A 54,246-nucleotide genomic window follows, 5' to 3' on the forward strand; every position below is an offset into this window, starting at 1 on the left:
GGAGCGTCAGCTCGGCGAGCCGCACCCAGTGCTGCTCGGCGTCGGCGGGGAGGGCGGCCGCGGCCTGCTGTGCCAGCGCCTCGGTGTTGCCGCCCGCGCGGGTGCTGCCGAGGAGGAAGAGGAAGCGTCGGCCGGTGAAGTCATGCATGTGCATATATTGCGTTCCGCACATTACTGGCGTCAACCGGGCCCGGGGGGATCCCCGTCACACCCGCGGGGGGGCGTTCGGGACACCCGTGCGGCCCGGGGTCAGGACCGGGCCGCACGGGTGGTCGGGGTGAGCACCGCGGCCGGGCTCAGGGGCGGGAGGGCTCCAGTGCGCGCGTACGCTCCGGCTCACCCGCGCGCAGCACGCCCGCCGCCCCCGCCGTCACCGCGCACAGCAGCGTCAGCAGCAGGAACGTGTGGTTCAGCGCCGTCACGTGGGTCAGCCAGCCGATGACGGCCGGGCCCGCGAGCATGCCGAGGTAGCCGAGGCCCGCGACGCGTGAGACGTTGGCGCCCGCCGCCGCGGGATCGGCGTGCCCGGCGGCGCTGAACAGCTGCGGGACGCTGCCCGCCAGGCCCAGGCCGAACAGCGCCCAGCCCACGAAGGCGCCCCACGTCCACGGGGTGAGGGCGGTGGCGGTGATCCCCACGGCGGCGAGCGCCGAGCCGTACCGCAGGATCGCCATGGAGCCGAAGCGCGCGGAGACGCGGTCGGCGAGCAGCCGGCCCGCCGTCATCGCCGCGGCGAAGGTGCCGTAGCCGAAGGCCGCGGTGCCGGCGGGGGCGCCGAGGACGTCCTTGAGGTGCAGCGCGCTCCAGTCGTTCGCGGCGCCCTCGCACAGCATGCTCATGAAGGCCAGCCCGGCGAGGACACGGATGTGGCGCGAGCCGCCCCGCCGCCCGGCCTGCGCCGCCGCCTCCCGGGGAGCCGCCGGAGGGGCCGGAGCGGCCGGAGCCGCCGGCAGCAGCAGGGGCGCCGCCGCCAGGGCGACGAGCACGCCGGCCGCCCCCGACACCGCGAGCACCGCCGCCGTCCCCAGGCCCGCGGCCGCGGCGCCCGCCGCGACGAGGGAGGCCAGCACGCCGCCCACGGAGAAGGTCGCGTGGAAGGCCGACATGACCGGACGCGCGTACGCCTTCTCCACGTGCACGGCGTGCGCGTTCATGCTGACGTCCAGGCAGCCGTTGCAGAAACCGAAGAGCAGCAGCGCGCCCGCGAGGGTCCACGGGCTGCGGGACAGGCCCGGCAGGGCCAGCGCGGCCGCGCACAGCACACCGGAGGCGGGGACGACGAGGCGTGTCCCGAGCCGGTCGGCGAGCGGGCCGGCCACCCGCATGCCGAGGAACGCCCCGAGTCCGAGGAGCACCAGCAGCCCGCCCAGCGTGGCGTGGCTGATGCCCACCCGGTCCTCGACCGCGGGGATGTGCACGACCCAGACGCCCATGAGGGTGCCGTTGAGCACGAAGTAGACGAAGGTCGCCACACGGGCGGCCCGGAGAGCGCGTTCCATGCCCGCCACCATAACGAACACAATAGTTGTGCGAAAGTGCGGCATTCGAACAGCTTGTTTGTGCGTAGGGAGATGGTGTTCAATCACCGCATGGGCAACACCGACCGTCACGGGCTGATCGCCCAGGCCGTACGGGACGCGGGCAGCGCCACGGTGCAGGCGCTCGCCGAGCTGACCGGCGCCTCGGAGATGACCATCCGGCGCGATCTCGACGCACTCGCCGCGCAGGGCGTCCTCGAACGCGTCCGGGGCGGCGCCCGCAGCCTGCTGCTCCGCGGCGACGAGCCGCCCTTCGCACTGCGCGCGCACGAGGCCGTGGAGGCCAAGCAGCGGATCGCCGCCGAGGTGGACTCCCTGATCGCGGACGGCGAGACGGTGCTGCTCGACAGCGGCACCACCTGCCTGGAGGTCGCCCGGCTGCTGCGCGGCCGGCCCGTCACGGTGATGCCGCTGTCCCTCCAGGCCGTCCACCTGCTCAGCGACGCCCCCACCGCCACCACCCTCATGGTGCCCGGCGGCAAGCCCCGCGCCGCCGAAGGCGCCCTCACCGGCCCGCTCACCCTCGCCTCGCTCGCCGCCCTGCGCTTCGACACCGCCGTCCTGGGCTGCTGCGGCCTCAGCGCGGCCGAGGGCCTCACGGCGTACGACCTCGACGAGGCCGCGGTGAAGAAGGCGGCCATCGCCTCCAGCCGCCGTGTCGTCCTCGCCACGGACGGCGGCAAGTTCGGCCGCACCGCCTACGCGTACGTCGGCCCGGCCGGTCTCCTGCACACCGTGGTCACCGACCCCACCGCTCCCGCCGGCGAGGTGGCGGCCCTCGAAGCGGCGGGCGCCGTCGTCCGCACCGTGTGAGGCCTCACGCCGTACCGATCTCCGCCGACTCCGGGTCCTGGGCCGCGGCCGAGGCCCTCGCGCGGGCGAGCCGTGCGCGGGAGCGGCGGGCGGTGCGCAGGGCGTCGACGGTCAGCAGGACGAGGGCGGCCCACACGAGGAGGAAACCGATCCACTGCTCGCCGGTCATGGTCTCGTGGAAGTGCAGGATGCCGATCAGGAACTGGAAGACCGGCGCCAGGTACTGGAGCAGGCCCAGGGTGGACAGCGGCAGCCGGTTCGCCGACATGCCGAAGCACACCAGGGGGACCGCCGTCACGAAGCCGGCGAGGGCGAGCAGGGTCGCGTGGCCCGCGCCGTGGGAGGCGAAGGTCGAGTCGCCGCGGCCGCCGAGCACGAGCAGGAAGACCAGTGCGGGCAGGAACTGCACGGACGTCTCGGCGGCCAGCGACTCCAGCCCGCCCATCGCGATCTTCTTCTTCACCAGCCCGTAGCTGCCGAAGCTGAAGGCGAGCACGAGCGCGATCCACGGCAGCCGCCCGTAGCCCACCGCGAGCACGCCCACCGCGAGGAAGCCGATGCCGACCGCCGCCCACTGCACCGGCCGCAGCCGCTCGTGCAGCACGAGGACCGCCAGTGCGATGGTGACCAGCGGGTTGATGAAGTAGCCGAGCGAGGTCTCCACGACGTGGCCGGCGTTGACGGCCCAGATGTACGTGCCCCAGTTGACCGACACCGTCGCCGCGGCGACCGCGACCAGCGCGAGCCGCCGCGGCTGCCGTATCAGCTCGCCGAGCCAGGCCCAGCGGCGCAGCACCAGCAGCAGCGCGGCGACGACCACCAGTGACCACACCATCCGGTGGGCCAGGATCTCCCCGGCACCGGCCGGTTCCAGCAGCGGCCAGTACAGCGGGAAGAGGCCCCACATGCCGTATGCCGCGAAGCCGTAGAGCAGTCCTGCGCGCTTGTCGCCCATCGCCCCGACCCGTCCTCCCCGCACCTCGCGTGCGCGTCGTGCCGCCGCCGTACGTGCTCCCCGGCGAACGGACGCGGTACGGACCCCGGTACGGGGGCGGCCCTTACGACGGTAGCGGTCCGCGGCACGCGCACGCCAGGGGCATTCCGCGGATCGGTCCTGACACGTATGCCGTGGCCTACGCCGGCCCACCGAACGCGCGCAGCCCGGCCGCGACGGTCTCCCGCAGCGGTGTCGTCGGGCGCCCGATGAGCCGGGACAGGTCGCCGCTCGTCCCCGCGAGGCGACCGCGCGCGATCGCGTCGTCCACGTCCACCAGCACCTCGGCGAACGCCGCCGGCACCCCGGCACCCGTCAGGATCTCCAGCCGCTGCTCACCGCTGATGTCCTGGTACGCCACCGGCCGCCCGGACAGCTCCGCGACCACGGCCGCGTATTCCGGGAAGCTCCACGCGGTGTCGCCGCTCAGCTCGTACGCCCGGTTCTCGTGGCCGTCGGTCGCCAGGACCGCCGCGGCCGCGGCGGCGTAGTCCGCGCGGGCCGCCGACGCGACCCGGCCCTCCCCGGCGTTGCCGATGATCACGCCGTGCTCCAGCACCGCGGGCAGGTTCGCGGTGTAGACCTCGGTGTACCAGCCGTTGCGCAGCAGCACGTACGGCACGCCGGAGGCCGTCACCAGCTCCTCCGTCGCCCGGTGCTCGTCCGCGAGCGTGAAGTCCGCCGCCGGGCCGCCCAGCACGCTGGTGTACGCCAGCAGGGCGGCGCCGGCCTTCGCCGCCGCGTCGATCACCGCGCTGTGCTGCGGCATCCGGCGGCCGACCTCGTTGCCCGAGACGAGCAGGACGCGGTCGCCCGCGGCGAAGGCCCCCGCGAGCGTCCCGGGCGCGTCGTAGTCGGCGACACGCACCTCCACGCCCTGCGCGGCGAGATCCGCCGCCTTGCCGCGGTCGCGGACGACCGCCGCGATGGCGTCCGGGGCCACGCCCCGGGCCAGCAGGTCCGCGATGACGAGGCGGCCGAGCTGGCCGGTGGCTCCGGTGACGGCGATGCTCACGTTGTTCCTCCGGGGATACGCACGGGGTGGCTCGCCCTCACCGTATCCGGGCCCGCCGGCCGGAGCCCGCCGCAGGGGGACGCCCCCCGAGCCGCACATGCCCGCGCGGGCCACACGTCGTCAGGGGCGCGGGGAACCGCGCGGCAGGCCCCACCGGGGCCGGGGCCGGATACCGGCCCGGAGGTCTGCGCGGTCCGGTCCGGACCACCGGCCTGTGGTGGGTTGCCCGCGCACTTCCCCGCGCCCCTGACGGGCACGGCCCTACGTCAGGACACCGTCCAGGTGTCGCCGCCGGCGAGGAGGGACGCGAGGTCGCCCTCGCCCGTGGCCGCGACGGCGGAGTCGAGCTGCTCGGCCATCTGCGTGTCGTAGACGGGCCGCGTGACGTCGCGGAAGATCCCGATCGGCGTCGGCTGGTCCAGCCGCGACAGCGCGAAGGCCGTCGACGGCCCGGCCGCGTGCGTGTCGTGGACGAGCGCCTGGCCCGCGGGGTCCGGCAGCTCGGTGAAGGCCAGCTCACCCGTGGCGGGGTCGCGGACGACCCCGTGCCCGTCGCCGAGCGTGATCGGCTGCCCGTGCTCCAGCCGGATCACCGCGTCGGCCGAGTCCTTGATCGCGTCGAACGCGCCGTCGTTGAAGATCGGGCAGTTCTGGTAGATCTCGACGAGCGCGGTGCCGTGGTGCTCGGCGGCCGCGCGCAGCACGGACTGCAGGTGCTTGCGGTCGGAGTCGATGGTCCGCGCCACGAACGTGGCCTCCGCGCCGAGGGCGAGGGAGACGGGGTTGAAGGGCGCGTCGAGCGAGCCCATGGGCGTGGACTTGGTGATCTTCCCGGTCTCGGACGTCGGGCTGTACTGGCCCTTCGTCAGGCCGTAGATCCGGTTGTTGAACAGCAGGATCTTGAGGTTGACGTTGCGGCGCAGCGCGTGGATGAGGTGGTTGCCGCCGATCGAGAGGGCGTCGCCGTCACCGGTGACGACCCAGACGGACAGGTCGCGGCGCGAGGTCGCGAGGCCGGTCGCGATGGCGGGGGCACGCCCGTGGATGGAGTGCATGCCGTAGGTGTTCATGTAGTACGGGAAGCGCGACGAGCAGCCGATCCCGGAGATGAACACCACGTTCTCGCGGGCGAGGCCCAGCTCGGGCATGAAGGACTGGACGGCGGCCAGCACGGCGTAGTCACCGCAGCCGGGGCACCAGCGCACCTCCTGGTCGGACTTGAAGTCCTTCATGGTCTGCTTGGCGGTCGCCTTGGGGACCAGCGTCAGCGCCTCAGACATCTGCGTTCTCCTCTGCCTTCGCGATGATCGCCTGCGCGAGCTGTTCGGCCTTGAAGGGCAGGCCGGTGACCTGGGTCAGGGACCGGGCGTCCACCAGGTACTTCGCCCGCAGCAGGTGGGCGAGCTGGCCGAGGTTCATCTCGGGCACGACGACCTTGTCGTAGCGGGCCAGCAGCGTGCCGAGGTTGGCCGGGAAGGGGTTCAGGTGGCGCAGGTGCGCCTGGGCCACCGAGAGCCCCGCGGTGCGGATGCGGCGGACGGCCGCGGTGATCGGGCCGTAGGTGGAGCCCCAGCCGATGACGAGGGTGCGGGCGCTGCCCGACGGGTCGTCGACCTCGACGTCGGGCACCTTGATGCCGTCGATCTTGGCCTGCCGGGTGCGGACCATCAGCTCGTGGTTGGCCGGGTCGTACGAGATGTTGCCCGAGCCGTTCTGCTTCTCGATGCCGCCGATGCGGTGCTCCAGACCCGCGGTGCCGGGGACGGCCCAGGGGCGGGCGAGCGTCTCCTCGTCGCGGACGTACGGCCAGAAGACACGCGAGCCGTCGGCGGTGGTGTGGTTCGGCTCGGTCGCGAACTCGACCCGCAGGTCGGGGAGTTCGTCGACGGACGGGATGCGCCAGGGCTCGGAGCCGTTGGCCAGGTAGCCGTCCGAGAGCAGGAAGACCGGGGTGCGGTAGGTGAGCGCGATCCGCGCGGCCTCCAGGGCGGCGGTGAAGCAGTCGGCCGCGGTGGCGGGGGCGACGACCGGGACGGGCGCCTCGCCGTTGCGGCCGTACATCGCCTGGAGCAGATCGGCCTGCTCGGTCTTGGTGGGCAGGCCGGTGGAGGGTCCGCCGCGCTGGATGTCGACGATCAGCAGCGGCAGTTCGAGGGAGACGGCGAGGCCGATCGTCTCGGACTTCAGCGCCACGCCGGGCCCGGAGGTGGTGGTGACGGCGAGCGAGCCGCCGAAGGCCGCGCCCAGGGCGGCGCCGATCGCCGCGATCTCGTCCTCGGCCTGGAAGGTCCGCACGCCGAAGTTCTTGTGCCGCGACAGCTCGTGGAGGATGTCGGAGGCCGGCGTGATCGGGTACGAGCCGAGGTAGAGCGGCAGCTGCGAGCGCTGCGAGGCGGCGACGAGGCCGTACGCGAGCGCCAGGTTGCCGGAGATGTTGCGGTAGGTGCCCTGGGGGAAGGCCGCCGAGGCGGGCGCGACCTCGTAGGAGACCGCGAAGTCCTCGGTGGTCTCGCCGAAGTTCCACCCCGCGCGGAAGGCGGTGATGTTCGCCTGTGCGATCTCCGGCTTCTTGGCGAACTTCCGCAGCAGGAAGGCCTCGGTGTTCTCCGTGGGGCGGTGGTACATCCACGACAGCAGACCGAGGGCGAACATGTTCTTGGCCCGCTCGGCGTCCTTGCGCGCCAGGCCGCTGTCCTTGAGCGCCTCCAGCGTCAGCGACGTCAGCGGCACCCGGTGCACCGCGTAGGCGGCGAGGGTGTCGTCGTCCAGCGGGCTGGTGGCCCAGCCGACCTTCGCGAGGGCGCGCTTGGTGAACTCGTCGGTGTCCACGATGATCTCCGCGCCGCGCGGCAGATCGCCCAGATTCGCCTTCAGCGCCGCCGGGTTCATCGCCACCAGCACGTCCGGCGCGTCGCCGGGGGTGAGGATGTCGTGGTCGGCGAAGTGCAGCTGGAAGGACGAGACACCGGGCAGGGTGCCTGCGGGGGCGCGGATCTCGGCCGGGAAGTTCGGCAGGGTGGAAAGGTCGTTGCCGAACGACGCCGTCTCCGAGGTGAACCGGTCACCCGTCAACTGCATGCCGTCGCCCGAGTCACCGGCGAAGCGGATGATCACGCGGTCGAGCCGCTTGGTCTCCTTGGCCGGGCTGCGCTGTTCGCCGAGTACGTCGACCACTGCGGGCGACTCGTCCGCGGTGGCCGCGGCAATGGGGCTGCTGACCTGGCTGGTCACGGGTGGGGCCCTCCTTCGAGGCTGCGGCTCACCGTCATCGTACGGGCGTTAGGGTGCCCTTCCCGGGACGTCCCGCTATCTGGAAGGGCCACGTATCGCCAATTCTTCCATATACCGAGACGGCGTCTCGATATATGGAATATCTGGAGGGCGAGAGGCCGCGTACCTCAGGAGTTGAGGTAGGTGAGCACCGCGAGCACCCGACGGTGATCCCCGTCACTAGGGGCCAGCCCCAGCTTCAGGAAGATGTTGCTGACGTGCTTCTCCACCGCGCCGTCGCTTACCACGAGCTGCTTGGCGACGGCTGAATTGGTGCGACCCTCGGCCATGAGGCCCAGGACCTCGCGTTCTCGCGGAGTGAGACGGACCAGCACGTCCTGCTTGCGGCTGCGGCCGAGCAGCTGGGCCACCACCTCCGGATCCAGCGCGGTGCCCCCCTCGGCCACCCTGACCACGGCATCCACGAATTCCCTGACGTCCGCGACGCGGTCCTTGAGCAGGTAGCCGACACCCCGGCTGCTGCCCGCGATCAGCTCGGTCGCGTACTGCTCTTCCACATACTGAGACAGGACGAGCACGCCGACCTGCGGATGGTCGCGGCGCAGCTGCACCGCGGCCCGGACGCCCTCGTCCGTGTGGGTCGGCGGCATGCGCACGTCGGCCACCACCACGTCCGGCGCGGCACCCGCCGCCACCAGCTCGTCGACCGCCTTGATCAGGCCCACCGCGTCGCCGACACCGGCCACCACCTCGTGGCCCCGGTCGGTCAGCAGCCGCGTCAGGCCCTCCCGCAGCAGTACCGAATCCTCGGCGATGACCACTCGCACCCTGTCCTCCACCGTCGCGTTCCCCCGTGTCCGTGTGACCCGACCAGCATCCCAGCATCGGCGGCCGGATGGGGAATACGGTTTCTCCTGGGCAAGGTTGCGCCCCCGAATGCCGGGTGGCCGCCGGCGACCGCGGACCGCGGGCACCGGCGGCCGGGGAGAGGAGTGCGTGTGCACGCGGTGGGATTCGATGTCAACGGCGGACCCGAGGTGCTGCGGCCGAGGGAACTGCCGACCCCCGTTCCGGGGCCCGGCCAGGTGCTGCTCAAGGTCGCCTACGCGGGCGTCAACTACGGCGAGCTCCAGCACGTCCTCGGCGACTTCGGGCCGCCCCAGGGGCCGGGCGGCGTCGACGTGCCCGGCCTGGAGGCCTCCGGCGAGGTCGCCGCGCTCGGCTCCGGCGTCACCGGACTCGCGGTCGGCGATCCGGTCGCCGCCTACCTGCCCGAAGGCGGCGGCTACGCGGAGTACGCCGTCGCGCCCGCGGAGTTCGTCTTCCCCCTGGACGGCATCCCGCTGCGCGAGGGCGGCGGCGCGGCGCTCGTCCTCACCACCGCCTACGGCGTGCTCACCGGCGCCGCCAGGCTCCGGGCCGGCGAGACCGTCCTCGTCCACGCCGCCGCGGGCGGGGTCGGCTCGGCCGCGGCCCAGATCTCCCGGGCGCTCGGCGCGGCCGTCGTCCACGGCACCGTCGGCAGCCCCGAGAAGGCGGAGTACGCCAAGCGCTTCGGTTACGACGCGATCCACCTGCGTTCCGACTTCGCCGACCGGCTGCGCGACATCGACGTCGTCCTCGACCCCGTCGGCGGGCAGACCCGCCTCAGCAGCCTCGCGCTGCTCGCCCCCTTCGGCCGGCTCGCCGTCTACGGGGAGGCGGCGCGCGAGCCGGACCTGACGCTGCCGGTGCTGCCCTTCTGGAAGAGCAACCGCTCGCTGGTGGGCTACAACATCGGCGACCTCGCCCGCCGGGCCCCGCGCACCGTGCGCGGCCACGCGCTGTCCGCCTTCGCGCTGCTCGCCGCCGGCACGATCCGCCTGGACATCTCCGCCGAGCTGCCCCTCGACAGCGCCGCCGAGGCCCACGAGGCGATGCGCGCGGGCCGCAACGTCGGCAAGACCCTGCTCGCGGTCAACCCGCGGCTGAGCTGAGGCGGGGCGCGGCGCACCCCCCGTCCGGACGGTGGACGGGGGGTGCGGGGCTCTTGTCCGCCGGGGCGGTCAGGCGCGCCAGGGGAGTTCGGCGGTGATCCGGGTCGGGCCGCCCGCGGGGGAGTCGACGGCGAGGACACCGTCCACCGAGTCCAGCCGCTCGGCGAGTCCCGCCAGGCCCGAACCGGCGGAGAGGTCGGCACCGCCGGTCCCGTTGTCCGTCACGTGCACCATCAGCCGGTCCTCGACCTGCCACACGTCGACCGTCGCCCGCGACGCCCCGCTGTGCTTGCTGACGTTCTGCAGCAGCTCCGACACCGTGAAGTACGCGATGCCCTCGATCGCCGGCACCGGCCGCGCCGGCAGGTCCACCGTCACCGCCACCGGCACCGTGCAGCGCGTCGCGACCGCCGACAGCGCCGGGCCCAGGCCCCGGTCGGTGAGGATCGCCGGGTGGATGCCGCGGGCCAGGTCGCGCAGCTCCTGGAGCGCGATCTTGACCTCGCCGTGCGCCTCCTCGACCATCACCGCGCCCGCCGCCGGGTCCTCCAGCAGCTTCTCCTTCGCCAGGCCCAGCTCCATCGCGAGCGCCACCAGCCGGGCCTGCGCCCCGTCGTGCAGATCGCGCTCGATGCGCCGCAGGTCCGCCGAGGCGGTGTCCACGACCACCCCGCGGTCCGCCTCCAGCTCCGTGACCCGGTCGTCCAGCCGCGACGGCCCGAGCAGCCCGTGCACCAGCAGCCGGTCGACGTGCGCCATGCCGCGGATCAGCCACGGCGTGAGCAGCACCAGCAGCGCGCCGACCACCACGGCCAGCGCCAGGTCCGCCGGGGTGTGCAGCGTCCAGCCGTGCGAGCCGTTGTCGAAGATCTCCAGGCCCTGCCGGTCGGTGTAGGCCGGGAAGACCCACTGCCACAGCGGGTACGTCAGCAGGCCCCAGCCGTACGTCATGAAGGTGACCGACGCGACGAAGGTGGTGACACCCCACGGGAAGTGCACCAGCGTGTAGACCGCGTGCCGCCAGTTGACGCCGCTGCCGAGCTGGGAACCGAGGCGGGCGAGGAAGCCCTTGCCCCTCGTGCGGGCGGGACCGGGCTCGTCCACCTCCAGCCACAGCAGGCGGCGGGCCCGCGCCCGCTCCATCCGCCCGATCGCCCGGCACCCCAGCAGGGACACCACCAGCAGCGGCAGCCCGACGAACGTGATCAGCAGGCCCGCGCTCAGCGAGAGCATCGTGACCGTCCAGACGAAGCCGGCGATGCCGATCGGGAGATTCAGCACCGCGTACCCGAACTCGCGCCAGGTGCGGGCCTCGAAGGGGGCGCGCACCGCGAGGGGGAGGCGGTGCTCTCCCGCGGGGGATGACGACTGCGGCGGCTGGCCGTACGCCATGGTCGGTACCGTCCTCTCGGGGCTCATGCTCATGCTTCTACCTTCGCCATGCGGCCGCCGCTTTCCCATGCGGCCGCCCGCCCTCTCCGGGGTGGGGCTATCCCCCCTACCCCGGACGGGCTCCCGGCGCCCCGGGCCGCCTCCCGCGGTGGGTCGCGCGGCCTTCCCGCCGTCGTGGCTGATCGCGCAGCTCCCCGCGCCCCGGAAAACGCCTGCCCTCCCACGCAAGGACACCGCACATGCGTGGGAGGGCAGCAGTCAGGGGCACGGGGAGCTGCGCGACGAGCCGCCCGCCGGCGGAAGGCCGCGGACGCCACCCCAGGGGGCGGTCCGGGGCGCAGCCCGCCGGGCGGACCGCCGGTCAGCGGCGGCCCCGCCAGGGCAGTTCGGCCGTGACGACGGTGGGGCCCCCGACGGGCGAGTCGACGACGAACAGCCCGTCGACGGAGTCGAGGCGCTCCGTCAGGCCGGCCAGCCCCGAGCCGCCGGCGAGATCCGCCCCACCGCGCCCGTCGTCCCGGACCTGGATCATGAGCCGGTCGTCCGTCCGCCACACGTCCACCGTGGCGCGCGCCGCGCCGCTGTGCTTGCTGACGTTCTGCAGCAGCTCCGACACGGTGAAGTACGCGATGCCCTCGATCGCCTCGGCCGGCCGCGCCGGCAGGTCCACCGTCACCGAGACGGGCACGGTGCAGCGCCCCGCGACCGACGAGAGCGCGGCGTCCAGCCCGCGGTCGGTGAGGATCGCGGGGTGGATGCCGCGGGCCAGGTCGCGCAGCTCCTGGAGCGCGATCTTGACCTCGCCGTGCGCCTCGCCGACCATGCGCGCCGCGGCCTCGGGGTCTTCGAGGAGCTTCTCCCGGGCGAGGCCGAGGTCCATCGCGAGCGCGACGAGCCGCGCCTGCGCCCCGTCGTGGAGGTCGCGCTCGATGCGCCGCATGTCCGCCGCCGCGGTGTCGACGACGACCCCGCGGTCGGACTCCAGTTCGGCGATGCGCCGCTCCAGCTCGTCGGACGGCTGGAGCAGCCCGCGCACGAGCGCCCGGTCGACGGAGGCCATCCCGCGGGCGAGGAAGGGCAGGACCGGCCAGGCCACGAAGAGCGAGGTCAGCGTCACACAGAAGGTGAAGACGCCCCACGGCAGCCGGATCGCCAGGTAGAGCGCGGAGCGCCAGGCCACCGGGTCCTTGAGCACCATCCACAGCCACTGGAGGAAGCCGAAGGTGCTGGGCCGCAGCGGGCGCGGCGACTCGACGTGCACGCCCAGCAGCCGGCGGGCGAGCGACCGCTCCACCGAGGCCAGGAAACGGCAGCCGACCAGCCCGAAGGCCAGCAGCGGCAGGCCGACGACGGTGACGGACAGTCCCGCGCCGACCGAGAGCGTCGTCACGACGTAGACGAAGCCGACGATCCCCATCGGGAGGTTGAGCAGCAGGCTCAGGATCTCCTTCCACGTCACCGCGTCGAAGGCGAAACGCGGCGGTGGAAGGGGCGCGTCGGCCGCGACGGGGCGGCCGTACGGATCGGTGCGGTCGGCTCTGCTCGCGCCGGCCGCGGTGGATGGCGAGGCGTTCATGACCCCAGCCTGCCGGGCGGGGGCGGTGCCGCGCCATGGGGTGGGTGGGTGGGCCGGGGTGGGGTTATCCCCAGGTGGCCGCCCCACCCGGGACCGCGGGCCGGGACGCGGCGGGGAGCGGCGGAGGGGCCAGGGCCTAGACTCCCTCCGTATAGATCGGCTAAAGATCCCGCCGGAACGCTGGACAGCGGTGGTCGCGGCCGATCGGTGAACGAGCGTACGAGTCGAACGAGGGGCGGACGGACGTGGACTACTTCCACGGCTACGCGGTCGTCGGCCTGGTCGCGGTCGTCGGCGTGCTCTTCGTGTCCGTCGCCTTCGCGTCCGGCCGCCTGCTGCGCCCCGTCGTGCCGACGCCGGAGAAGATGCTCACGTACGAGTGCGGGGTCGACCCGGTCGGCGGCGACTGGGCGCACACCCAGGTCCGCTACTACGTCTACGCCTACCTCTACGTGATCTTCGCCGTCGACGTGATCTTCCTCTTCCCGTGGGCGACGGTCTTCGACGCCCCCGGCTTCGGCACGGCGACACTGGCGGAGATGTTCGTCTTCCTGGGCTTCCTCGCCGTCGGGCTGCTCTACGCGTGGAAGAAGGGCGTGCTGGAATGGACCTGACCCCGGCGGAGGGCGGCGCCCGCCCGGAGCGCGCCCCCGAGACGCTGCCGGAGCCGCGCCGGCTGGGCCCGCTCGCCCGGCTCGCGCCCGAGCCGCTCAAGGTGGTCCTGAACTGGGGCCGCCGCTACAGCCTGTGGGTCTTCAACTTCGGCCTGGCGTGCTGCGCGATCGAGTTCATCGCGGCCTCCATGGCCAAGCACGACTTCATCCGGCTCGGCGTCATCCCCTTCGCACCCGGCCCCCGCCAGGCCGACCTGATGGTCGTGTCCGGCACCGTGACCGACAAGATGGCCCCGGCGGTCAAGCGGCTCTACGAGCAGATGCCCGAGCCGAAGTACGTCATCTCCTTCGGCGCCTGCTCCAACTGCGGCGGGCCCTACTGGGACTCCTACTCCGTGACGAAGGGCGTCGACCAGATCATCCCCGTCGACGTGTACGTGCCCGGCTGCCCGCCGCGGCCCGAGGCGCTGCTCCAGGGCATCCTCAAGCTCCAGGAGAAGATCGCCCGCGAGTCGACGGGCGAGCGCTACGCCGCCCCCCGGCCCTCCGCGGGCGCGCTGGCGTCCGGCCTGGTCACCCCGCCGCCGGCACCCGGGCAGAGCGGGGACCCGGCATGACGGGGTGGCTGCCGCGCGAGGCCGCGGAGATCTTCGGCCCGCAGGCCGTCGCCGAGGAGGCGTACGGCCTGCTCACGGTGGACGTGCCCGCGTCCTCGTGGGTCGCGGCGCTCACCGCCGCCCGCGACGAACTGGGCTGCACCTTCTTCGACTGGCTGAGCGCCGTCGACGAGCCGGGCAGCGGCTTCCTGGTGTGCGCGCACGTGGCCGCGCTGAGCGACGGTCCCGGCCCCGTACGCCGCCTGCTGCTGCGGACGGCCGTCGGGTACGACGCGCCCGCCCTCGACACCGCGACCGGTGTCTACGCGGGCGCGGACTGGCACGAGCGCGAGACGCACGAGATGTTCGGCGTCGCCTTCACCGGCCACCCCGGGCTCGCCCCGCTGCTGCTCCCGGAGGAGTTCGAGGGGCACCCGCTGCGCAAGGACTTCGTGCTCGCCGCCCGCGTCGCCAAGGCCTGGCCCGGCGCGAAGGAGCCGGGGGAGTCGCACGACGGAGGGCCCAAGCGGCGGCAGATGCAGCCGCCGGGGGTCCCGGACCCGAACGAATGGGGCCCGCTCAAGGGGCAGCTCCCGGCCGCCCCGGCACGTCCGGCCCGCACCGCCCGCACCCCGCGGGCCGGGGCGGCGCCGGGCGCGGGCGCCGGGGAGCGCCCCCCGCGGCGCAACCGCAGCGCGAGCGACGGCTCCGCGAGCCAGACCGGCCCGCGGCCCCCCGCGGCTCCGGACGCCCCCCCGGCCCCGGACGCCCCCTGGCAGCGCCCCACCCGCCCGGCCCCGCAGGAGCCGAAGCCCGCGGCTGAGCCCCGGCCCGCCCCGGAGGAGCCGAAGCCCGCGGCCGAGCCGAGCCCGGCCCCGCAGGAGCCGAGGCCCGCCCCGGGTGAGCCGACCGACCCGAACGAACCGCCCTCGGAAGGAGGCGAGAGCGCATGAGCGACCCGCTCGACGTCCTTCTGCGGCTCGTCGCCGTCCTCGTCGTCTTCCTGGTCTTCCCGCTGCTGGTCGGCCAGGCCGAGCACAAGGTCATGGCGCACATGCAGGGCCGCCTCGGCCCGATGTACGCGGGCGGCTTCCACGGCTGGGCGCAACTCGTCGCCGACGGCGTGAAATTCGCCCAGAAGGAGGACATCGTCCCGGCCGACGCCGACCGCCGGGTCTTCCAGATCGCGCCCGCGGTGGCGCTGCTGCCGTATCTGCTCGTCCTCGTCGCCGTGCCGGTGGGCCCGGACGGCTTCGTCGGCGAGGCGGTGGACGCCGGGCTGATCTTCGTCCTGGCGGTGATGGGCGTCGGCGTGCTCGGCTCGCTCATGGCGGGCTGGGCGTCGGCCAACAAGTTCTCGCTGCTCGGCGGCCTGCGCACGGCGGCCCAGCTGCTGGCGTACGAGCTGCCCATGCTGCTGGCCGCGGCCTCCGTGGCGATGGCGGCCGGCACCCTGTCGCTGCCCGCGATCCTGGACGGCTACCACTGGTGGTGGACGCCCTGGCAGCTGGTCGGCGGCGCCGTCTTCTTCACCGCGGGCCTCGCCGAACTCCAGCGCCCCCCGTTCGACATGCCCGTCGCCGACTCCGAGATCATCTTCGGCGCCTACACCGAGTACACCGGCCTGCGCTTCGCGCTGTTCCTGCTCGCCGAATACGCCGGGATCGTGGTGCTGTGCGCCCTGACCACGGTGCTCTTCCTCGGCGGCTGGCACGGCCCGGGCCCGGACGGCATCGGCTGGCTGTGGACGCTGCTCAAGACCGCACTGCTGTCCTTCGTCGTCATCTGGCTGCGGGTCAGCTACCCGCGGCTGCGCGAGGACCAGCTGCAGAAACTCGCGTGGACCGTGCTCATCCCGCTCGCTCTCGCCCAGATCGCCCTCACCGGCGTCGTGAAGGTGGTGACCGCGTAAGCCATGGCGCCCGCGTCCCGTATCCCCGGATCCGGCCTCGCCAAGGGCCTGGCCGTCACGCTGCGCACCATGACCCGGCGCGCCGTCACCGACCAGTACCCCGACACGCTGCCCGACCTGCCGCCGCGCAGCCGCGGTGTCATCGCGCTGTTCGAGGAGAACTGCACGGTGTGCATGCTGTGCGCGCGCGAGTGCCCGGACTGGTGCATCTACATCGACTCGCACAAGGAGACCGCGCCGCCGGCCGCCCCCGGCGGGCGCGAGCGCAGCCGGAACGTCCTGGACCGCTTCGCGATCGACTTCTCCCTGTGCATGTACTGCGGTATCTGTATCGAGGTGTGCCCCTTCGACGCGCTGTTCTGGTCACCGGAGTTCGAGTACGCGGAAACCGACATCCGGGACCTCACCCACGAACGCGACAAGCTGCGCGCGTGGATGTGGACGGTGCCCGAACCGCCCGCGCTCGACCCCGCGGCCGAGGAGCCGAAGGAGATCGCCGCCGCCCGCAAGGCCGCCGAGAAGGCCGCGGCCGCGCGCGGCACCGGCGCCTCCGGCGGCACCGCCCCCGGAGGCGGCACCGCGTGAACCACACCTACGCCGTGCACGCCTCCTCCCACCCGGGCTTCCTCTCCCCGACCGGCATCGAGATCACCTTCGTCCTGGTGGGCCTGGCCACCCTGGGCGCGGCCGTGCTGACCGTCACGACCCGGCAGCTCGTGCACGCCGCCCTCTGGCTGGTCGTCGCCCTCGGCGGCACGGCCGTCGAGTACCTGCTGCTCACCGCGGAGTTCATCGCCTGGGTGCAGGTCCTCATCTACGTCGGCTCCGTCGTCGTCCTCCTGCTCTTCGGGCTGATGCTCACCAAGGCGCCGATCGGGCGCTCACCGGACGCCGACTCCGAGAACCGCCTCGTCGCCCTCGGTGTCGCGCTCGCCTCCGCCGCCACCCTGGTGTGGGTCGTGCTGGACGGCTTCCGCAGCAGCTGGATCACCCCGCACACCCAGCAGGGCACGGACCGCGACGGCGAGTCCGTCACCGTCACGATCACCAAGGGCTCCACCCGCCTCACCGGCGAGAGCCTCTTCCGCTACTGGGTGCTGCCCTTCGAGGCCCTGTCGGTGCTGTTGCTGGCCGCGCTGGTCGGCGCGATCGTGCTGTCCCGCCGCGGCAGGGCCGCACCCCGGCCAGAGGAGCAGCGCTGATGCACGTCGCCTATCCCGCCGTCCTCGCCGTCCTCCTCTTCTGCGTCGGCCTGTACGGGGTGCTCGCCCGGCGCAACGCGATCCTCGTCCTGATGTCCGTCGAGCTCATGCTCAACGCCGTCAACCTCAACCTCGTCGCCTTCGACGCCTGGCTCGGCGACACCCTGCACTCCGGCCAGGCGCTCACCCTCTTCACCATCACCATCGCCGCCGCCGAGATCGGCCTGGGCCTGGCCATCGTGCTGCTGGTCTTCCGGCACCGCGGCAGCTCCGACATCGACCGGCTCACCGCCCTCGCCGAACCACCGCCGCACGCCGGCGCCGGCGCCGGACCCCAGCCGCCGGACACGCCGCCCGCGGGGACCACCGCCGGCGACGGGAAGGCAGAGGCCACCGCGTGAACCTGACCGCCACCGCCGCGCTCGTCCCGCTGCTGCCCTTCCTGGGCGCGGCCGCCGGACTGCTGCTCGGCCGGCGCGCCCCCGGCTTCGTCCGGCCGCTCGCCGTGCTGCCCACCGCGGCCGCCTTCGTGCTCGCCGCCGTCACCGCCGCCCGGCAGGGCACCGGCGCGCCCACCGACGCCGCCCACCGGCTGACGGTCACCGGCTCGGTGCCGATCGACCTCGCCCTGCACCTGGACGGCTTCTCGGTGCTGACCGCCGTCCTCGTCGGCCTGGTCGCCACCTGCGTGCAGCTGTACTCCGTCTCCTACCTGCGGCACGACGCGCGCTACCCCTCGTACGCCGCCCTGGTCTCGCTGTTCACCGCCGCGATGCTGCTGGTCGTCTACACCGGCGACCTGATGGTGCTGCTCGTCGGCTGGGAGGTCATGGGCATCTGCTCCTACTTCCTGGTCGGGCACTACTGGGAGACCGAGGCCGCACGTGCCGCCTCGATCAAGGCCTTCCTCGTCACCAAGCTCGGCGACGTCCCCTTCCTCATCGGGGTGTTCGCGCTCGCCGCCGACGCGCACACCTTCCGGATCACCGGCATCCTCGACGCGGCCGCGCACGGGCGACTGCACCACCCGACCGTGATCGCGCTGCTGCTCCTCGCCGGAGTGGCCGGCAAGTCCGCGCAGTTCCCGCTGCACACCTGGCTGCCCGACGCGATGGCCGGTCCCACCCCCGTCTCGGCGCTCATCCACGCCGCCACGATGGTCGCCGCGGGCATCTACCTGGTCGCCCGGCTGCTGCCGGTCTTCACCGCGTCCGCCGCCGCGCTCGCCGTCCTCGCCGTGATGGCCGCCGTGACGATGGCCGGCTCCGCGCTCGCCGCCCTCGCGCAGGACGACATCAAACGCGTGCTCGCCTACTCCACGATCGGCCAGCTCGGCTACATGGCCGGCGCGCTGGCCGTCGGCGACCGCGACGCCGCCGTCTTCCACCTCCTGTCGCACGGCGCCTTCAAGGCGCTGCTCTTCCTGGGCGCGGGCGTCGTCATCCACGCCGCCGGCACCAACTCGCTCACCGCCATGTCCCGCATGGGCAGCCTGGGCAGGCGCGTGCCCGACGCGGTGTGGACGATGGGCCTGGCGCTGGCCGCGCTCGCCGCCCTGCCGCCGCTGTCCGGCTTCTTCTCCAAGGAGTCCGTGCTGCGCGCCGCCGAGCACGCCGCCTCCGGCGACACCGCGCACGTCCCCTCCGCGGTCGGCTGGACCGTGCTCGTCGCCGGTCTGCTGACGGCACTGCTCACCGCCGCCTACGCCACCCGCCTCTTCCTGCTCGCCTTCCGCGGCACCGGCCCCGACGCCCCCGACCACGGCCGCCAGCCCGCCGCCATGACCGGCGTGCTGTGGGTGCTGGCCGTCCCCACCGCCGCCTTCGGCGGCCTGGCCTACCGCGAGCTGCCCGACTGGTTCGGCGGCGCCCCGCTCGGCCCGACCCTGCTCACCTCCCTCCTCGGCACCCTCCTGGCCCTCGCCGGAGTCGCCGTCACCTACGCCGTCTGGTCCCGCGCGGCCGCGACCCGCCGGGCCGTACCCGCCGGAGCCGTCGTCACCGCCGACCCCGACGAGGAGCCCGCGCTCGTCGAGGCCGAGGCGATTGCCACGCACAAGGAGATCTACGGCGACATCGCCGCCGCCGACGACCCCGCCGACCCCGGCCGCAGGCTGCTCGGCCCGCTGCACCCGCTCGCCGCGCACGGCTTCCGCCTGGACGCCGTCTACGCCGCGCTCTTCGTCCGCCCCGTCCTGGCCGCCGCCTCCCTCGTCCGCTTCCTCGACCGCCAGGTCGTCGAGACCTACGTCCGCGGCGCGGGCGCCACCCCGGGGCTGCTCGGTGCGGCCGTCCGCAAGGCCCAGAACGGAAACGTCCAGACCTACCTCAGCGCGCTGCTGGCCGGTGCCGTGGTGCTCGCCGTCCTCGTCGCCGTCGGAGGCTGAGAGAAACCCGTGAACGACACCGCCCTCCAGTACGTCCTCGTGGCGCTCGTGGCACTGCCGCTGCTCGGCGCGGCCGGCGCCCTGCTCCCGCCACCGCCCGGTCTGAAGGGCCGCGGCCCCGACCAGGCCGTCCTGCGCCACGGCGTGACCGTCACCGGCGCCGTCCTGATCCTCGCGATCGTCCTCGCGGCCGGCTTCGACCACGACCACCCCGCGACGATGCAGGCCGGTACGGACGTCAGCTGGATCCCCGCCCTGCGGATCCACTTCCACCTCGGCGTCGACGGCATCTCGCTCCCCCTCCTCGTCCTGACCGCGCTGCTGACCTTCCTGTGCGCGCTCTACTCGTACTTCCACCTGCCGGCCGGCGGCTCGGCGAAATCCTTCGTCGCCCTGCTGCTCCTGCTGGAGACGGGCACGCTGGCCACCTTCGCCGTCCTCGACCTGATGCTCTTCTTCCTGGCCTTCGAGACGGTCCTCGTCCCGATGTACTTCCTGATCGCCCGCTGGGGAGGCGGCGACCGGGAACGCTCGGCCCTGCGCTTCATCGTCTACACGCTCCTCGGCTCCGTGATCATGCTGCTCGGCCTGCTCCTCATCGGGATCAAAGCGGGCACATTCGACATGGTGGCACTCGCCACTGACAACGGGTCAGGTCTCAGTCACTCCACGCAGGTCATCGCCGTTCTGGCCATCGGCCTGGGCCTCGCGGTCAAGGCCCCGATGTGGCCCCTGCACAGCTGGCTCCCGGACGCCCACACCGCCGCCCCCACCGTGGGCTCGGTGCTGCTCGCGGGCGTGCTGCTCAAGATGGGCACGTACGGCCTCGTCCGCATCGTGCTGCCCGACACGCCGGACGGCATACAGACGTTCGCCCCCTACCTCGCCGCCTTCGCGGTCGTCGGCATCGTCTACGGCTCGCTCGCCTGCCTCCAGCTCGCCCGCCAGGGCAACGGCGGCGACCTCAAACGCCTCGTCGCCTACTCGTCCGTCGGCCACATGGGCTTCGTGCTCCTCGGCATCGCCTCCCTGAACCCGACCGGCGTCAACGGCGCGCTCTTCGCCAACATCGCCCACGGCCTCATCACCGGCCTGCTCTTCTTCCTCGTCGGCGCCGTCAAGGACCGCTACGGCTCCTCCGACCTCGACCGGCTCGCCGGCCGCAGCGGCGCCGCCCTCTACGGACGCGCCCCGCGGCTGGGCGGGCTGCTCGCCTTCGCCGCCGTCGCCTCGCTCGGGCTGCCCGGCCTGGCCGGCTTCTGGGGCGAGATGCTCGCGATGTTCGGCTCCTTCGAACCCGCCGCCGATCTCAGCCGCCCCGCCTACCTGGTCTTCACCGCGGTCGCTGCCTTCGGCACCCTCCTCACCGCCGCCTACCTGCTGACCGTCGTCCGCCGGGTCTGCATGGGCGACAAGGAGACCACCGAGCTGCGCCCCGCCCTCGCCGACGTCCGCGGCTACGAATTCGCCGCCTGGACGCCGCTGGCCGCCCTGACCGTACTGGCCGGCCTGTGGCCCGCGGCCCTCCTCGGGCTCAGCGACCCGGCCGTACGCTCACTGCTCGGAGGCCACTGATGGCACCCGCCCACGTCTCGGCCTCCGGCTTCGCGCAGCACGTCGACTGGACGCCGCTCGGCCCCGTCCTCGTCCCGGCCGCCCTCGCCGTCGCCGTGCTGGTCGCCGACCTCTTCCTGCCGCCCGCCCGCAAGGTGCTGCTCGGCTGGATCACCGCGGCCGGCCTGCTCGCCGCCGGCCTCGCCCTCATCCCGCTGCGCGGCGGCCCGAGCGCGACCTTCTGCGCCATCCGCAGCGACAGCCCGCACACCGCCGACTGCTCCTACGTCACCGACCACTTCACCCTGGCGGTCCAGGCCCTCGTGCTCGGCGGCGCGCTGCTGACGGCCCTGCTGTCGATCAGCACCCTCGACGACATGCCCGCGGGCGAGTACTGGTTCCTGCTGCTGTCCTCCGTCACCGGCGCCGTGCTGCTGCCCGCCGCCCGCGACCTGGCCACGCTCGTCGTCGCCCTGGAGGTGACGACGCTGCCCGCCTTCGCGCTCGTCGGCCTGCGCCGCGACGACAGGCACTCCAGCGAGGCCGCGCTCAAGTTCTTCCTCACCTCGGTCACGGCGACCGCGGTCACACTGCTCGGCGTCAGCTTCGTCTACGCCTCCTCCGGCACCCTCTACCTCGCGCAGATCGGCTCCGCCCTCCCGCTCACCGACGCCGGCCCGCTCTACACCGTCGCGCACGTCGGCGTCGCCCTCACCCTCGTGGGCTTCGCCTTCAAGCTCGCCGTCGCGCCCTTCCACTTCTGGGTGCCCGACACGTACGCCGGGGCGCCGCTGCCGATCGCCGCGTATCTGTCGGTGGTCGGCAAGGCCGCGGGCTTCTCCGGGCTGATCCTGCTCGTCGTCGTCGCCTTCCGCCCGTACGCCCACGCATGGGGCCCGGCGATCGGGGTGCTGGCCGCGCTCACCATGACCGTCGGCAACGTCGGCGCCCTGCGGCAGCGGCCCGACGTCCCCCGCGGCGCCGTACGCCTGCTGGCCTGGTCCTCGATCGGGCAGGCCGGCTATCTGCTCGTGCCGATGGCGGCGGCCGCCTCCGCCGACGAGCCCGCGCACGAGATCGGCACCACGGTCGCGTACGCGCTCATGTACGCGGTGGTCAACCTCGGGGCCTTCGCCGTCGTCGCCCTCGTCGAGCGCACCGCCCCGCTCAGCCGGCTCACCGACTACCGCGCCCTCCACGGCCGCCGCCCCGCCGCGGCCCTCGCGCTCGCCTTCTTCCTGCTGTGCCTGGCCGGGCTGCCGCCCGGCGTGATCGGGCTCTTCGCGAAGGTCGCGGTCTTCTCGACGGCGGTCGGCACGCAGCACGGCTGGCTCGCGGTGGTCATGGCCGTGAACGTCGTCATCGCGCTCGTCTACTACCTGCGCTGGACGGCACTGCTCTTCGCCCGCGCCCCCGAGCCCGTCCCGGCACCCGCGGGGGAGGCGGGCGACGCGGAGGCGGCCGTGGCCCGTACGCCCGTCGCCCTCACCGCCGCGGTCGCGCTCACCGCGGCCGCGGGCCTGGCGCTGTCCGGCGCCCCGCAGCTCGTCCTGCGCTTCGCGCAGGGCAGCCTGCTCTGAGCGGGGCTCGCCGCCCCGGCCGGACGGCCATGCGTACGTGCCGGAAAGCACAAGGGAACTAGCGGCCCCCGGGTGGCGTTGAGCAGGGCAGGAGGTTTTCCTTAGGGGGAAGTCCCCCCAGGGCACACACCGCAGAATGTGGAGGGCGCACGTGCACCGCCGGCACAACGGGTTGAAGACGGCCGTACTCCTCGGCGGCCTGTCCGCACTCATCCTCGTCATCGGCAGCTTCTTCGGCAGCACCGGGCTCATCGTGGCGCTGGTCATCGCGCTCGGTACGAACGCGTACGCCTACTGGAACAGCGACAAGATGGCGCTGCGCGCGATGCGCGCCCGGCCCGTCAGCGAGATCGAGGCGCCCGCGCTCTACCGGATCGTCCGCGAGCTGTCGACGACGGCCCGGCAGCCCATGCCGCGGCTCTACATCTCGCCGACCGAGGCCCCCAACGCCTTCGCCACCGGCCGCAACCCGCGCAACGCCGCGGTGTGCTGCACCGACGGCATCCTGCGCATCCTCGACGAGCGCGAGCTGCGCGGTGTCATCGGCCACGAGCTGAGCCACGTCTACAACCGCGACATCCTCATCTCGTCGGTCGCGGGCGCGCTCGCCTCCGTCGTGGTGTTCCTCGTGAACTTCGCGTGGCTGATCCCGGTCGGCCGCTCCGACGACGACGACGGCCCGGGCATCCTCGGGATGCTGCTCATGATGATCCTCGGCCCGCTCGCCGCGTCCCTCATCCAGCTCGCCGTCTCCCGCTCCCGCGAGTACGAGGCCGACGCCTCCGGCGCCCGCCTCACCGGCGACCCGCTCGCGCTCGCCTCGGCGCTGCGCAAGCTCGACGCCGGCACCAAGCAGCTGCCGCTCCCGCCCGAGCCGCGGCTGGAGACGGCGAGCCACATGATGATCGCCAACCCCTTCCGGCCCGGCGACGCCTCGAAGCTCTTCTCCACCCACCCGCCCATGGCCGAGCGCATCTCCCGCCTGGAGGAGATGGCCGGCCACCGCTGACCGGCGCGGCGAGGGCGCCCGGGCCGCCGCGCTCAGCGGTACGCGAAGGCGCCCTCGTCGGACGGCACGATCTCGCGGCCCAGCGGCATCAGCGAGACGGGGATGAGCTTCAGGTTCGCCCAGCCGAACGGGATGCCGATGATCGACACGAAGAGCGGGATGCTCGTGAGCAGGTGCCCGAGCGCCAGCCACCAGCCCGCGAAGACCAGCCAGACCACGTTCCCGACGCAGGACGGCGCCCCGGCGTCCGGCCGCTCCACCGTCGTCCGCCCGAAGGGCCACAGGACGTAGCCCGCTATCCGCAGCGAGGCGATGCCGAACGGGATCGTCACGATGAGGACGAAGCAGATCAGCGCCGCCACGACGTAGGCCAGCGCCATCCACAGGCCGCAGAAGACCAGCCAGATCACGTTCAGTACGAGTCGCAACACACTCATGGCCTGCACCTTTCCAGGTCCGTCCGGCTCCATGCGCCCACTTCGTCCAGTATCGGGCCGTGCACTGACAGAGGGAAACGGAAGCGGCGCCCGGCGGCGCGGCGCGTGCCGTCCCGGACGGCGGGATTCCGCCCGGCCCCGTGCGGCGACGCCTCCCGGCGCGCCGCCGCCCGGCCGGTGCCGCCACCACGGCGCGCCCCGCGCCGGCCCGCCGCCCGCCGCACCGCGTACGGCCGCCCTGGTGCCCTCCGGACCCCGCGCCGCCCGGCGCCGTACCATCTCACACACGCCAACGCGGCTGCGACGTCGAGGAGATGGCCATGGGCACCCTGCAGGTGGGCGGCAAGGCACCGGACTTCACGCTTCCCGATCAGACGGGGAAGCAGGTGACGCTCAGCGGGATCCTGGGCGAGAAGGTCGTGGTGCTGTACTTCTACCCCAAGGACAACACGCGCGGCTGCACCGCCGAGGCGTGCAGCTTCCGCGACAGCTACGAGAGCTTCACCGCCGCGGGAGCCGAGGTGGTGGGCATCAGCTCGGACTCCGTCGCCACCCACGAGGGCTTCGCCGGGCGCCACGAGCTGCCGTTCGTCCTGCTGTCCGACCGCGACCGCGCGGTGCGCAAGCTCTACGGGGCCTCCGCGCTGGGCCTGCTGCCGGGGCGGATCACCTTCGTCATCGACAGGGAGGGCGTCATCCGGCACACGTTCTCGTCGATGACGAACATCGGCGGGCACATCGACGACGCGCTCAAGGTCGTCCGCGAGCTCCAGGCGCAGTAGCGGCCCCGGCAGGGAGCGGGCGTCCGGCGCGCCGTACGCCCGCCCTCCCCGTCCGTGCCCGTGCGTCCGCCTCACGCACCGCGACCTTCACCGGCCGGGCCGTGGCCCAGCCACCCCGAACCGCGGGTGTGGGCGGCCTCCGGGAATCCTCCCCGCACCGGCCTCTTCCCCGCCCACCCGCTCAGGAAGGGCCGGAAGACGGCGGCCCCGACGGCCCTGCGACGCCCCGCCCGCGCCCGGCCGCCACCGCGACGGCCTACCGGTAGTTGACGAACTGGAGTGCGAAGTCCAGGTCCTTGCCCTTGAGCAGCGCCTGCACGGCCTGCAGGTCGTCCCGGCTCTTCGAGCTGACGCGCAGCTCGTCACCCTGCACCTGGGCCTTGACGCCCTTGGGGCCCTCGTCCCGGATGATCTTCGCGACCTTCTTGGCGTTCTCCTGCGAGATCCCCTCCTCGATGGAGGCGAAGATCTTGTATTCCTTGCCGGACAGCTGCGGCTCACCCGCGTCCAGCGCCTTGAGCGAGATCCCCCGCTTCACCAGCTTCGTCTCGAAGACGTCCAGGATCGCCTTCACGCGCTCCTCGGAGTTGGCCTCCATGAGGATCTTCTCGCCCGACCACGAGATCGACGCCCCGACGTTCTTGAAGTCGTAGCGCTGCGAGATCTCCTTGGCGGCCTGGTTGAGGGCGTTGTCGACCTCCTGCCGCTCGACCTTCGAGACGATGTCGAAACTGGAGTCGGCCATCTTCAGTGGGCTCCTTGACTGTGTTCCATCGGCGATCACGTCCACGGCCCGTACACCGAACCGTCCGCCACCAGCCTAGCCACCGCCCCCCACCCCCCGCACCGACTCGATCCCCTGATCAACCCGGTGGCGAACCACCCCCCTGCATCAGGTATCGTTTACGTCGTCGCCAAGGACCCCGCGCGCTGCGCGGAACACCTCCGGGGCGGCATCCCATGGCGGTATGCCCGAGTGGCCAATGGGAGCGGACTGTAAATCCGTCGGCTTAGCCTACCGTGGTTCGAATCCACGTGCCGCCACGCTTATGGGAACCCTCTCCGACCAGCGGAAACGTTGGATCGGAGAGGGTTTTTTTCATGCCCAGACAGTGCGGTCGAACGTAGATCGAAAACTAGAGGTTTGTCTCATCTTGGATCGGGGATTCCCACACCCTGATCAGCGCGTGTCCCCCAGGTGTCCCCCGGGGGACGGCTCGCCCCCGCGCCAGTCGGTCAGGGCGGCTTCAATCTTCTGGTTCGCGCGGTCCTGCGACTGGGCCAGCACCTTGGCGTAGACGCGGAACAGCACGGCGACGGAGTGTCCCGCCCGGCGGGCGCACTCGATCGGTTCCACGCCGGAGCTGAGCCACAGCGAGACGCCGGCGTGCCGCAGGTCGTACGGGCGCCGCGCGAGCCGCGAGGTGTCCGCGTCGCCGCCAAGGGCTGTACGGCGGGCGCGGGCCCAGACCTCCCCGTAGCCGGACTCCTGGAGCAGCCCACCGCGCTCGGTGCGGAACAACCGGCCGTCCGGCGCGGTGCCGTACGTGTCCAGGTGGTGCCGGAGCAGCTGGACGAACGGCGGCGGGATCGGCACAGGGCGGGAGTCCTGTGCGGCCCGCGCCTTGAGGTGCCGCCGCTCGTGCGCACTGCCGTCATCGGTCCAGCCGCGGCCCACCCGCACGATGCCCCCACGCAGCACGAGGGAGCCCCAGCCGGACGCGGGGAGGTGGCACTGCTCTGCCCGCAGCGCGGCGGCCTCAGCGGGCCGCATGGCGGCGAAGTACAGGCACCCGAAGAACGCCTCCAACTTCTCCCCGCGGGGGCCCTGCTGGCGGAACGCGCGCAGCAGGAAGTCCACCTGCCCCGGGTGCGGCACGGCTTCCGGGTCCACCGCTTCGGCGGTCTTCGGCGCCCGCCATTTAACGCTGCTGAGCGGGCTCACCGGCGCCCGGAAATACTGGGCTTCGGCCGCCATGCCGAGGACGTCGCTCAGGCACGCCTTCTTGCGGCGGGCAGTGCTCGCGGCGGCCGGCGTACCGTCCACCTTCCGGCTCAAGGCGTCCAGGGCCAGCCGCAGGGTTACCGCGTCCTCCAACGCGGAGATCGGGACCGAGTGCTTCTCGACCCAACGCAGGGCGGCGGCCACCTCCGCGGGCGGCTGCTCGCTCCAGCGGTTGCGGTTGAAGGCCCAGCCGTAGAGGGCTCGCCGCAGCAGTGCGGACGCCGGTGCCCCGGGCGTGTTCGTCACCAACGCCGGGGTGATGGTGGCCAGCGCGTCGGCGTAGCTCTTGCGGCTCTTGGCGGGGGCCGCGGCCCATTTGCGGTCGATGTAGGCCCGCGCGTGCTCGTACCAAGTGACGGAGCTGTGCTTCGCCCGGAGCTCCGACGCCGGCAGCCCTGTGGCTTCGTCGAACTGCTCCTGGTTGCGCAGGGCGGTCATCAGCTCCGAGCGCCGTCCATCGGCCTGAGCCTTCAGGGTGTAGCTCTTGGAGTGCTTGCGCGTGCCGACCAGCCACCGCAGCCGGTAGGGCTTGGGCAGGTCGCGGCGCGTCTCGATCGAGTAAATGCGTACGTCGAAGGTGAGCACGTCTCTCCCATGAGAAAGGGGCCCGCCGTGTCGGCGGGCCCCTCGGGTGGTTCGGGGTCGGTCAGGCGGTGAGCTGCTGCTCGCACTGGACGAGCCAGGCGTCCAGGTCGGAGCGGCGGATGCGGATCTGGCCGTTCGGCAGCTTGATGAGTCGGGGGCCCTGGCCGCGGGCCCGCATGCGGTAGAAGGCGGCGCGGGACATGCCGAGTTCGGCGAGCAGTTCGGGGAGCTTGAGCATCTGGGGGCGAGACATGGCGCTCCTTGGCTGTGAGCTGCGTGAGGCGGTTCTTCAGCGCGCGTGTGTCCTAGGTGCGGATTTCTGCGTCACAGCGTCACGTGCGTCATTCAGCCTTCTGACCTGCGGGTTTGCGTGACGCGGCGGTGGGGGTGTGCGTCATCGCTGCGTCACGGGCTTCGTCACGGCGTGACGCAGGTGACGCAGGATGACGCAGGGCAGGTCGTCTGCGTCACGCCCTTTTCCGCAGGTGGGAGGCGGTTTTTCGGGGCGCGTGACGCAGGTGACGCAGCGTCTTCCCTCTTAGGACAAAAGAGGGGTTGTCTGTTGTTCTCTGACACGTGGCCTTGATCGATTGCCAGGTGATATTGACCGGCATGGTCGAACGCCTGTCGGTATGGTCGGCCCATGGAAAACCTGCCAGAGAGCGTGGACCGCGAGATCCTGAATGGCCGGATTATCCATGCGGTCAAGGCGTACCGGGATGCGTCAGGCTGCACGATCCACGAAGCGATGGACTTCGTTGAGGAACGACGAGCGGAGCTTCTTCGCCGAGACCGGCCGAGTACCTGACCTGCCAGCGCCCCGGCCCGGTCAAGCTCTTCTGGCAACCGGTCGAGATCAACGTGTCAGACCGGACCTCAGAGCGTGATGAAGGAGCCGCTTCGCGGCGCGATCCTTCGGCGGCCCATGGGCCGAACAGCAAGAAGAGCACCCTCCGGCGGGCGCGGGGTGCTCTTCTTGCTTGTGCCGGTGCCGCCGCGGCGGTTCAGAACGCCGGTTGCTGCTGATGAGGGGTCGGCGCGGCCGGTCAAGTCATTTCGAGGTAGCGGCCCTCGCGGGTGCGTCCGGTGTCGATGAGGACGCCGCGGGCGGCGAGGGTGGGCTGGAGACGCTTGAGACGGTCGGAAAGGACTTTGCCGGTCGTGGGCCACCCTTTGGGCAGGGACTCAGTTCCTCGCCCGCGTAGAGGCGGCTGAGGCAGTGCAGCCACTCCGTGGATGTCATGCGCTCCTCCACGCCCGGCGCGATCGTCTCGGCGTGGCGAAGCACGGTCTGAGCGAGGAGGTCGCCTTCGATGACGTCGTCGTTGAGGTCGTCGAGGCTGGCCCGGTAGGCGCGCAGGGCCCCGAGACCGGTCGCGGCATCGAGCTGCGCGCACAGATGGGCGAAGTCCGCCATCCGCAGGTCGGTCGGCGTCTCCGCGTCGACCGCACGGACCTTGACGGTCAGGTCGAGCAGGGACCCGAGGACGACAGGGAGGACTTCGGCGTACTCGGCCCACAGCTCGGCCTCGGTACGCCGCACTCGGGGCCGCTCCAGCCGCAGCGGGAGCAGCCGCTTCCGCCGCGGTGCCGGATGACGACCGCAGGGACAGGGGGGCCGGATGAGCAGGAGACGGTACGTCGCACGGGTGTGCCCGGCGGCTACCGGGTCTGGGACAACAAGGCCCGCCGCTGGTGGGGGGACCTCTACGACCTGTGTCCTGACGACCTTCTGGCGGAACTCAACGGCGGGGCCGACCCTGCCAGGATCACGGCGCTCATGAAGCGCTACCGGGCCCTGAAGAGGTAGAGGGAGCGGACACCCCCCTGTCTGGCGTACCCCAACCCGAAGGTCGCGGACCGCTCCTGGGCCATCTGCACCGACTACGGCCTCTGGGGCCACCAAGCTCTGCGGCCCCCGCCCGCTCGTCGAGGCGCTGCTCGCGGACACGGAGAGCGAAGCCGTCCGCGTGGCCGTGGGCAAGCTGATGCGGTGCGTGCCGGCGCAGGGCTGTGGGGCGGTGGCTCGCGGCCGGGAAAGAGCGACGGAACCGGCTCCTCGGGGGGCGTGGCGAGCGCACGGGCGGGCCGGGCCCGGGGGATGCCCGGGGCCGGCCCGCCCGACGGCGCTAGACGTCGAGTTGGTACTGGTAGGTCGTGTGCGTGGGTGTGTAGCCGAGGCTGTCGTTGATCTGCCGCATGTGCGTGTTGCTGTCGGCGGTGTCGGTCAGGAGTCCGCCGAGGTCCGGATAGTGCTCACGGGCGTGCCGGATCGACGCCGCCTTCATCCACCGGCCGAGGCCGTGTCCGCGGTGTTCGGGCAGCACGCCGGTGCCGTAGTGCTGGCCGTCTCCTGTGCCGTCGCCGGGGACGACGAGCTCGGTGAATCCGGCGATCGAGCCGTTGGAGGTGTCCACGGCGGCGACGGTGTGCAGGTGGTCGCCGCGCTGTTCGACGGCCTTCGCCGCGGCCCGGACCCGGTCCACGTCCCAGGTCACGGTGCCGTAGGCGGTGTCCTCCATGGGCATGTCGTCCATGGCCCGGCGTGAGGCGGCGAATGTGCGGGCGAGGTCGTCGGGGACGGTTCCCTGCCAGGTCACCAGCCGGTAGCCGGGATGCGGACGCCCGACGATCTCGGCGAGGGCCGTGGTGTCCGCACCCGCCAGCGCCAGGCGGGAGAACCTCAGGGTGAGGACGGTGCGGAAACCGCGTGCCGCCAGGAACCGGTCGCCTGGGGAACCGGCCTCGGCCTGCGCGATGACGCAGCGGCGGCCGTCGTCCCGGGCTGCGGCCACGGCGGCGTCGAGGAGCCGCGAGCCGACGTGCCGGCGTCGCTCCGCCGGATGGACCTGGACGGTCAGTTCGGCGAGGTGCTGCTGTCCCGGACTGTTGAACAGGCGCAGAAAGGCGGTCCCGGTGGGGACGGAATCGGCGTCGGACGCCAGCCATGCAAGACGCCGGCTGTTCGCGGTGTGAGCGGGGTCGGTCAGTGGGGTGATGCGAGAGGACAAGGTGTCTCCGTCGTGAGGATGTGGCAGAGGTCGGTCAGCGGACTCAACTGCTGGGCACTCCTGCGCATGTGCTCCACACCTCCTCGTCGACGGCGCCGGTCCCGGACGGCACCGGGCGGCCGGGAGAACGTAGCCGGTCCGTCGGTTCCGCGGCAAAGGGTTAACGAAGGACCGGCGCGGGCGGGCGGTCACCGCCACTCGCCGAGGGTCGCGCCCGGCACGGTCGCCTCGGAGCGGACGGCCCGTCATACCCGGTGGCCACGGACCGGTGGCGCATGGGCGGCCGGTGCGCACAGGGCATCCGGCTTCCGGGCCCCGGCGGCAGGCCGGTGGGCGCGGCACACCGGGGGTCGCGCCCGGTCCGGGGCGGGGCGGCGGGCGGCGGATTCAAACAGCAGTTTGGGGGCACCGGACTGGCAGGGCGTCCGGTACGGCCGAGCGGAGAGCCGGGTTCCGGCGCTGACCGTCCACCGCAAAGGAGCGCATCACATGCTGGCAGCCGTGGGTGCCGTCATTCTCGCCATCGCCTATCTCCTCAACGTCACCAGCACGCACACCGACGCCGCGTTCACCCCGTTCAGCCTGCTGATCGCGGGGGCCTTCTTCGTCGCCCTGCACCTGGCCGGTTTCGGCGGCGTGCGGTCCACCTCCGGCAGACGCCGCTGGCGGCGCTGAGGCGGCTCGCCGTGCGGCCACGTCAACGGGGCTTCGGACCTGCGGGAACGCGGTCGGAGGCCCCGGGGCGTGTCACGGGGACTGCACGAGGCGGTGGCCGTGGGCGGCGGACAGGGAGTGGACGTCGGGGTCGCCGAAGGTCCGGCGCAGGAGGGTGAAGGCCTCCGCCTTGGCGTCGCCGAAGCGGCGGACCGCGGCGGTGTAGGCGTCGGGGGTGAGGAACTTCGGGGGCGTGCTCTTGCTGTGGAATTTGTCGGCGTACATCACGAGGCGCTCCTCCGGGGTCTCCGCCAGGTAGTCGGCGGGCGGGAGGGGGAGGTTCTGGCGGGTGACGTCGTCCTTCGTCAGGCCCACGCCGGTGTGGTGGGAGCAGAAACGGCACAGGGCTTCGGGGAGTCCCTCGGCGGCCAGGATCTCGTGGCCGAGGAGGCCGTGGCGGATGTAGTGGGCGCCGTCGAAGCCGCCGTCCGCGCCGTAGAGGCGGTAGACGCCGATGTCGTGCACGAGGCAGCCCGCCCGGACGAGGTCACGGTCGACGGGCGCGGGAGTGCCGAGGGCGTCCAGGGCGTCGAGGAGCTGCTCCGCGATGCGCCAGACGATGACGCAGTGGCCGTGCACCGAGTCGAAGGCCTGGGGGGAGGGGGCGTACCGCTCGTGCAGGCGGCGGATGTCCTCGGGCGAGGGGAGGGGCGTGAGGTCGGTCATCGTCCGTAAATTCTGCCGCAGTCGGCGGGCCCCGGCTGCCTAGGCTGGGGTGACGGCGGCAGACGGAGGGGGAGCGATGGGGAGTGCCGAGCAGCGGCGCGAGCTGGCGGAGTTCATCAGGAGCCGGCGGGAGCGGCGCAAGCCGGAGGACGCGGGGCTGCCGGTCGTGGGGCAGCGGCGTACGCCGGGGCTGCGGCGTGAGGAGGTCGCGACCCTCGCGGGGCTCAGCATCACCTGGTACACGTGGCTGGAGCAGGGCCGCGAGATCAACGTGTCACGCCAGGTGCTGGGCAGCCTCGTCCCCGCGCTCGGGCTCGACACGGCGGAGCGCGACCACCTCTACCGGCTCGCCGGCGAGGTGCCGCCCGCCGGCCCGGCCGCCGGTCCGCCGGCCCCCTCCGGGATACCCCGGCCGTACGAGCTGCTGCTCGCGCACCTGGACCCGAACCCGTCCTTCGTCGTCAACCGCCGCTTCGACGTCCTCGCCTGGAACGCCGGCTGCGAGCTGGTCCTCGGCGACCTCGCCGCCCTGCCCCCCGAGCGGCGCAACATCCTGTGGCTCACCTTCACCTCGCCCGAGGCCCGGGCCGTGTCGCTGGACTGGGAGGAGGAGGCGGCCCAGACCCTCGGCCTCTTCCGCGCCCAGGTGGGTGAGCACATCCTCGACCCCGACGTCGTCGACCTGCTGCGCGGCCTGGAGCGCGCCAGCGCCGACTTCGGCCGGCTGTGGCGCCGCAAGGACCTGTCGCCGTACGTCCCCAAGCCGCGCACCATCACCCACCCGCTGCTCGGCACGGCCACGTTCGAGTACGCCAAGATGCACATCGCGAACGACGACAAGACGGTCGTGTCCTACCTCGCCCCGCCCGGCTCCGACCTCGACCGCCGGCTCCGGGAGGCCGTTGCCGCCCGCGGGCGGGACTGAGGAGACGTCAGGGGGCGGTCCGCCGGTTGGTGCGGCCGTCCCCGGGGTGGCCCAGTTCGCCGTCGGGTCGAGCGGGCGGGGGAGGCGCCGCCCCCGCCCCCGCCCCGGTCAGGCGACCGTGGCGCCGCCGTCCACCGGCAGCACCGTGCCGGTCACGTAGGACGCCGCGATGACGTACGCGATCGCGTCCGCGACGTCCGCCGCCGTTCCCACCCGCTTGACCGGCATGTCCTTCACGAACTCCGCGAAGGACGCCTCGCGCGTCTCCTCGGGCAGGAACGACCACCAGGGCGTGTCCACCGCGCCCGGGGAGACCGCGTTCACCCGCACCGGGGACAGCTCGGCCGCCAGCGGGGAGACGATGCGCTCGATCGCCCCGTTGACCGCCGCCAGCGCCACCGTGCCGGGGAGCGCGGCGCGTGCGGACGCGGCGGACACCATCGTCACCGAGCCCGTCACCCGCGCCTGCCGGATGGCGTGCAGATAGCCGAAGAGCTTGCCCTCGAACGCGCCCCTGACGTCGTCGACGTCCATCTCCGCGAACGGGCCGAGGCCCAGGGCTCCCGGGCTGAACGCCAGCACCAGGTGGTCGAAGGTGCCGACCCGCTCGAAGAACGCGGTCACGGCGGCCGCGTCCGTGCCGTCCACCCTTTCGGCGGCGGCCACCCGGTCCTTCACCGCCGCGAGCCGTCCCTCGTCCCGCCCGGTGACGATCACCTCCGCGCCCGCCGCCGTCAGCTTCTCCGCCGTCGCCAGCCCGATGCCGGACGTCCCGCCCATGACCACCACTCGCATGTGCCGCACCTTCCGTCGTTGCCTTGCCTGCCCCTCGATCCTCGGACGGGCGGCGGCGGGCAACCAGTTGGCGCTTCTGCTGGTGGTGGTGGCACCAGGGAGGAAGGGACGCCGGGGGCGGGGGAGGGTGACGCCCTGTCAGCGCAGAGCCGCGACCGCCGCCGGGATCTCCGTCGACCCGCCGATCAGCTCCAGCGTCATGCCCGCGGTGTGCGGCGCGTCCAGCAGCTCGACCAGCACGGCGGCCACGTCGTCGCGTGGCACCGAGCCGCGGCCGGTGCTCGGCGCGAGGCTGACGCGGCCCGTACCCGGGTCGTCGGTGAGCGAACCGGGGCGCAGGATCGTCCAGTCCAGGGAGGCCCGCGAGCGGATCGCGTCGTCGGCGGCGCCCTTCGCCCGCAGATACGCCTGGAAGCCCGGCTCCTCGTACGTGGACTGCGCGTCCGCGCCCATCGAGGAGACCACCAGGAAGCGGCGCAGGCCGGCGCGCTCGGCGGCGTCGGCGAGCAGCACGGCGGCGTCGCGGTCGACGGTCTGCTTGCGGTCCACACCGCTGCCCGGGCCCGCGCCCGCGGCGAAGACGGCGGCGTCCGCGCCGACGAGGGCCGTCGCCACGGATTCGGCGGGCGTGGCCTCCAAATCCAGCACGACGGGCTGGGCGCCGGCGTCGCGCAGGTCGTCGGCCTGGTCGGGGTTGCGGATCAGGCCGACCGCGTGGTCGCCCCGGTCGGCGAGCAGGCGCTCCACGCGGCGGGCGATCTGGCCGTGGCCTCCGGCGATGACGATACGCATGCCTCCGACGGTACGGGCTGGGGACGCGATGCGCCGCCGGGCGCGCCGGGCCCCGGGCGGGCGGCCTCGGGGGTTGCGCCGCGGGTGGGGCCTGCGGTGGCTTCTCCTGGCGGGGGGTGCCGCTCCTCGTGCCGCGGGTGGGCATGCGGTGGTTTCTCCTCGCGGGGGTGTGCGCTGTTCTTGGCGGTTGCGGGTGGGGTCTGCGGTGGGTGCGGTGGCTTCTCCTCGCGGGGGGTGCCGCTCCTCGTGCCGCGGGTTGTCAATCGCCGCGGGACGCGGGGCCGCGGGGGTCGCGGTGGGCGGGGCGCGCACACCATCACGCAAGGTGTGTGGGGGGCCGGGGCCGTCGCCTGGCAGGGCGTCACGCCCGCGGTTCCCCGGCCCCCGGGCGGTTGACGACCGCGTCGCCGTGGGCGGGGTCGCGGGTTCCTCGCGCCGGCTCCGGCTTCCGTACGGGCCGGGAGGAGCACCGTGCGCGGCACGCGCACCCGGAGGGGGCGTCAGGCTTCGCGGTGGGACTGGCGGGGGAGGTCGAGCGCGGGATCGGTGGCGGTGTCGCAGAATTCGCGGACCGCGCTGGTGCGGGAGACGACGCGGCCGTGGTGGATGACGACGCGGCTGTAGGCGAGGGTGAGCACACCCTCGACGGATTCGCCGCGCACCGCGAGGAGTTCCGCCGGGAACCCCGCCTCGACACGCACGTCAGGGAGGGCGAGGACGGCGCGGGCCCGCGTGCTGATGAGCTCGTAGGCGCGCAGCGGATCGCACTCGCCGTACGAGGCGAGCAGGAAGGCCGCCTCCAGCGGGTCGCCGCGGCCGACCGGGTTGGCCAGGTCGGCGAGCGCGCCGCTGCCCGCGGCGACCGGCACCCCGGCGTGGCGCAGCAGCCGTACGGGCGTGTGGAGGCCCGCGGCGCCGCGGCGTACCGTCTCCAGGCCGCCGCAGCCGCCCTGCGGGAGGGCCACGACGGAGACGCCCGCGGCGGCGAGGCGTTCGGCGGCGCGCAGGGCCGCCTCCCGCGGCATGGTGCCGAGACCGTGGCAGGGGCCGAGCGTGACGCCGGGGCGCAGGCCGCCGGCCATCGCGGCGAGCCGGGCGAGGCGTACGGGGTCGTCGGCGGCGGTGTGCAGGTCGACCGGCACCCCGAACTCCGCCGCGAGCGTGACGACCGCCTCGGTGTGCCCGCTCGGATCCGGGTCGAGGTCGGGGCAGCCGCCCACCGCGGAGGCGCCCATCTTGAGCGCGTCCCGCAGCACGTCGAGCCCGTCGGCGCCGGCCGCGCCGGTCAGCAGCCGGGGGACGGCCACCACCTGGACGTCGATGAAGCCGCGCAGCGCCCGCCGGGCCTGGAGCACCGCTTCGAGGGCGCGCAGCCCGTGCACGTCACCGACCCGGACATGGCTGCGGACGGCCGTCGCGCCGTGCCCGAGCTGGAGGAGCGCGGCCTCGGTGGCGCGGCGCTGGACGTCGGCGACGTCCCCGGCGGGCGGGCCCGCGCTGCCCGCGGTCAGGGCGAGGTCGAGGTGGGCGTGCGGCTCGGCGGGCGCGGGGAGCAGCAGGTAGCCGCGCAGATCGATCCGCGGACCCGCGCCCGTACCCGCGCCGGAGCCCTGCCGGGGGGCGGCGGCGCCGGTGGGCCCGGCGAGGCTGCCCGCCGTGCCGACCGCCTCGATCCGCGGGCCGCTCAGCCGTACGTCGACGGTGCGGCCGTCGGTGAGGCGGGCGCCGCACAGCAGCAGGGTGGCGGTCTCGGCGGCGGTGCCGCGCGGGCTGTCGCTCATCGGGCTCCTCCGGTGCCTGGTGCCTCCGGCGGGCCCGCGGGAGCCGCCGGGGACGGATGAGCGGGGGGAGGCAGTGGAGCGGGCGCGGACGGCCGGGGCGGCGGGACGACGGGAAGGGCCGGGGGAACGGCCGGTCGGGGCGCCGGAGCCGCCGGGACGATCACGCAAGGTCGAGCCTAGGGCCAGGCCGCGCGCCCGTCCGGTAAGCGGCGTCAGGACACCCGGCACGAGTGCATTACTCGTACTGTCGTACGCATTCGTGCCGACCCGGCCGGGCGCCGCCCGCGGAGGCCGTCCGCCCTGCGGGGCGGGCCGTGGAGCCCTCCCGCGGAGTGCCCGCCGCACCGGAGCCGGCGGGCGGCGCCAGGGCCGCGCCTCGCCGTGCGGAGGGGCCCGCCGGCGCGCCCCGGGACCGTACGGCGCGCGCAGGAGCGGGACCCGCGGGAGCCTGCCGCACCGGGTGAGCCCACGTCGGCGCCGGGCCCGCGCCCGGCCCGCCGCGCCCGGGGCGCCGCCGTGTCGTCGCGGGCGGCCGGGGCGCCTGCGAGGGACGCGGTCCCGCCCCGTGCGGAAGCGCTCCGCCGCCCCGCGGGCCGGGGTCGCGGGCGGTGTCCGCTGAGCCCGATGTGCCCCGTGCCCGGACCGGCCGCGCCCGGCCCGCCGCGCCCGGGGCGGCGTCGTGCGGCGGAGCCTCCCGCCCGCCGCGCCCGGGGCGCGGGACGCGGTCCCGCCCCGTACGGAAGCGCTCCGCCGCCCCGCGGGCCGGGGTCGCGGGCGGTGTCCGCTGAGCCCGATGTGCCCCGCCGGATACGGATTTCACGTATGGCAGCGGAGCGTGTAATGTCTTCCTCGCTCGCCCCAATAGCTCAGTCGGTAGAGCGTCTCCATGGTAAGGAGAAGGTCTACGGTTCGATTCCGTATTGGGGCTCTGATGGATCGGTTCCCCGCCCTTGTGGCGGGGGTCGGTTCGTCGAAGCGGCGTAGCTCAGTCGGTAGAGCAAGCGGCTCATAATCGCTGTGTCACCGGTTCAAGTCCGGTCGCCGCTACTCTGCGTAGCCGATTGCGGGATCGGTCCCTCAATCGGCTACTCTTCCTGTGTTCAAATACCCGTTCGTCAAGGAGCACTCACGTGGCCGCCACCGACGTCCGCCCGAAGATCACGCTGGCCTGCGTGGAGTGCAAGGAGCGGAACTACATCACCAAGAAGAACCGGCGCAACGACCCGGACCGTCTTGAGATGAAGAAGCACTGCCCGCGTTGCAACGCGCACACCGCGCACCGCGAGACGCGCTGACACCGCCGCCCCTGCGCAGCACCACCCGCAGCATCAGGCCGTAACACCGCGAGGCCGTCCCCCCGTCGCAGCACAGGGGGACGGCCTCGCGGCGCGTCCGGCCCCGGTACGAGGCCCGGCCCGCCCGGCAGCGTGCCCCTGAACGCCCGTGATCCGCCGCACACTCCGAGGTGACGATGGCCCTGGACCAGTCCTACGTCGGGCGGACCTACCCGCCCACCCCCGCCTACGAGGTCGGCCGGGAGAAGATCCGCGAGTTCGCCGAGGCGATCGGCGACCCCAACCCGGCCTACGTGGACCCGGAGGCCGCCAAGGCGCTCGGCCACCCGGACGTCATCGCGCCGCCCACCTTCGCGTTCGCGATCACCTACAAGGCGGCCGGTGTCGTCATCTCCGACCCGGAGCTCGGCCTGGACTACAGCCGGGTCGTGCACGGCGACCAGAAGTTCGCCTACACCCGCCCGCTGCGGGCCGGCGACCGGCTCACGGTCACGTCCACGATCGAGGCCGTCAAGTCGATGGCGGGCAACGACATCCTGGACGTCCGCGGCGAGGTCCACGACGAGTCGGGCGAGCACATCGTGACCGCCTGGACGAAGCTGGTCGCCCGCGCGGCGGACCCCGAGCAGACCACCCCCCAGGACGGAGGCGCGTGATGGCGGCGGCCGTGGCGTACGACGAGGTCGAGGTCGGCACCGAGCTGCCCGCGCAGAGCTTCCCGGTCACCCGGGCGACGCTCGTGCGGTACGCGGGGGCGTCCGGCGACTTCAACCCGATCCACTGGAACGAGAAGTTCGCCCGCGAGGTCGGGCTGCCGGACGTCATCGCGCACGGCATGTTCACCATGGCCTCGGCCGCACGCGTGGTCACCGACTGGGCCGGCGACCCGGCCGCAGTCGTGGAGTACGGGGTGCGCTTCACCAAGCCGGTCGTGGTGCCGAACGACGGCACGGGCGCGCTGATCGAGGTCACCGCGAAGGTCGCCGCCAAGCTGGACGACAACCGGGTGCGCGTCGACCTGACCGCGATGTCGGCGGGCCAGAAGGTGCTGGGCATGGCGCGGGCGGTCGTGCGCCTCGCCTGACAAGGCGGCCCGCTCCCGTACGGCCGCTCGTATTGCCGCGGGCTGCACACAGTGCGGCGCCGCGTGCGCAGGTAAGGACCGCCCGCCCATGGCAGGCGGTCCTTACCGCGTGTCGGGCGGTGTGCCCGCGTTCACGCGCGGTCCCCGCGGTCACCGCGTCGCGCGGTCCCCGTGTTCACCGCGACGTGCGGTGTGCCCGCGTTCACCGCGACGTACGGGCCAGGGCCCGGCGGATCTCGGCCGCGGGGAAGGGCGTGCGTTTGCTCTCGCCCAGCAGTCGGCGGAGGAAGCCGTCCATCACGGTGGCGTGCGGGGCGTGGCGGTCGACGACCGCCCGGATCCCCGGGGGGACGCCGCCGGGGCGCCGGCCCGCGAGCCACTCGCGCAGGAAGGCGCCGTGGTCCGTGCCGCCGCCCAGGCCGGCCGGCAGGTGGTGGCGCAGCAGGTGGGCCGGTACGTAGCTGCGGTCGTAGTCGAGGTGGCCGGCGAGGAAGGCGGCCTCCCGCGCGGACAGCTCGAAGTCGCGGCTGAGGGCGAGTCCGAAGTCCGCGAAGTACACCTGGCGCCCGTCCGTCAGCAGGTTGGCGAAGTGGGCGTCGAAGTGGACGAATCCGCGCGCGCTCATGAAGTCCGTCCCGCGCCGCAGGGCGTCCTCCATCCGCAGGAAGGAGGAGCCGTCGCCGGGGTCCTCCGCGCCGCCGTCCGGGGAGCCGCCGTGCCAGCCGGCGAGAGTCCGGGGGAGGTGCTCCAGGAAGAGCACCAGGCTCGCCGAGGACGCCCCGATGGCCTCCAGCCGGCGGCGCACGGCCTGCGAACCCTCCCAGTGGGCGACGGCTCCCTCGATGCCCCCGAAAAGCGCGGCGACGTCGTCGGGCGGTCGGTCCGGCAGGATCCGCCAGTGGTAGAGGAGCGGGAAGCCCGGGTGGTCGCCCCCCAGCACCCAGGCGGTGGTCATGGCGTGCGCGGCCAGTTCGCGCCAGGCCCCGAAGCCCGTGGATCCCACCCCGTACTGGTAGAAGAGGGGGAGCCCGAAGAGGTTGGCCGTCGAGTGTCGGTTCCCGGGCCGCAGTTCGAGGTCGGTCAGCGGGATCCGCTTGACGAAGACGGGTGTGCCCGCGACCTCCAGTTCGCCCCGCCTGCCGCCGATGCCCGAGCCGAGCACCGGGGCGGCCCTCACCGCGTCGCCGAGCGTGCGGTCGCCGAGCAGGGAGAGCCGGGCTCTCACGGCCGCGTACGCGGACAGGCGCGCGGGGTCGCAGCCACCGGTCCCGTCCCCGGTCCCGTCCTCGGTCCCGTCGCCGGTTCCGTCCATCGGCGGCTCCCTGTCTCGCGTCGTGGGCCGGCCACGCGCCCGAGCGGGCGTGCCCCGCCGGAAGCGTGCGCGGGAGCAGCGGCGTTGACAAGGTAGTGATTGGACACTAACTTAAGCCCCATGGTCAGGATGAGCGCAGAGGAGCGGCGTGAGAGCGTCGTCCGCGCGGCGATGAGCGAGTTCGCCCACGGCGGCTACCACGGCACGTCGACGGAGGCGATCGCCCGCCGGGTGGGGGTGTCGCAGCCGTACCTCTTCCGGCTCTTCCCGAACAAGCAGGCCATCTTCCTCGCCGCCTCCCGCCACTGCATCGAGACGACCATAAAGGTCTTCGCGGACGCGGCGGTCGGCGTGCCGGTCGAGCGGCGGCTGGACGAGATGGGCAAGGCGTACCAGGCGATGATCCACGCCGACCCCGAGCGGCTGCTCATGCAGATGCAGACGTACGTCGCGGTCGCCGCCGCCGAGGCCGCGGGGGACCGGGCGTTCGGCGAGGAGGTCCGCGCGGTCTGGATGCAGCTGTGGGACACCGTGCGGATCGCGCTCGGCACCGACGTCGACGAGACCACCCAGTTCTTCGCCTACGGAATGCTCATCAACACCCTGGTGTCGCTGGGTTTTTCCGCGGGGGACCCGATCTGGGAAGGCTTCTACGAATCCTCCCGGCCGGGGACCCCTCAGGGCCCGCAGGACGCCCAGGAGCAAGGCGGCCCGGAACGCCCGGCGGCCCCTTGGTGCTCGGGCCCCCCGGGATCCTCGCGGTAGCGCGGCCCGGTCGGGGCCCGGCCCTCCGGCCGGGATTTTTTCGGCCGTGAAAAGTTAGTCATCAATTACTAATCCGGCGGTGCCGCCCAGGACACCGGCAGCGCCACCGTCACCACCACCACCGCCCGTACGGCATCTCGACAGGGGACCAAGGAGATCAGGGCTATGACCACCGCAGACAGCGCACCCACCACCACGGACAGCACGCCGCCCCGCGGCAAAGCCACAGCAGGCTGGGCCCTGCTGATCACGAGTGTCGCGGGCTTCATGGCCTCCCTCGACAACCTCGTCGTCACCACGGCGCTGCCGTCCATCCGCAAGGACCTGGGCGGCGCGCTGTCCGACCTCGAATGGACGGTGAACGCCTACACGCTCACCTTCGCCGTCCTGCTCATGTTCGGCGCGTCGCTCGGCGACCGCTTCGGGCGCCGCAGGCTCTTCGTGACCGGCCTGACGATCTTCACCGCCGCGTCCGCCGCCGCGGCCATGGCGCCCGGCATCAACGCGCTGATCGCGGCCCGCGCCGTCCAGGGCGTGGGCGCGGCCATCATGATGCCGCTGACCCTCACGCTGCTCACCGCGGCCATACCGCCCGAGCGCCGAGGCGCCGCCTTCGGCATATGGGGCGCGGTCAACGGCATGGCCGTGGCGTCCGGGCCGCTCATCGGCGGCACCCTGACCGAGCACATCTCGTGGCAGTGGATCTTCTGGCTGAACGTCCCGCTCGGCATCCTGCTCATCCCGCTGGCCCGGCTGCGCCTCGCCGAGTCCACCGCGCCGGGCGCCCGGCTGGACGGCCGCGGCACCGTGCTCATCAGCCTCGGCCTGTTCGGCATCGTCTTCGGCCTGGTCAACGCGACCGAGCACGGCTGGACCAGCGCCCGCGTGCTCACCGGCCTGGTCGCCGGCGGCCTGCTCGTCCTGGCCTTCGTCCGGCACGGCATGACGGCGCGCCAGCCGATGCTGCCGATGCGCTTCTTCCGCCGCCGCGCCTTCAGTGCGATCAACGCCGCGACCATGCTCATGTTCGTCGGGATGTTCGGCTCGATCTTCCTGCTCAGCCAGTTCCTCCAGACGGTGCTGGGATACTCGCCCACCGAGGCCGGCCTGCGGATGCTGCCCTGGACGGGCATGCCGATGATCGTCGCGCCCATCGCCGGCTACCTCTCCGACCGCATCGGCGGCCGCCCGGTCGTCGCCGCCGGCCTGGCGCTCCAGGCGATCGGCCTCGCCTGGTTCGCGGTCGTCGTGTCGCCGGACGTCTCGTACGCCACCCAGCTCCCCTCACTGATCATCTCCGGCACCGGCATGGCCCTGTACTTCCCGGCCTCCACCAGCCTGGGCATGTCCAGCGTCGAACCCCACGAGCAGGGCATCGCCTCCGGCGCCAGCAACGCCCTCCGCGAGGTGGGCGGCGCCCTCGGTGTCGCCCTGCTGGGCTCGATCTTCGCCGCCCACGGCGGCTACGCGACCGGCTCGACCTTCGTCGACGGCCTCGTCCCCGCGCTGTGGGTCGGCGCCTCGATCCTGGCCGTCGCCTTCCTCGCCGCCCTCGCCCTCCCCCGCCGCCACCCCTCCCACAGCACGACCGTCACCGGCGGCGCCCCCGCCTCCCTCCAGAAGGTCGGCTGACCTTCCTTCCCCGCGGGCGGCCGGTACTCCCCGGCCGCCCGCGCGCGTGCGCGGAACGGCCGTGTACGCAGGTCAGCGTGACGGGATACGATCCGCGCACCGCCGGCCCGCTCGTTGGCCGGCTCGTGTCCTGTGGGGGGACCATGAGTTTCCGGCTCCGTGCCGCCGGCGTCTTCGCGCTGCTGATCGGCTTCTTCCTGATGGGCCTCGCCCTCCTCGCCGCGATGGCGGCGGCCGACTGGCTGCTCGCGACCCACCGCGGGGACGGGCAGGGCTCCGCGTACAAGGGCGCGTTCATGCTCATGACCGTGCTCGCGGCCGCCGGCATCCTGCGCGGCATGTACGCCTTCCTGCGGGCCGGCCGGCTCGGCACCCCGGACGGCGTCGCCGTCACGGAGCAGGACGGTCCCGAGCTGTGGGCGGAGGTCCGGGCCGTCGCGGACGGGCTGGGCGAGCGGGTGCCGCACGAGCTCTACCTGACCTTCGACGTCAACGCGTCCGTGGCCGAGCAGAGCAGGCTGCTCGGGCTGCTGCCGGGACGGCGCCGGCTGACGGTGGGCGTGCCGCTGCTCGTCGGACTGGACCGGGCGGAACTGCGCGCCGTGCTCGCCCACGAGTTCGGCCACTACGGCAACGGGGACACACGGCTCGGCGCGGCCGCGCTGCGGGGGCGGGCGGCGATGGTCCACACGGTGCGGGTCTTCAGCCGCGACCTGGTGTGGTTCGACCGCGTCGTCGGAGCGGTCTACCTCGGCTACGCGCGCATGTACCTGCGCAGGTCCTTCGCCCTCTCCCGCGAGCAGGAGTTCGCCGCCGACCGCGTCGCCGCCCGGCAGGCCGGCCCCGCAGCCCTGGCCGCCGCGCTCCGCGCCCTACCCGTGCTCGATGCCGCGCGCACGTACTACCTGGAGACCTACGCGGCCATGGGTGAACCCGTGGGCGCGCTGCCGCCCGCCGGGGAGCTCTACGGGGGCTTCCGGCGGATGGTCGCCGCGCGACCCGGCGAGCGGCTGGCCGCGCTCGCCGAGACCCGCCGCCCCACGCCGCCGCACGAGTACGACACCCACCCCTCCCTCACCGACCGCCTCGCCCGGCTCGGAGAACTCCCCGCGGCGGACGCCGCCCCCGCCCCCGCCGCGGCGGGGTCCGCGATCGCGCTGCTGCGCGACCCCGAGCGCGTCCTCGCCGCACTCGAACCGCCCCTCCCTGCCGGAACACGCCGCCTGAGCTGGGACGACCTCGTCCTTGCCCGGGTCGCCCACGACGCCGAGGAGTTCTCCCGCCCGTTGCGCCAGGCCCTCGCCCGCGTGCGGCGCTCCGGGCCGGACGCGGAGCTGCCCGGCCTGGCGGGGGTGCTGGACGCCCTCGACGAGGGCCTGCTGTGGGCGGGGATCTCCGACCGCATGCCGCGCCCGCAGTCGGCCGCCCGGCTCACCGGCCCGTCGGCCCGCAACTACCTGCGCCCCGCCGTCTTCGACGCGCTCGCCGGCCTCGTCCACCTCCGCCTGCTGGCCGCCTCGCAGGTCACCTCGCACATCGCGTGGTCCGGCACCCCGGGCCCCGGCCTGCCCGACGTGTGGGAGAAGGGCATGGACGCGGCCCTCGACGCGGCGACCTCCGACACCCCCGACACGCAGCCGCTGCGCGCCCTCCTCGCCGACCCGGCGCCGCTCCCGGCGTAGGGGCCGCCGGGCGGACGGGTGGGGCGGGCTCGCGTGGGGCGGGTGGGGGCGGCCATAAGCTGGGGGCGTGGATTCTGAGGTTCTTGCGCCGTACACGACCTTCCGGCTCGGTGGGCCCGCCCGCAGGCTGGTCACCGCCCGCACGGATGACGAGCTGGTGGCCGCCGTGCGGGAGGCGGACGAGCGGGGGGAGCCGGTGCTGCTGCTCGGCGGGGGGAGCAACCTCGTCATCTCGGACGACGGCTTTCCCGGGACGGCCGTGCGGATCGCCACCCAGGGGACCGAGCTGCGGGGCACCGCGCTGGAGCTGGCCGCGGGCGAGGTGTGGAGCGACGCGGTGGCCGCGACCGTGCGGGCGGGGCTGGCCGGGCTGGAGTGCCTGGCCGGGATCCCGGGGTCCGCGGGGGCCACGCCGATCCAGAACGTCGGGGCCTACGGGCAGGAGGTCTCCAGTACCGTCACGGAGGTCGTGGCCTACGACCGGCGGGCGCGGGAGACGGTCACGCTGCCGAACCGGGAGTGCGGCTTCTCCTACCGCAGCAGCCGCTTCAAGGAGGAGCCGGAGCGCTACGTGGTGCTGCGGGTGCGGTTCGGGCTGGAGGCGGCCGCGGGGATGTCCGCACCGCTGCGATACGCCGAGACCGCCCGCGCCCTCGGTGTGGCCGTGGGGGAGCGGGTGCCGCTGGAGAAGGCCAGCGCGACGGTGCTGGCGCTGCGCGCCGGCAAGGGCATGGTGCTGGACGCGGCCGACCACGACACCTGGTCGGCGGGCTCGTTCTTCACCAACCCGGTGCTGACGGCGGCCGGGTTCGCCGCCTTCCTGGACCGCGTCCACGACCGCCTCGGCCCCGACGTGGCCCCGCCCGCGTACCCGGCGGGCGAGCACACCAAGACCAGCGCGGCCTGGCTCATCGACAAGGCGGGTTTCACGAAGGGCTACGGCACCGGCCCGGCCCGCATCTCCGGCAAGCACACCCTGGCCCTCACCAACCGGGGCGCGGCCACCACCGCGGACCTGCTGGCGCTGGCCCGTGAGGTGCGCGACGGTGTGCACGCGGCCTTCGGCGTGACGCTCGTCAACGAGCCGGTCATGGTCGGCGTGGAGCTCTAACCCCGGAGTCCGGCCCCGGCGCCGCGGCCCGGCTCCGCCCCCGCGCCCCGCCCCGGCTCCGCCCCGGCCTGCGCCGGGCCGCCGGAGGGCTCCTCCGCCGCCCAGGCGTCGATGCCCCCCAGGAGCCGCTCACGGACCTCCTGCGGGGCGCGCGAGCCCCGGACGGACTGGCGGGCGAGTTCGGCCAGTTCCGCGTCGGTGAAGCCGTGCACGTCGCGCGCGATCTCGTACTGCGCCGCGAGCCGCGAGCCGAAGAGCAGCGGGTCGTCGGCGCCGAGGGCGAGCGGCACGCCCGCGTCGTACAGCGCGCGCAGCGGGACGTCCTCGGGCTTGTCGTAGACGCCCAGGGCGACGTTGGAGGCGGGGCAGACCTCGCACGTGACGCCGGATTCGGCGAGCCGGCGCACCAGGTGCGGGTCCTCGGCGGCGCGCACGCCGTGGCCGACGCGCTGCGCGTGCAGGTCGTCCAGGCAGTCGCGGACGCTCGCGGGCCCGGCCAGCTCGCCGCCGTGCGGGGCGGCGAGCAGGCCGCCGTCCCGGGCGATGGCGAAGGCGCGGTCGAAGTCGCGGGCCAGGCCCCGGCGTTCGTCGTTGGACAGCCCGAAGCCGACGACGCCCTGGTCGGTGTAGCGGACCGCGAGCCGGGCCAGCGTGCGGGCGTCCAGCGGGTGCTTCATGCGGTTGGCGGCGACGATCACGGCCATGCCCACGCCGGTGTCGCGCGAGGCGGTGTGCACGGCGTCGAGGATCAGCTCCAGGGTGGGGATGAGCCCGCCGAGCCGGGGCGCGTACGACGTCGGGTCGACCTGGATCTCCAGCCAGCCGGAGCCGTCCGCGGCCTCCTCCTGCGCCGCCTCGCGCACCAGGCGGTGGATGTCGTCGGGGGTGCGCAGGCAGCTGCGGGCGGCGTCGTAGAGCCGCTGGAAGCGGAACCAGCCCCGCTCGTCGGTGGCCCGCAGCTTGGGCGGCTCGCCCGAGGTCAGCGCGTCGGGCAGCCGGACCCCGTGCTTGTCGGCCAGCTCCAGGAGGGTGGTGGGGCGCATGGAGCCGGTGAAGTGGAGGTGGAGGTGGGCCTTGGGGAGCTTGCGGACATCCCGGCGGCCGGGACCGCCTCCCGCCGTTCGTGCATCACGTGCCATCCCAAGATCCTGCCAAACGCGAGCCCCCGCCCGGAACCGCATTCTCCGAACGGGGGCTTGCCCGAATGCATCATCGGGCCGGATCCGGGGTGGGGACGGGCGCTCAGTCCCGGGCTTCGCCCAGCAGCTTCTGCATCCGCGCGACGCCCTCGACCAGGTCCTCGTCGCCCAGCGCGTAGCTGAGCCGCAGGTAGCCCGGCGTACCGAAGGCCTCGCCCGGGACGACGGCGACCTCGGCCTCGTCCAGGATGATCGCGGCCAGCTCCACGCTGTCCGCGGGCCGCTTGCCGCGGATCTCCTTGCCGAGCAGGCCCTTGACCGACGGGTAGACGTAGAAGGCGCCCTCGGGCGTCGGGCACACGACGCCGTCGATCTCGTTGAGCATCCGCACGATCGTCTGCCGGCGCCGGTCGAAGGCGCTGCGCATCTCGGCGACGGCGTCCAGGTCGCCGCTGACGGCGGTCAGGGCGGCGGCCTGCGCCACGTTGTTGACGTTCGAGGTGGCGTGCGACTGGAGGTTCGTCGCGGCCTTGACGATGTCCTTGGGGCCGATGACCCACCCCACGCGCCAGCCGGTCATGGCGTACGTCTTGGCCACGCCGTTGACGACGATGCACTTGTCCCGCAGCTGCGGCACGACCTGGGGCATCGACGTGAAGACCGTGTCGCCGTAGACGAGGTGCTCGTAGATCTCGTCCGTGAGCACCCACAGGCCGTGCTCGACGGCCCAGCGGCCGATCGCCTCGGTCTCGCCCGGGCTGTAGACGGCGCCGGTCGGGTTGGACGGCGACACGAAGAGCACGACCTTGGTGCGCTCGGTGCGGGCCGCCTCCAGCTGCTCGACGGTGACCCGGTAGCCGGTGGTCTCGTCCGCCACGACCTCGACCGGCACGCCCCCCGCGAGCCGGATCGACTCCGGGTAGGTGGTCCAGTACGGAGCGGGCACGATGACCTCGTCGCCCGGGTCGAGCACCGCGGCGAAGGCCTCGTAGATGGCCTGCTTGCCGCCGTTGGTGACCAGCACCTGCGAGGCGTCCACCTCGTAGCCGGAGTCGCGCAGCGTCTTGGCGGCGATGGCGGCCTTCAGCTCGGGGAGACCGCCGGCGGGCGTGTAGCGGTGGAACTTCGGATTGCGGCAGGCCTCGACGGCGGCGTCGACGATGTAGCCGGGCGTCGGGAAGTCCGGCTCTCCTGCGCCGAAGCCGATCACCGGGCGCCCGGCGGCCTTGAGAGCCTTGGCCTTGGCGTCGACGGCGAGGGTGGCGGACTCGGAGATCGCACCGACACGGACCGACACGCGCCGTTCGGTCGCCGGTGGTACTGGGGGAGTGGCAGCGCTCATAGGTGCATGGTCCCAGACCTCAACCGCCCTCGGCACCGGGGTTTGGGGCGCGCGGAACGCGTTCGGAGGCAATCCGGGCCAAGGCGTTCGACGAGATGCCTCCGAGCACGTACACTCAACGCTCGATGGCCTCCCGGCAATACCGCCTGCGGTACGTTGGGAGTGTCTGTCGAAGGGTCGTAGCTCAATTGGTAGAGCACTGGTCTCCAAAACCAGCGGTTGGGGGTTCAAGTCCCTCCGGCCCTGCTCCACACGTCCACCCCGGACGTGGGCAGGCAGATGCAGGCAATAGGCACTCGCCGTACCGCGCGACGGGCGCGGCACGGCCACGACCCGGAGTCAGGTGAGGACGAGTGACTGAGATCACGGACTCCATCGAGGTCCCTGAGCCTGACGCGTCTCAGGACGACAGTGACGCCGAGAAGAAGCCCCGCCGCGGTGGTAAGCGCGCGAAGAAGGGGCCGCTCGGGCGTCTCGCGCTGTTCTACCGCCAGATCGTCGCGGAGCTCCGCAAGGTCGTCTGGCCCACGCGTGGCGATCTCACCACGTACACCACTGTGGTGATTGTCTTCGTTGTGGTCGTCATCGCGTTCGTGAGCGTGGTTGACTGGGGTTTCAGCAAGCTCGTTTCCGCCGTTTTCGGCTGAGCCGCCCGGTCTTGCCGGGCCGGTTTCGGGCCGGGTTCCGCGTCCCGCCTGTCCGCGCGGAGGGCGCAGGGCGCTGGTCGCCCCGCCCGCAGTGCCACCCTTGAAGTCAGGAAGAAGCAGTCACCGTGTCTGACCCGAACGTGTACGACGCCGACGAGTCCGTCGAGGGCGAGGAAGCCGCACTCGACGCCGTCGAGGCCGCCGAGGAGCCCGCTGACGCGCAGGACCCGGTCGAGTCCGAGTCGGCGGAGGACGCGGACGCCGAGGGCGACGAGGACGCTGAGGAGTCGGGGGCGGAGTCGGACGAGGTCACGGAAGCCGTCGACGCCGAGGAGCCGGACGAGGCCGCGGGCGCCGCCGACGCCGAGGCCGAGGAGCCCGCCGCCCCGGTCGACCCGGTGGCCGCCTTCCGCGAGGAGCTGCGCACGCTCCCCGGCGAGTGGTACGTGATCCACACCTACGCCGGGTACGAGAACCGGGTGAAGTCCAACCTGGAGCAGCGTGCCGTCTCGCTGAACGTCGAGGAGTACATCTACCAGGCGGAGGTCCCGCAGGAGGAAGTCGTTCAGATCAAGAACGGCGACCGCAAGACCATCCGGCAGAACAAGCTCCCCGGCTACGTCCTGGTCCGCATGGACCTGACCAACGAGTCCTGGGGCGTCGTCCGCAACACCCCCGGCGTCACGGGCTTCGTCGGCAACGCCTACGACCCCTACCCGCTGACCCTGGACGAGATCGTCAAGATGCTCGCCCCCGAGGTCGAGGCGGCCGCCGAGGCCGCGGCCATCGCCGAGGGCACCGCCGTCCCCCGCAAGGTCGAGGTCCAGGTCCTCGACTTCGAGGTCGGCGACTCCGTCACCGTCACCGACGGCCCCTTCGCCACCCTCCAGGCCACGATCAACGAGATCAACCCCGACTCGAAGAAGGTCAAGGGCCTCGTCGAGATCTTCGGCCGCGAGACCCCGGTCGAGCTCAGCTTCGACCAGATCCAGAAGAACTAGCGCCTCGTACGACCCGAGCCCCTGTCCTCCGAACGCGGAGGGCAGGGGCTCGGTCGTGTGCCGGGTGGGGCCGGTCAGTCGTTGGCGTTCAGGAGGGGGAGGTAGCCGGCGGAGTGGCCGGTGGCGGTGGGGTGGTAGGACTCCCAGCTCGGGGAGATGACGAGGGAGTGCAGGTAGTCGTCGCCCGAGCAGAGTTCGTGGCCCTTGAAGGTGCTGCGCACGTCGCCGAAGGCGAAGCCGTGGGAGGCCGCGACCGAGGCGATCGTGGAGTCCAGGACGTCGGCGGCCTCGTCGATCTTCTGGTGCTTGGTGGAGCTGAGGCCGACACAGATCCACGCCGAGAGGTCGTACATGTCCGGGTAGCCGAGGACGACGACCTTCGCGTTGGGCGCCTTGGCGCGGATCGCGTTGTAGGTGGTGTTCAGCCGGCCGGGGAGGGTGTTGCGGATGTACGTCTCGGCCGTGCTGACGCGGTTGACGCACGTGCTGTCGGAGCCGGTCACGCAGGTGGTCATGACGTCGGAGAAGCCCGCGTCGTTTCCGCCGATGGTGAGGGAGACCAGGCCGGTGGAGGAGTTCAGCCCGCCGAGCTGACTGTTGGTCACGTCGGTGGTGACCGCGCCCGAACAGGCGGCGAAGGTGAACGAGGAGGGGCTGTGGGCGGCGGCCCACAGTGCCGGGTACGCGCTGTTGCTGCGGTGGCAGTCGCCACTGGAGCTGATGTAGTTGCCGGCGCCGTTCCCGGCGGAGTACGAGTCCCCGAGGGCGACGTACGCGGGGCCGGCCGCCTGTGCCGGGCCGGAGAAGACCAGCGCCGCCGTCAGGGCTGACGCCAGCGCGGTGAGAGCGGTGAGGGGCCTGCTCAGCTTCACGGAACCTCCTGGGTGAGGGCTTCCTGCAGCACTGTGGTACCAGCCAGTAGGGAGCCACGGGAAGTGTCCATGCCAAGAATTCTTCCCGCGTAGACCAGAACTTCAGGTTCCACCGGGGAAGTTGACGGAGAAACGGGTGCAACTCGTGTGCTGGCGGGGGTAACTGAGGAGGCGACAGGCTGCGTGCTCAACGTAATGACACAGATACCCAAAGTGACGCCCCGGGACACCTCGAATGCCCGGCCGGTGCGTCCGCGGCGGGACCGCGCGCCGAGGTGCGCCCCCGCTCCCGGCCCGGCCCGCGCCCCGCACGCCAGGGGCCGGCCGTCGCGGCGGCGAAAGGATTTCGGGGCCGGGGGCAGTACCCGCTATCGTGGTGCGGTATGCCTGCTCGCAGGCATGGAAAAAACTCTCAACAGGACCCGGAGAGAGCAATGCCTCCCAAGAAGAAGAAGGTCACGGGGCTGATCAAGCTCCAGATCAACGCCGGTGCGGCCAACCCGGCGCCGCCGGTCGGCCCCGCGCTGGGCCAGCACGGCGTGAACATCATGGAATTCTGCAAGGCCTACAACGCGGCCACCGAGTCGCAGCGCGGCATGGTGATCCCGGTGGAGATCACGGTCTACGAGGACCGCTCCTTCACCTTCGTCACCAAGACCCCGCCGGCCGCCAAGCTGATCCTCAAGGCCGCAGGCGTCGACAAGGGCTCCGGCACCCCGCACACCAAGAAGGTCGCCAAGCTCACCCGCGACCAGGTGCGCGAGATCGCCACGACCAAGATGCCCGACCTCAACGCGAACGACCTGGACGCCGCGGAGAAGATCATCGCGGGGACGGCTCGTTCCATGGGCATCACCGTCGAGGGCTGACGCCCGAACTCGCGCAGTGGCCGGCCGAGGTACGAGGCCGTCCGCGGAGCGAGTGAGCAGGAAGCCCGAGCGAAAAACGGAGGGCTGACGCCCGAGCTCGCGCAGTGGCCGGCCGAGGTACGAGGCCGTCCGCGGAGCGAGTGAGCAGGAAGCCCGAGCGAAGAGGCGAGGGCTGACGCCCCCGCGTCGAGGCAGCACATGTGGGAGGGCCTGCTCGGCCCGCACCACGAACTCCATCGAACAGCTACAGGAGTAGTTCCATGAGCAAGCGCAGCAAGTCTCTCCGCGCTGCGGACGCGAAGATCGACCGGGAGCGGCTGTACGCGCCCCTGGAGGCCGTCCGTATCGCCAAGGAGACCGCGTCGACCAAGTTCGACTCGACCGTCGAGGTCGCCTTCCGCCTGGGTGTGGACCCGCGCAAGGCCGACCAGATGGTCCGTGGCACCGTGAACCTTCCGCACGGCACCGGCAAGACCGCCCGGGTCCTGGTCTTCGCGACCGGTGACCGTGCTGCGGCCGCGGAGGCCGCGGGCGCCGACATCGTCGGCTCCGACGAACTGATCGACGAGGTCGCGAAGGGCCGGCTGGACTTCGACGCCGTCGTCGCCACCCCGGACCTCATGGGCAAGGTCGGCCGCCTCGGCCGCGTCCTCGGCCCGCGTGGTCTGATGCCGAACCCGAAGACCGGCACCGTGACGCCCGACGTGGCCAAGGCCGTGACGGACATCAAGGGCGGCAAGATCGAGTTCCGCGTCGACAAGCACTCCAACCTGCACTTCATCATCGGCAAGGTGTCCTTCAACGACACCCAGCTGGTGGAGAACTACGCGGCGGCGCTGGACGAGATCCTGCGTCTGAAGCCGTCCGCGGCGAAGGGCCGCTACCTGAAGAAGGCGGCCGTCTCCACGACGATGGGCCCCGGCATCCAGGTCGACCCCAACCGCACCCGCAACCTCCTCGTCGAGGAGGACCCGGCCTCGGTCTGACCCCGGCCGTAGTACCGCGAACGCCCCGCGTTCCCCCATCCGTGGGGGGCGCGGGGCGTTCCGCGTCTACGATGCCCCGTGGCGCGCTGGGGAGCGCGCATGACAAGGGGGGTCCACAGTGCGTACGACGACGGCTGCCGCGGCGGTCCTCGCGCTCGCGTTCACGGTGGCGGGCTGCGGCGGCGCGCACCACCGGGACGCGGCGCCCGGCACGCACCCGACAGCGACAGCGACCGGGACCGGCGCCGCGAAGCCGCCCGCGGCCGACGCGGACAGCGCCGCGGCCAAGGCGGTCGTGACCATGGTCGACCGGGCCGAGACGATGCACTCCGTGCGCACGGTCTCCGTGCAGCGGCGTGGCAGCTCCACGGTCACGATGACCACGATCGGCTCCTGGGGCGGAGCGGACGCCGGACTGGTGGTCACCGCGTCGCCCGCGGCGTTTGGCTTCCAGGGGGCGAACCACCACGACCGGATGGAGACGCGCTTCGTCCACGGGTTCGAGTACCTGCAGATCGACCCGCCGGCCAGCGGCCCGAACAAGGGCAAGACCTGGCTGCGCTTCCCCCTGGCCTCCGTCGCTCCCCGGGGGTCCATGGGGTTCCTGTCCGAGGCGATGGACTACAGCCCCGTCCACGGGCTGCTCATGATGCCGTCGAGCGGCCCGGTCACGCTGGTCGGGCACGAGACGGTGGACGGCCGCCCGGCGGTGCACTACCGGGGGACGAAGCCGGCGGACGCGGCGATCGTGAAGGCGCAGAGGGTTCCGGCCACCCAGCAGATCGACGTGTGGGTGGGCGCTGACGGTTTGCCGGTGCGGATGGTCAGCGACGACGGAAAGCTGCGCGTCACCGAGGACTTCATCGACTTCGGCGGCGTCGTCCACATCCAGGTGCCGCCGGCCTCGCAGACCGTCGTCCCCCCGGCGCCCCGGCCCTCCACTGCCTGACCCGGGGGCGGGCGCCGGCGGGGGGCCTCTCTGTTCTTCGTCAAGTTCTGGGTGGTCATGTGGTGGCTGTGTCGGGCTGGCGTGGGTCGTAGAAGGTTCCGTTGCGGAGCATGGCGAACAGGACGCTGATGCGGTGGCGGGCGAGGCGGAGGAGGGCTTGGGTGTGGGTTTTGCCGCGGACCCGGCAGCGGTCGTAGTAGGTGCGTGAGGCGGGGTCGTGCAGGGCGGCGAACGCGGACAGGAACATCGCGCGTTTGAGCTGCCGGTTCCCGCTTCTGGGCGCGTGCTCGCCGTGGACCGAGGTCCCGGAGGACTTGGTCGCCGGTGCCAAGCCGGCGTAGGAGGCCAGGTGCGCGGCGCTCGGGAAGCTGGCCCCGTCGCCGATGGTGGCCAGGAGGACTGCGGCGGTCCTGACGCCGACGACCTACTCCGACTACGGTGTCGCGGTGCACCCGCAGGCGCCGCCGGCGTTCGACGTCGAGGACCTCGCCGACGCCATGGCCTCCGGCGACTGAGCGGGGGCGGGCGGTCCCGGGGGCGATTTGCCCCGCGGGGCCGCGGTCCCGTACGCTTCCGGGGAAGCCAAAGACCGCTGGTTGCCGTCGTGTCCGGATCTCCGGGCGGGGCGGCCGAAGGATCCGCTGATGCGGACGGCCCGCGCAGGTGACCGTGGATGGACTCCGAAGCCCGCAGGGGAGACCCGAAGGGCTGCGTCGAGTCACGCCCCGTGCGCTTGCGCCGGGGCGTTTGTTTTGCCCGGGGCACACCGCCTCGTCCTTCGTTCCGCGCGGTCCATCACCCCGGAAGGAGGCCGAGACTCATGGCGAGGCCTGACAAGGCTGCCGCGGTTGCCGAGTTGACGGACCAGTTCCGCTCCTCGAACGCCGCCGTGCTGACCGAGTACCGCGGTCTCACCGTCGCACAGCTCAAGACGCTGCGCCGCTCGCTCGGTGAGAACGCCCAGTACGCCGTGGTGAAGAACACGCTGACCAAGATCGCGGCCAACGAGGCCGGGATCACCCAGCTCGACGACCTGTTCGCGGGTCCGTCGGCTGTCGCCTTCGTCACCGGTGACCCGGTGGAGGCGGCGAAGGGTCTGCGCGACTTCGCCAAGGACAACCCCGCTCTCGTCATCAAGGGCGGTGTCCTTGACGGCAAGGCGCTGTCCGCCGACGAGATCAAGAAGCTTGCGGACCTCGAGTCCCGCGAGGTTCTGCTCGCCAAGCTGGCGGGCGCCATGAAGGCCAAGCAGTCGCAGGCTGCCGCGCTCTTCCAGGCGCTCCCGTCGAAGTTCGTCCGCACCGCGGAGGCGCTTCGGGTCAAGCTGGCCGAGGCCGAGCAGGGCGGTGCCGAGTAATTCGGCTCGCACGATGACCGGGGCCTGACGGCTCCGGTCGGGGCCGGCGCGCGACCGCATCACGCACCAGCGCACCGGCTTACGCGGGCCGACCGTACGCCCGCCGACTTGTACGACATCCGGCACCCGCCGATTTAGTGGAAGGACCGCCATCATGGCGAAGCTCACCCAGGACGAACTGCTCGCCCAGTTCGAGGAGCTCACCCTCATCGAGCTCTCCGAGTTCGTGAAGGCGTTCGAGGAGAAGTTCGACGTCACCGCCGCCGCTCCGGTCGCCGTCGCCGCCGGTGGCGCCGGTGTCGCCGCTCCGGCCGAGGCCGCC

General features: G+C 73.0%; 55 protein-coding genes, 4 tRNA genes and 2 pseudogenes (2 of these 61 cut by a window edge). 37 read left to right on the plus strand and 24 right to left on the minus strand.

Annotated features, from left to right (window positions below):
* Nucleotides 1-148 carry the beginning of a flavodoxin family protein gene (locus ACH4SE_RS19490; RefSeq protein ID WP_398544655.1) on the minus strand. It extends 416 nt beyond the left edge of the window, so only the first 148 of its 564 coding nucleotides appear in the window; its start codon is at nt 146-148; its stop codon lies off the left edge, out of view.
* A 148-nt stretch (nt 149-296) separates the two neighbouring features.
* A complete protein-coding gene (locus ACH4SE_RS19495) occupies nt 297-1,499 on the minus strand; it encodes an MFS transporter (RefSeq protein ID WP_398544656.1) in 1,203 nt (400 codons plus the stop codon).
* Nucleotides 1,500-1,589: 90 nt separating this feature from the next.
* Here ACH4SE_RS19495 and ACH4SE_RS19500 point away from each other — a divergent pair, with 90 nt between their 5' ends.
* On the plus strand, nt 1,590-2,351 hold the full coding sequence (locus ACH4SE_RS19500) for a DeoR/GlpR family DNA-binding transcription regulator (protein ID WP_398544657.1): 762 nt from the start codon (nt 1,590-1,592) through the stop codon (nt 2,349-2,351).
* 4 nt (nt 2,352-2,355) lie between these two features.
* On the opposite strand, the gene rarD is transcribed toward ACH4SE_RS19500, so the two are convergent.
* The 5 genes from rarD to ACH4SE_RS19525 all read right to left on the minus strand — a co-directional run bounded on the left by rarD (nt 2,356) and on the right by ACH4SE_RS19525 (nt 8,418).
* Nucleotides 2,356-3,306, minus strand: coding sequence for an EamA family transporter RarD (rarD, locus tag ACH4SE_RS19505; RefSeq protein WP_398544658.1), 951 nt, complete (start codon nt 3,304-3,306; stop codon nt 2,356-2,358).
* 178 nt (nt 3,307-3,484) lie between these two features.
* Nucleotides 3,485-4,360 (minus strand): SDR family oxidoreductase, encoded by an 876-nt coding sequence (locus tag ACH4SE_RS19510; protein WP_398544659.1) that lies wholly within the window; start codon nt 4,358-4,360, stop codon nt 3,485-3,487.
* A 266-nt stretch (nt 4,361-4,626) separates the two neighbouring features.
* Nucleotides 4,627-5,640 (minus strand): 2-oxoacid:ferredoxin oxidoreductase subunit beta, encoded by a 1,014-nt coding sequence (locus ACH4SE_RS19515; protein ID WP_398544660.1) that lies wholly within the window; start codon nt 5,638-5,640, stop codon nt 4,627-4,629.
* Entirely contained in the window at nt 5,633-7,591 is a 1,959-nt protein-coding gene (locus tag ACH4SE_RS19520) for a 2-oxoacid:acceptor oxidoreductase subunit alpha (protein ID WP_398544661.1), read from the minus strand. The genes ACH4SE_RS19515 and ACH4SE_RS19520 overlap by 8 nt, the downstream gene beginning before the upstream one ends.
* 167 nt (nt 7,592-7,758) lie before the next feature.
* Nucleotides 7,759-8,418, minus strand: a complete 660-nt coding sequence (locus ACH4SE_RS19525; protein WP_398544927.1) for a response regulator — start codon at nt 8,416-8,418, stop codon at nt 7,759-7,761.
* Nucleotides 8,419-8,589: 171 nt separating this feature from the next.
* On the opposite strand from ACH4SE_RS19525, the gene ACH4SE_RS19530 reads away from it, so the two are divergent.
* The gene (locus ACH4SE_RS19530; RefSeq protein ID WP_398544662.1) at nt 8,590-9,567 is read left to right on the plus strand and encodes a zinc-binding alcohol dehydrogenase family protein; all 978 of its coding nucleotides are present in this window, start codon (nt 8,590-8,592) and stop codon (nt 9,565-9,567) included.
* A 69-nt stretch (nt 9,568-9,636) separates the two neighbouring features.
* Here the strand turns inward: ACH4SE_RS19530 and ACH4SE_RS19535 are convergent, their stop codons facing one another.
* Nucleotides 9,637-10,986: a sensor histidine kinase gene (locus ACH4SE_RS19535; RefSeq protein ID WP_398544928.1), complete on the minus strand. Its 1,350-nt coding sequence runs from the start codon at nt 10,984-10,986 to the stop codon at nt 9,637-9,639.
* A 334-nt stretch (nt 10,987-11,320) separates the two neighbouring features.
* Nucleotides 11,321-12,535, minus strand: coding sequence for a sensor histidine kinase (locus ACH4SE_RS19540; RefSeq protein WP_398544663.1), 1,215 nt, complete (start codon nt 12,533-12,535; stop codon nt 11,321-11,323).
* A gap of 245 nt (nt 12,536-12,780) precedes the next feature.
* On the opposite strand from ACH4SE_RS19540, the gene ACH4SE_RS19545 reads away from it, so the two are divergent.
* The 11 genes from ACH4SE_RS19545 to htpX all read left to right on the plus strand — a co-directional run bounded on the left by ACH4SE_RS19545 (nt 12,781) and on the right by htpX (nt 23,388).
* A complete protein-coding gene (locus ACH4SE_RS19545; protein ID WP_398544664.1) occupies nt 12,781-13,149 on the plus strand; it encodes an NADH-quinone oxidoreductase subunit A in 369 nt (122 codons plus the stop codon).
* Nucleotides 13,140-13,766 (plus strand): NADH-quinone oxidoreductase subunit B, encoded by a 627-nt coding sequence (locus ACH4SE_RS19550; protein ID WP_398544665.1) that lies wholly within the window; start codon nt 13,140-13,142, stop codon nt 13,764-13,766. The genes ACH4SE_RS19545 and ACH4SE_RS19550 overlap by 10 nt, the downstream gene beginning before the upstream one ends.
* The gene (locus ACH4SE_RS19555; protein WP_398544666.1) at nt 13,763-14,698 is read left to right on the plus strand and encodes an NADH-quinone oxidoreductase subunit C; all 936 of its coding nucleotides are present in this window, start codon (nt 13,763-13,765) and stop codon (nt 14,696-14,698) included. The genes ACH4SE_RS19550 and ACH4SE_RS19555 overlap by 4 nt, the downstream gene beginning before the upstream one ends.
* Nucleotides 14,695-15,657, plus strand: a complete 963-nt coding sequence (locus ACH4SE_RS19560) for an NADH-quinone oxidoreductase subunit H (protein ID WP_398544667.1) — start codon at nt 14,695-14,697, stop codon at nt 15,655-15,657. Before ACH4SE_RS19555 ends, ACH4SE_RS19560 begins: the two co-directional genes overlap by 4 nt.
* Nucleotides 15,658-15,660: 3 nt before the next feature.
* Complete coding sequence (locus tag ACH4SE_RS19565) at nt 15,661-16,242, plus strand: NuoI/complex I 23 kDa subunit family protein (protein ID WP_398544668.1); 582 nt, start codon at nt 15,661-15,663, stop codon at nt 16,240-16,242.
* On the plus strand, nt 16,239-16,859 hold the full coding sequence (locus tag ACH4SE_RS19570; protein WP_398544669.1) for an NADH-quinone oxidoreductase subunit J: 621 nt from the start codon (nt 16,239-16,241) through the stop codon (nt 16,857-16,859). Before ACH4SE_RS19565 ends, ACH4SE_RS19570 begins: the two co-directional genes overlap by 4 nt.
* A complete protein-coding gene (gene nuoK, locus ACH4SE_RS19575) occupies nt 16,859-17,260 on the plus strand; it encodes an NADH-quinone oxidoreductase subunit NuoK (protein WP_398544670.1) in 402 nt (133 codons plus the stop codon). The genes ACH4SE_RS19570 and nuoK overlap by 1 nt, the downstream gene beginning before the upstream one ends.
* Nucleotides 17,257-19,245, plus strand: coding sequence for an NADH-quinone oxidoreductase subunit L (locus tag ACH4SE_RS19580; protein WP_398544671.1), 1,989 nt, complete (start codon nt 17,257-17,259; stop codon nt 19,243-19,245). The genes nuoK and ACH4SE_RS19580 overlap by 4 nt, the downstream gene beginning before the upstream one ends.
* Before the next feature lie 9 nt (nt 19,246-19,254).
* Entirely contained in the window at nt 19,255-20,820 is a 1,566-nt protein-coding gene (locus tag ACH4SE_RS19585; RefSeq protein WP_398544672.1) for a NuoM family protein, read from the plus strand.
* Nucleotides 20,820-22,379 (plus strand): NADH-quinone oxidoreductase subunit N, encoded by a 1,560-nt coding sequence (locus tag ACH4SE_RS19590; RefSeq protein ID WP_398544673.1) that lies wholly within the window; start codon nt 20,820-20,822, stop codon nt 22,377-22,379. The genes ACH4SE_RS19585 and ACH4SE_RS19590 overlap by 1 nt, the downstream gene beginning before the upstream one ends.
* 151 nt (nt 22,380-22,530) lie before the next feature.
* Entirely contained in the window at nt 22,531-23,388 is an 858-nt protein-coding gene (gene htpX / locus ACH4SE_RS19595) for a zinc metalloprotease HtpX (RefSeq protein ID WP_398544674.1), read from the plus strand.
* 32 nt (nt 23,389-23,420) lie between these two features.
* Here htpX and ACH4SE_RS19600 read toward each other — a convergent pair whose 3' ends face one another.
* Nucleotides 23,421-23,825, minus strand: coding sequence for a YccF domain-containing protein (locus ACH4SE_RS19600; protein WP_398544675.1), 405 nt, complete (start codon nt 23,823-23,825; stop codon nt 23,421-23,423).
* 320 nt (nt 23,826-24,145) lie between these two features.
* Here ACH4SE_RS19600 and ACH4SE_RS19605 point away from each other — a divergent pair, with 320 nt between their 5' ends.
* Complete coding sequence (locus ACH4SE_RS19605) at nt 24,146-24,607, plus strand: peroxiredoxin (RefSeq protein WP_398544676.1); 462 nt, start codon at nt 24,146-24,148, stop codon at nt 24,605-24,607.
* A 256-nt stretch (nt 24,608-24,863) separates the two neighbouring features.
* Here ACH4SE_RS19605 and ACH4SE_RS19610 read toward each other — a convergent pair whose 3' ends face one another.
* On the minus strand, nt 24,864-25,352 hold the full coding sequence (locus ACH4SE_RS19610) for a YajQ family cyclic di-GMP-binding protein (RefSeq protein WP_075017196.1): 489 nt from the start codon (nt 25,350-25,352) through the stop codon (nt 24,864-24,866).
* Nucleotides 25,353-25,569: 217 nt separating this feature from the next.
* On the opposite strand from ACH4SE_RS19610, the gene ACH4SE_RS19615 reads away from it, so the two are divergent.
* Nucleotides 25,570-25,651, plus strand: a tRNA-Tyr gene (locus ACH4SE_RS19615).
* A 136-nt stretch (nt 25,652-25,787) separates the two neighbouring features.
* Here ACH4SE_RS19615 and ACH4SE_RS19620 read toward each other — a convergent pair.
* Together ACH4SE_RS19620 and ACH4SE_RS19625 are read right to left on the minus strand one after the other, a co-directional pair.
* Nucleotides 25,788-27,197: a site-specific integrase gene (locus tag ACH4SE_RS19620; RefSeq protein WP_398544677.1), complete on the minus strand. Its 1,410-nt coding sequence runs from the start codon at nt 27,195-27,197 to the stop codon at nt 25,788-25,790.
* A 61-nt stretch (nt 27,198-27,258) separates the two neighbouring features.
* Nucleotides 27,259-27,450: a helix-turn-helix transcriptional regulator gene (locus tag ACH4SE_RS19625; protein WP_398544678.1), complete on the minus strand. Its 192-nt coding sequence runs from the start codon at nt 27,448-27,450 to the stop codon at nt 27,259-27,261.
* 390 nt (nt 27,451-27,840) lie between these two features.
* On the opposite strand from ACH4SE_RS19625, the gene ACH4SE_RS19630 reads away from it, so the two are divergent.
* Complete coding sequence (locus tag ACH4SE_RS19630) at nt 27,841-28,005, plus strand: hypothetical protein (RefSeq protein WP_398544679.1); 165 nt, start codon at nt 27,841-27,843, stop codon at nt 28,003-28,005.
* Nucleotides 28,006-28,243: 238 nt separating this feature from the next.
* On the opposite strand, the pseudogene ACH4SE_RS19635 reads toward ACH4SE_RS19630, so the two are convergent.
* Nucleotides 28,244-28,845, minus strand: a pseudogene (locus tag ACH4SE_RS19635) (ATP-binding protein); the annotation flags it as partial.
* On the opposite strand from ACH4SE_RS19635, the gene ACH4SE_RS19640 reads away from it, so the two are divergent.
* Entirely contained in the window at nt 28,792-29,007 is a 216-nt protein-coding gene (locus tag ACH4SE_RS19640) for a hypothetical protein (protein WP_398544943.1), read from the plus strand. The pseudogene ACH4SE_RS19635 and the gene ACH4SE_RS19640 overlap by 54 nt on opposite strands.
* 319 nt (nt 29,008-29,326) lie before the next feature.
* On the opposite strand, the gene ACH4SE_RS19645 is transcribed toward ACH4SE_RS19640, so the two are convergent.
* The gene (locus tag ACH4SE_RS19645) at nt 29,327-30,208 is read right to left on the minus strand and encodes a GNAT family N-acetyltransferase (protein WP_398544680.1); all 882 of its coding nucleotides are present in this window, start codon (nt 30,206-30,208) and stop codon (nt 29,327-29,329) included.
* 489 nt (nt 30,209-30,697) lie between these two features.
* Between ACH4SE_RS19645 and ACH4SE_RS19650 the strand changes: the two genes are divergently transcribed.
* Nucleotides 30,698-30,883 carry a hypothetical protein gene (locus ACH4SE_RS19650; protein ID WP_398544681.1) on the plus strand — a complete coding sequence of 62 codons (186 nt, stop codon included), beginning with the start codon at nt 30,698-30,700 and terminating at the stop codon, nt 30,881-30,883.
* A 72-nt stretch (nt 30,884-30,955) separates the two neighbouring features.
* Here ACH4SE_RS19650 and ACH4SE_RS19655 read toward each other — a convergent pair whose 3' ends face one another.
* Nucleotides 30,956-31,588: an HD domain-containing protein gene (locus ACH4SE_RS19655; protein WP_398544682.1), complete on the minus strand. Its 633-nt coding sequence runs from the start codon at nt 31,586-31,588 to the stop codon at nt 30,956-30,958.
* Nucleotides 31,589-31,664: 76 nt separating this feature from the next.
* On the opposite strand from ACH4SE_RS19655, the gene ACH4SE_RS19660 reads away from it, so the two are divergent.
* The gene (locus ACH4SE_RS19660; RefSeq protein WP_398544683.1) at nt 31,665-32,513 is read left to right on the plus strand and encodes a helix-turn-helix transcriptional regulator; all 849 of its coding nucleotides are present in this window, start codon (nt 31,665-31,667) and stop codon (nt 32,511-32,513) included.
* Between the two features lie 108 nt (nt 32,514-32,621).
* Here the strand turns inward: ACH4SE_RS19660 and ACH4SE_RS19665 are convergent, their stop codons facing one another.
* The 3 genes from ACH4SE_RS19665 to ACH4SE_RS19675 all read right to left on the minus strand — a co-directional run bounded on the left by ACH4SE_RS19665 (nt 32,622) and on the right by ACH4SE_RS19675 (nt 35,881).
* Nucleotides 32,622-33,308, minus strand: coding sequence for an SDR family oxidoreductase (locus ACH4SE_RS19665; protein WP_398544684.1), 687 nt, complete (start codon nt 33,306-33,308; stop codon nt 32,622-32,624).
* Nucleotides 33,309-33,446: 138 nt separating this feature from the next.
* Nucleotides 33,447-34,100, minus strand: a complete 654-nt coding sequence (locus tag ACH4SE_RS19670; protein ID WP_398544685.1) for an NAD(P)H-binding protein — start codon at nt 34,098-34,100, stop codon at nt 33,447-33,449.
* Nucleotides 34,101-34,600: 500 nt separating this feature from the next.
* On the minus strand, nt 34,601-35,881 hold the full coding sequence (locus ACH4SE_RS19675) for an amidohydrolase family protein (RefSeq protein WP_398544686.1): 1,281 nt from the start codon (nt 35,879-35,881) through the stop codon (nt 34,601-34,603).
* A gap of 855 nt (nt 35,882-36,736) precedes the next feature.
* Between ACH4SE_RS19675 and ACH4SE_RS19680 the strand changes: the two genes are divergently transcribed.
* The 5 genes from ACH4SE_RS19680 to ACH4SE_RS19700 all read left to right on the plus strand — a co-directional run bounded on the left by ACH4SE_RS19680 (nt 36,737) and on the right by ACH4SE_RS19700 (nt 38,260).
* Nucleotides 36,737-36,809: transfer RNA gene (locus tag ACH4SE_RS19680), tRNA-Thr, on the plus strand.
* A 46-nt stretch (nt 36,810-36,855) separates the two neighbouring features.
* Nucleotides 36,856-36,928, plus strand: a tRNA-Met gene (locus ACH4SE_RS19685).
* An 83-nt stretch (nt 36,929-37,011) separates the two neighbouring features.
* The gene (rpmG, locus tag ACH4SE_RS19690; protein ID WP_004571794.1) at nt 37,012-37,176 is read left to right on the plus strand and encodes a 50S ribosomal protein L33; all 165 of its coding nucleotides are present in this window, start codon (nt 37,012-37,014) and stop codon (nt 37,174-37,176) included.
* 176 nt (nt 37,177-37,352) lie between these two features.
* On the plus strand, nt 37,353-37,832 hold the full coding sequence (locus ACH4SE_RS19695; RefSeq protein ID WP_398544929.1) for a MaoC family dehydratase N-terminal domain-containing protein: 480 nt from the start codon (nt 37,353-37,355) through the stop codon (nt 37,830-37,832).
* Entirely contained in the window at nt 37,832-38,260 is a 429-nt protein-coding gene (locus ACH4SE_RS19700) for a MaoC family dehydratase (RefSeq protein WP_398544687.1), read from the plus strand. Before ACH4SE_RS19695 ends, ACH4SE_RS19700 begins: the two co-directional genes overlap by 1 nt.
* Before the next feature lie 202 nt (nt 38,261-38,462).
* On the opposite strand, the gene ACH4SE_RS19705 is transcribed toward ACH4SE_RS19700, so the two are convergent.
* The gene (locus tag ACH4SE_RS19705; RefSeq protein ID WP_398544688.1) at nt 38,463-39,572 is read right to left on the minus strand and encodes a protein kinase family protein; all 1,110 of its coding nucleotides are present in this window, start codon (nt 39,570-39,572) and stop codon (nt 38,463-38,465) included.
* A gap of 120 nt (nt 39,573-39,692) precedes the next feature.
* On the opposite strand from ACH4SE_RS19705, the gene ACH4SE_RS19710 reads away from it, so the two are divergent.
* The 4 genes from ACH4SE_RS19710 (at nt 39,693) to ACH4SE_RS19725 (ending at nt 44,762) form a co-directional block, all read left to right on the plus strand.
* Nucleotides 39,693-40,337 (plus strand): TetR/AcrR family transcriptional regulator, encoded by a 645-nt coding sequence (locus tag ACH4SE_RS19710; protein ID WP_398544689.1) that lies wholly within the window; start codon nt 39,693-39,695, stop codon nt 40,335-40,337.
* A 165-nt stretch (nt 40,338-40,502) separates the two neighbouring features.
* Nucleotides 40,503-41,969, plus strand: coding sequence for a DHA2 family efflux MFS transporter permease subunit (locus ACH4SE_RS19715; RefSeq protein WP_398544690.1), 1,467 nt, complete (start codon nt 40,503-40,505; stop codon nt 41,967-41,969).
* 143 nt (nt 41,970-42,112) lie between these two features.
* Nucleotides 42,113-43,651, plus strand: coding sequence for a M48 family metallopeptidase (locus ACH4SE_RS19720; protein ID WP_398544691.1), 1,539 nt, complete (start codon nt 42,113-42,115; stop codon nt 43,649-43,651).
* Between the two features lie 67 nt (nt 43,652-43,718).
* A complete protein-coding gene (locus ACH4SE_RS19725; RefSeq protein WP_398544692.1) occupies nt 43,719-44,762 on the plus strand; it encodes a UDP-N-acetylmuramate dehydrogenase in 1,044 nt (347 codons plus the stop codon).
* Here the strand turns inward: ACH4SE_RS19725 and ACH4SE_RS19730 are convergent.
* Nucleotides 44,759-45,901 carry an adenosine deaminase gene (locus tag ACH4SE_RS19730; RefSeq protein ID WP_398544693.1) on the minus strand — a complete coding sequence of 381 codons (1,143 nt, stop codon included), beginning with the start codon at nt 45,899-45,901 and terminating at the stop codon, nt 44,759-44,761. The genes ACH4SE_RS19725 and ACH4SE_RS19730 overlap by 4 nt on opposite strands.
* 103 nt (nt 45,902-46,004) lie before the next feature.
* Nucleotides 46,005-47,243, minus strand: a complete 1,239-nt coding sequence (locus ACH4SE_RS19735; RefSeq protein ID WP_398544694.1) for a pyridoxal phosphate-dependent aminotransferase — start codon at nt 47,241-47,243, stop codon at nt 46,005-46,007.
* Nucleotides 47,244-47,416: 173 nt separating this feature from the next.
* Between ACH4SE_RS19735 and ACH4SE_RS19740 the strand changes: the two genes are divergently transcribed.
* The 3 genes from ACH4SE_RS19740 (at nt 47,417) to nusG (ending at nt 48,891) form a co-directional block, all read left to right on the plus strand.
* Nucleotides 47,417-47,489: transfer RNA gene (locus ACH4SE_RS19740), tRNA-Trp, on the plus strand.
* 116 nt (nt 47,490-47,605) lie between these two features.
* Nucleotides 47,606-47,890, plus strand: coding sequence for a preprotein translocase subunit SecE (gene secE, locus ACH4SE_RS19745; RefSeq protein ID WP_398446638.1), 285 nt, complete (start codon nt 47,606-47,608; stop codon nt 47,888-47,890).
* Between the two features lie 125 nt (nt 47,891-48,015).
* On the plus strand, nt 48,016-48,891 hold the full coding sequence (gene nusG, locus ACH4SE_RS19750) for a transcription termination/antitermination protein NusG (RefSeq protein WP_398544695.1): 876 nt from the start codon (nt 48,016-48,018) through the stop codon (nt 48,889-48,891).
* Nucleotides 48,892-48,965: 74 nt separating this feature from the next.
* Here the strand turns inward: nusG and ACH4SE_RS19755 are convergent, their stop codons facing one another.
* Complete coding sequence (locus ACH4SE_RS19755; protein ID WP_398544696.1) at nt 48,966-49,763, minus strand: SGNH/GDSL hydrolase family protein; 798 nt, start codon at nt 49,761-49,763, stop codon at nt 48,966-48,968.
* 434 nt (nt 49,764-50,197) lie between these two features.
* Here ACH4SE_RS19755 and rplK point away from each other — a divergent pair, with 434 nt between their 5' ends.
* The 3 genes from rplK (at nt 50,198) to ACH4SE_RS19770 (ending at nt 52,567) form a co-directional block, all read left to right on the plus strand.
* Entirely contained in the window at nt 50,198-50,632 is a 435-nt protein-coding gene (gene rplK, locus ACH4SE_RS19760) for a 50S ribosomal protein L11 (protein ID WP_398185491.1), read from the plus strand.
* 260 nt (nt 50,633-50,892) lie between these two features.
* Nucleotides 50,893-51,618 carry a 50S ribosomal protein L1 gene (gene rplA / locus ACH4SE_RS19765; protein WP_398544697.1) on the plus strand — a complete coding sequence of 242 codons (726 nt, stop codon included), beginning with the start codon at nt 50,893-50,895 and terminating at the stop codon, nt 51,616-51,618.
* A gap of 118 nt (nt 51,619-51,736) precedes the next feature.
* On the plus strand, nt 51,737-52,567 hold the full coding sequence (locus ACH4SE_RS19770) for a hypothetical protein (protein WP_398544698.1): 831 nt from the start codon (nt 51,737-51,739) through the stop codon (nt 52,565-52,567).
* Between the two features lie 55 nt (nt 52,568-52,622).
* Here ACH4SE_RS19770 and ACH4SE_RS19775 read toward each other — a convergent pair.
* Nucleotides 52,623-52,988: pseudogene (locus ACH4SE_RS19775) on the minus strand (transposase); the annotation flags it as partial.
* Here ACH4SE_RS19775 and ACH4SE_RS19780 point away from each other — a divergent pair.
* From ACH4SE_RS19780 to rplL, 3 genes are all read left to right on the plus strand, one after another.
* On the plus strand, nt 52,951-53,082 hold the full coding sequence (locus ACH4SE_RS19780; RefSeq protein WP_398544699.1) for a hypothetical protein: 132 nt from the start codon (nt 52,951-52,953) through the stop codon (nt 53,080-53,082). The pseudogene ACH4SE_RS19775 and the gene ACH4SE_RS19780 overlap by 38 nt on opposite strands.
* A gap of 305 nt (nt 53,083-53,387) precedes the next feature.
* Entirely contained in the window at nt 53,388-53,924 is a 537-nt protein-coding gene (gene rplJ / locus ACH4SE_RS19785) for a 50S ribosomal protein L10 (RefSeq protein ID WP_398544700.1), read from the plus strand.
* 154 nt (nt 53,925-54,078) lie between these two features.
* Nucleotides 54,079-54,246, plus strand: partial view of a 50S ribosomal protein L7/L12 gene (gene rplL, locus ACH4SE_RS19790; protein WP_398544701.1) — the 5' portion only. 219 nt of this gene lie beyond the right edge of the window; only the first 168 of its 387 coding nucleotides appear in the window; it begins with the start codon at nt 54,079-54,081; the stop codon falls past the right edge of the window.

The sequence above is a fragment of the Streptomyces sp. NPDC020983 genome (assembly GCF_044333485.1).
Lineage (GTDB): Bacteria > Actinomycetota > Actinomycetes > Streptomycetales > Streptomycetaceae > Actinacidiphila.

Excerpts from the sequence above, each read along its gene's own strand:
- nuoK (WP_398544670.1), top strand. The coding sequence starts at position 16,859 with ATGCACGTCGCCTATCCCGCCGTCCTCGCCGTCCTCCTCTTCTGCGTC.
- ACH4SE_RS19735 (WP_398544694.1), bottom strand. The coding sequence starts at position 47,243 with ATGAGCGCTGCCACTCCCCCAGTACCACCGGCGACCGAACGGCGCGTG.
- ACH4SE_RS19630 (WP_398544679.1), top strand. The coding sequence starts at position 27,841 with ATGGAAAACCTGCCAGAGAGCGTGGACCGCGAGATCCTGAATGGCCGG.
- ACH4SE_RS19730 (WP_398544693.1), bottom strand. The coding sequence starts at position 45,901 with ATGGCACGTGATGCACGAACGGCGGGAGGCGGTCCCGGCCGCCGGGAT.
- ACH4SE_RS19540 (WP_398544663.1), bottom strand. The coding sequence starts at position 12,535 with ATGAACGCCTCGCCATCCACCGCGGCCGGCGCGAGCAGAGCCGACCGC.
- ACH4SE_RS19715 (WP_398544690.1), top strand. The coding sequence starts at position 40,503 with ATGACCACCGCAGACAGCGCACCCACCACCACGGACAGCACGCCGCCC.
- rplA (WP_398544697.1), top strand. The coding sequence starts at position 50,893 with ATGAGCAAGCGCAGCAAGTCTCTCCGCGCTGCGGACGCGAAGATCGAC.
- ACH4SE_RS19590 (WP_398544673.1), top strand. The coding sequence starts at position 20,820 with ATGGCACCCGCCCACGTCTCGGCCTCCGGCTTCGCGCAGCACGTCGAC.
- ACH4SE_RS19650 (WP_398544681.1), top strand. The coding sequence starts at position 30,698 with ATGCTGGCAGCCGTGGGTGCCGTCATTCTCGCCATCGCCTATCTCCTC.
- ACH4SE_RS19780 (WP_398544699.1), top strand. The coding sequence starts at position 52,951 with ATGGTGGCCAGGAGGACTGCGGCGGTCCTGACGCCGACGACCTACTCC.
- ACH4SE_RS19555 (WP_398544666.1), top strand. The coding sequence starts at position 13,763 with ATGACGGGGTGGCTGCCGCGCGAGGCCGCGGAGATCTTCGGCCCGCAG.
- ACH4SE_RS19710 (WP_398544689.1), top strand. The coding sequence starts at position 39,693 with ATGGTCAGGATGAGCGCAGAGGAGCGGCGTGAGAGCGTCGTCCGCGCG.
- ACH4SE_RS19560 (WP_398544667.1), top strand. The coding sequence starts at position 14,695 with ATGAGCGACCCGCTCGACGTCCTTCTGCGGCTCGTCGCCGTCCTCGTC.
- ACH4SE_RS19695 (WP_398544929.1), top strand. The coding sequence starts at position 37,353 with ATGGCCCTGGACCAGTCCTACGTCGGGCGGACCTACCCGCCCACCCCC.
- rplJ (WP_398544700.1), top strand. The coding sequence starts at position 53,388 with ATGGCGAGGCCTGACAAGGCTGCCGCGGTTGCCGAGTTGACGGACCAG.
- ACH4SE_RS19535 (WP_398544928.1), bottom strand. The coding sequence starts at position 10,986 with ATGAGCCCCGAGAGGACGGTACCGACCATGGCGTACGGCCAGCCGCCG.
- ACH4SE_RS19675 (WP_398544686.1), bottom strand. The coding sequence starts at position 35,881 with ATGAGCGACAGCCCGCGCGGCACCGCCGCCGAGACCGCCACCCTGCTG.
- ACH4SE_RS19600 (WP_398544675.1), bottom strand. The coding sequence starts at position 23,825 with ATGAGTGTGTTGCGACTCGTACTGAACGTGATCTGGCTGGTCTTCTGC.
- ACH4SE_RS19660 (WP_398544683.1), top strand. The coding sequence starts at position 31,665 with ATGGGGAGTGCCGAGCAGCGGCGCGAGCTGGCGGAGTTCATCAGGAGC.
- ACH4SE_RS19495 (WP_398544656.1), bottom strand. The coding sequence starts at position 1,499 with ATGGAACGCGCTCTCCGGGCCGCCCGTGTGGCGACCTTCGTCTACTTC.
- ACH4SE_RS19610 (WP_075017196.1), bottom strand. The coding sequence starts at position 25,352 with ATGGCCGACTCCAGTTTCGACATCGTCTCGAAGGTCGAGCGGCAGGAG.
- ACH4SE_RS19665 (WP_398544684.1), bottom strand. The coding sequence starts at position 33,308 with ATGCGAGTGGTGGTCATGGGCGGGACGTCCGGCATCGGGCTGGCGACG.
- ACH4SE_RS19500 (WP_398544657.1), top strand. The coding sequence starts at position 1,590 with ATGGGCAACACCGACCGTCACGGGCTGATCGCCCAGGCCGTACGGGAC.
- ACH4SE_RS19705 (WP_398544688.1), bottom strand. The coding sequence starts at position 39,572 with ATGGACGGAACCGGCGACGGGACCGAGGACGGGACCGGGGACGGGACC.
- ACH4SE_RS19700 (WP_398544687.1), top strand. The coding sequence starts at position 37,832 with ATGGCGGCGGCCGTGGCGTACGACGAGGTCGAGGTCGGCACCGAGCTG.
- ACH4SE_RS19655 (WP_398544682.1), bottom strand. The coding sequence starts at position 31,588 with ATGACCGACCTCACGCCCCTCCCCTCGCCCGAGGACATCCGCCGCCTG.
- ACH4SE_RS19625 (WP_398544678.1), bottom strand. The coding sequence starts at position 27,450 with ATGTCTCGCCCCCAGATGCTCAAGCTCCCCGAACTGCTCGCCGAACTC.
- ACH4SE_RS19670 (WP_398544685.1), bottom strand. The coding sequence starts at position 34,100 with ATGCGTATCGTCATCGCCGGAGGCCACGGCCAGATCGCCCGCCGCGTG.
- ACH4SE_RS19605 (WP_398544676.1), top strand. The coding sequence starts at position 24,146 with ATGGGCACCCTGCAGGTGGGCGGCAAGGCACCGGACTTCACGCTTCCC.
- rarD (WP_398544658.1), bottom strand. The coding sequence starts at position 3,306 with ATGGGCGACAAGCGCGCAGGACTGCTCTACGGCTTCGCGGCATACGGC.
- rplK (WP_398185491.1), top strand. The coding sequence starts at position 50,198 with ATGCCTCCCAAGAAGAAGAAGGTCACGGGGCTGATCAAGCTCCAGATC.
- ACH4SE_RS19515 (WP_398544660.1), bottom strand. The coding sequence starts at position 5,640 with ATGTCTGAGGCGCTGACGCTGGTCCCCAAGGCGACCGCCAAGCAGACC.
- ACH4SE_RS19720 (WP_398544691.1), top strand. The coding sequence starts at position 42,113 with ATGAGTTTCCGGCTCCGTGCCGCCGGCGTCTTCGCGCTGCTGATCGGC.
- ACH4SE_RS19550 (WP_398544665.1), top strand. The coding sequence starts at position 13,140 with ATGGACCTGACCCCGGCGGAGGGCGGCGCCCGCCCGGAGCGCGCCCCC.
- ACH4SE_RS19640 (WP_398544943.1), top strand. The coding sequence starts at position 28,792 with ATGACGACCGCAGGGACAGGGGGGCCGGATGAGCAGGAGACGGTACGT.
- ACH4SE_RS19565 (WP_398544668.1), top strand. The coding sequence starts at position 15,661 with ATGGCGCCCGCGTCCCGTATCCCCGGATCCGGCCTCGCCAAGGGCCTG.